We start from the raw sequence: 56028 nt of genomic DNA, 5'->3' as shown, positions 1-56028 counted from the left end.
ACCGGTTCATCGCTCGGTACGAGCCGTAGCCGCCGAAGCGCGACCAGCTGCCCAGGATGAGCGCGAAGCCACCTGCGGCGAGGACGGCCACGACGACGAGGACGACCGTGTGGGACATCTCCGGGAAGTGGAGGCCGACCAGCATGAGCCACAGCCCCACGAAGAAGGCGGGGGTGCCGAGGAGCTGCGCCCACCCGATGGCGTCGAGTTGTCTGATGCTCACCATTGCACTCTACGCACGCCCACTACCGCCGTCAGATGCCGGGACAGGCCGCGCCGCACGCTCGCGCCAGCCACGCCCGGGGCACCTCCCCGAGGTTCCATGACATGCCGCGTGCACGTTGTCGAGGTTCCACGGGCAGGCTCCGCGGCGCGTGAGATGCCCGAATATTGGAACCTCGAGCGCGCTCACCAACCCGGCACGGCCACCCGCACCGCGCTGATCCGCCCCGCACGCGTCTGCGCCGTCGTCGCCGGGTCGTAGCTGTCCGCCGTCGCCAGGTAGAGCGTGCGGCCGTCCTCGCCCCCGAGCGCGCAGTCGATCGCGCACAGCCCCGGGGCATCGATCCGGTCCGTGACCTCGCCGCCCTCGAGGACCCGGAGGAACTCCCCCGTGTCGACGGAGCAGACCCAGACGGCGCCGTCGCGGTCGACCGTGCTGCCGTCCGGCGTGACGCCACCGGGCAGCGCTGCCCACTCGCGTCGGCCGGTCAGCGACCCGTCGGGCTCGATGTCGAACGCGGTGAGCCGGCCGCCCCACGTCTCGCTCACCACGAGGGTGCGCGTGCCGGGCAGGACGTTCGCGCTGTTCGGGAACACCAGGCCCTCGGCGGCGAGGCGGAACGAGCCGTCCGGCTCGATCACCCAGAGCGGGCCGGGGCCGAGCTCCTCACCGCCGTACAGGTCGTAGCCGAAGGCCCCGATGTAGGTCCGGCCGGTCGTCTCGTCGACGACGAGGTCGTTCAGGAGCGACGACTCCTCGCCGGACAGGTCGGCGAACACCGACGTCTGGCCACGATCGTCGACGGCGACGACCGTGCGGGACTCCATCGAGCTGACGATCAGTCGCCCGTCGGCGAGCCACCCGAGCCCCGACGACTGGCCCTTGACCGTGGTCTCGAGACGCGGAGCCGCGGTCGAGGTCGGGTCCATCGAGAAGACCTCGCCGGTGTGCATGTCCGAGTACCAGAGCCGCCCGTCGTGCCAACGGTTGCCCTCGGGGAAGCGGATGTCGGTGACGACGTGGGTCGCGGAGTCCAGAGTGATGTGCACGGGCCCCAGCCTGCCAGCCGCACCCCCGCGCCACCCGGTGGTCTGGCACGATCGACCCATGCCCCTCGACGGAACTCCCCTGGAACGGCTCGGCTTCCTGACGATCGGGTCGTTCGACCCCGCCCGACCGTCCGAGGGCCACGAGGACACGCTCCGGGTCATCGAGCGCGCGGAAGCGCTCGGCTTCGACAGCGCGTGGCTGCGCCACCGGCACCTGCAGCACGGCATCTCCTCCCCGTCTCGGTGATGGCCGCCGCGTCGCAGCGGACCTCGCGGATCGAGCTCGGCACCGCCGTCACGCCGATCGGCGCCGAGAACCCCTTCCGGCTCGCCGAGGACCTCGGCACCGTCGACGTGCTGCTGGGCGGGCGGCTGAACCCCGGCTTCTCGGTCGGCACCCCGATGAACTTCGACCTCTACAAGGACGCGATCTACCCCGACACCGCCGAGCACGAGGACCTCGGCAACGACCGGCTCCTGCGCTTCCGTGCCCTCGTGCGCGGAGACGCGGTGACCGGCGCCGGGACCGGCGCCGTCGAACGCCGAGGGATCGAGGAGTTCGCGAGCACCGTCCAACCCCACAGTACCGGCCTCGCCGACCGCATCTGGTACGGCACCGGCAGCACGAAGTCGGCGGTCTGGGCCGGCGAGAACGGCTTCCACCTGCTCACCTCGAGCGTCACGCGCAGCGAGGTCGGCACGGACTTCGCCACCAACCAGCGCGCGCAGATCGAGGCCTACCTCGACGTCCACCCCGATCCCAGCACCGCTCGGGTCTCCCAGGGCCTGGTCGTCATCCCGACCGACACGGCGAGCCGCGAGCAGGAGGCCCGCTACCGCGCCTACGTCGAGAGCCGGTCGGGCCGCGTGGGCGTGCCGATGGGCCCCGCGAGGATGCTCTTCGCCGCCGACCTCGTGGGGACCTCGGCGGAGATCGCGGACCGGCTGCGCGCCGACGCCGGCTACCAGGCGGTCACCGAGGTCGCCTTCGCGCTGCCGTTCTCGTTCGAGCCGGACGACTACGCGCAGATCACCACGGACATCGCGGAGCACCTGGGTCCGCAACTCGGCTGGGCGCCGCGACCGGCGGCCTGGAGAACGGCGCCAGACCGCCGGACGGGAGGCACGTGGCCAGCTCGCGCTGTGCCTCCCGTCCGCCCTGTGGTCGCGCCCAGGGCGCGTGATCAGTCCTGCTGGTCCGCCTCCACCGCATCCTGCAACCGCTCGAGCACGTCCGGCACCGCCGAGCGCACCCGGCTCCAGCTCGGGATGAACGGCTTGTCGTCCGGGCGCGCGCTGAAGGCGCCCCCGGCGTCGAGGATCGCCTTCGTGAACAGCTCGACCGCGGCTTCTTCGGCGTGCTGGTCGAAGCCGAGCCCGCTCATCTCCGCTTCGTGCCGGTAGACCTCGACGATGTCGAGGGCGTTCCAGTAGTACGTCGCCTTGAGCACCCGGAACGAGTCGGAGGTGAGCGGGACGCCCATCGTCGCGAGCTTCCGCAGCAGCGACTGCACGATGTCGTTCCCCATGCGGGCGAGTCCGCCGGTGCCGTCGGCCTCGGCGAGGGGCTGGTGCTTGTGGTCGTACGCGTCGGCGATCTCCACCTGGCACACCTGCCGGGTCGCGTAGTCGCGGTACACCTCGGACAGCATGCCGATCTCGAGGCCCCAGTCCCCCGGGATCTTCAGCCCGTTCAGCACGTGCGCGCGCATCGCGAACTCGCCGGACAGCGGGTACCGGAAGCTGCTGAGATACTCCAGGTACTCGGACTCCCCGTAGACCTGGCGGAGCGACCGCAGCAGCGGGCCGACGAGCAGGCGTCCGACGCGGCCGTTGATCCGGCCGTCGGCGACGCGGGCGTAGAAGCCCTTCGAGAACTCGTAGTCGAACGCCGGGTTCGCGACCGGGTAGAACAGCCGCGCGAGCATGCCCCGCTCGTAGGTGGTGATGTCGCAGTCGTGCAGCGCGATGCACTCCGCTCGCTCCGACGCGAGCGCGTAGCCCGTGCAGTACCAGACGTTCCGGCCCTTGCCCGGCTCGCCGGGAGCCAGCCCCTCGCGCTCGAGCTCGGCGTCGAGTTCCCGCAGGCGCGGCCCGTCGTTCCACAGGATGCGGTGCCGCTGCGGCAGCCGGGCGAAGAACTCCCGCGCGTGCTCGAACTGCGAACGGTCGGCGCGGTCCAGCCCGATGACGATCTCGCTGAGCCAGTCGGCCTCGGCGAGCTCGTCGACGATCCGTGAGAGCGCCGGGCGTTCGAGCTCCGAGTACAGCGCCGGCAGGATCAGGCTCATCGGGCGCTTCTCGGCGTACCCGCGCAGGTCGTCCTCGATGCTCGCGGTGCTGCGGCGGCCGAGGTCGTGGAACGTCGTGATGACGCCGTTCTGGTGGAAGTCGCTCATCGGTGGCTCCTGACGGACGGGGTGGTGAATCGGGAGACGCCCTCGGCCCAGCCCTGCGGGCCGGGGGCGGTTGCGCGGTGGACGCGCTCGGGTCGGTCGTCGGCGAGCGGACCGGGTGCCGGGCCGTGGCCGCGGACGACGACTGCCAGGTCGACGGCGTCGAGCAGCGCGGTGTCGTTCGGCCCGTCGCCGAGCCCGATCGTGCGCGGAGCGGTGCCGGTGCGGCGCTCGTGGTCAGCGACGAGCAGGCGGACCGCGGTGCCCTTGTCACGCCCGGCCGGCAGCACGTGCCAGAAGCGGCCACCGCGGACGAGCTCGAGGCCGGCTGCGGCGAGCGCCGTGCGGAACGCGTCCGCCCGGTCGTCGTCCTCGGCGTGCCAGAGCAGGACCTCGGAGGCTTCGCGCCGCCGGGCATCACCGGCTGCATCGAGGTCGAGGCCGGTCCAGGCGGCGACGACCTCGTCGGTCACACCGCCGAAGGTCGCGAAGTGCAGGTCCAGGTCCGCACGGGTGCGGTCGAGGGCTGCGCGGAGACGCGCGACTTCGCCGTCTGGCGGTCCCGCGAGCACGTTGCCGTCTCGTCCCACGACGATCGCGCCGTTCTCCGCGACGAACGCCTGCCCGTCCAGACCGGTCCGCCGCTGCAGGGCGGTGATCTCGGCCCGGGTCTTGCTGCTGCAGAAGACCACCGGCACGCCGTCCGCGCGCAGCCGCTCGAGCATCGGCAGGGCAGCGTCGAACGAGTAGTCGTGGTGGTCGAGGAACGTCCCGTCGAGGTCCGTGACGACCATCAGGTCGGGTGGTGGCATCGTGCTCCGCTCGCGGCTGGCTGGGCTGCAGGCGACGGTGCCCCGGACCACCCTGCCATGCGTAGGAGTCCGGTTGGTGAACAGGGGCAGCTCGCCATCTCCGCATGGCCGGCTGTACTCGACGGCGCTCGCAGCGGCCTTACCCATCCGCGTATGTGCACTCACCGTGTCGTCTGTGCCTGAAGGACGAACTGCTGCTGGATCGCGAGAAACCCCCTACTTAGGGGATTCACAGGCTTCGCTGGTTCTGACAATTTGTCGGAATGACCAACACGCCGGATCAGTACCAGTACCCCCAGAACGGACAGCCAAACCCCTATCAGCCGCCGCCCGGGCACGTCCCCGACCAGCACCGTCGCGGGAACCCCTTCGGGCTCGTCGCTCTCATCGTCGGGATCGTCGCGATCGTCGGATGCGCCATTCCGATCGTCAACAACGTCTCGATCGTTCTCGGAGTAATCGCCCTCGTGTTCGCCATCGTCGGGATGATCGTCAAGTACCGTCGCCGCGGGCTCGCGATCACGGGACTGGTGCTCGGAATCCTGTCCGTCGTGGTCGGCCTCTCGACGCAGGCCCTGTATTCGTCGATGCTCGACGGGGTGGGCGAGGCGTTCTCTTCGGCGTCCGCTGAGTCGTTCGACAAGGAGCACACGGTCACGATCAAGATCGAGGGCGATTCGACGGACGCGAACCTCAGCTACACAACCGACGGCGGCTCGGAGGAGATCGCGAACCCCAAACTCCCGTTCTCGAAGGAGTTCATCGTGAAGGAAGCACCTTCGGTTCGGCCACAGTGACAAACGGCCAGACGGGAACCACTGTCACGTGCACGGTGTCTGTGGACGGCGAACAGGTGTCGAGCAACACGTCGAGCGGCGAGTACGCGAGTGCGTCCTGCGACTACGACAAGTGATGCCAACCACCAAGTAGGACGTTCAGCAGAAGGTCCTGGCTTCTCGAGCTGGGGGTCTTCTCGTTTGTCACGCGAAGGTGACGCCCATCCTCACATTCGCCCACCCAACCGCAGCGACTTGCACCACTCGGCCTGATCGAGAGCATCGAGCGCACCATGGAGGAGTGATGGGAACGACTAGTCACTCCCTTGTACCCGCAGCGAACACTGTGAACGTGAACCAACGAATCCGTGGCACCAGCGTCGGCGTCGGCGTCCGCGTCGCCGTCATCCTGACGGCGGCACTGAGCGCTGCCGGTTGCAGCAACGGTCCCGGGAGCAACGCAGCGGATCCGTCCGAAGCGAAGCAGTCGATCGTCAGCATCGTCGAGGAATCCGCCGACGCCGTCGGCGGTGACTGGACCGTGTACCGCGGCCCGGCCGCCGAGGTCTGCACCTGGTCGGGCGGCGGCGATGGTGCCCGTTTCGTGTACATCCTGGAGCGGAGCGACACCGACGGCACTGACCCCGCCGCCGACATCCGGACGGTCGAGGAGCTCTGGAAGACGAAGGGGATCACGACGGAGCGGTTCGAGAGCGGCGGTTCGGACCCGCTCACGGGCATCCGGGGCGCGGACGGGCCCGTCACCTCGATCGGCTTCAACGCGTACCCGCAGCGGTACAGCATCACCGGGGTCTCGAAGTGCTCGGACGGCGACGTGAAGGACCTGCGCAGCCCCGAGTGAGGCGGGCGCCATGGTCCGCTGGTCGCGCCGTGACACCCGCCCTGACGGGAGGCCCGGTGCCAGCTGGTACCGGGCCTCCCGTCGCTCGTGGGGACGTCTACTGAGACACACCTGTCACGGGTCCGTCCTGGCGCCCGGGTGCGCGACTGATCGGCGAAGGATCGCCGAGCAGTCGTCGGGTCCAGTCCGCCAGGGCCGCGGTCGCGGTCCTCGAGATGGCGGCGTCGGGCACCATGCTCGTGAACCCGTGGAAGGCTCCGGGCCAGACGTGGAGCTCCGCGTCGACCCCCGCTGCCCAGAGGCGGCTCGCGAAGGCGACGTCCTCGTCGCGGAAGACCTCAGCACTGCCGCAGTCGATGTAGGTGCGCGGCAGCGCCGACAGCTCTGCAGCACGAGCCGGAGCGGCGTACTCCGAGACGTCAGGGGTGGCGCGGCGTGGTCCGAGGTACGCATCCCACGCGAAGCGGTTCATCTGGCGGTCGGCGACCCCGACGCCGTCGATCTGCCGGGTCGAGACGGTGTCGTCACGGTCGTCGAGCATGGGTGACACGAGGATCTGCGCCATCAGGTCGGGACCCTGCCGGTCACGGGCGAGCAGGGCCGTCCCCACGGCGAGTCCGCCGCCGGCGCTCTGCCCCGCGATGACGATCCGTGCCGGGTCGATGCCGAGCTCGTCGGCGTGCTCTGCGAGCCAGACGAGACCGGCGTAGCAGTCCTCCACCGGGTACGGATCGGGGTACTCGGGCGCGAGGCGGTAGTCGACGCTGACGAGGACCACGTCGTGGTCGAGCAGCCAGTCGTCGAACGAGTCGAGGTTCCCGAGGTGGTGGCCGAACATCATGCCCCCGCCGTGGAGCGAGTAGACGGCCGCGGTCGCACCGGTGCGCTCGATGCGGTCGATGATCGCGAGGTCGATGGGATCGCCGAGGTGTCCCGGTACGGTGACGGTCCGCCGCTGGTACCCGCGGGACCGCAGGCGTTCGTCGACGACGTCCTCGGGCACGTCGAGCTGCCGCATGCGGGGCAGCATCTCCGCGGTGAGGGTGAACGGACCGCGAGCCTCGAGCGCGGTCAGGAAGATCGCGAGTTCGGGGTCGAACGGAGGACGGATGATGGTGTCGGACACGGGCACACTCCTTCGATGAAGAAGTGACGACTCCCGTGAGACGCGTGTGCGGTCCCGCCTGCCGGAGCAGCGCGGGATTTTTCCCTCTGCGATCGACAGTAGCGCACTCGACGCTGCGGTTCGCGCACAGGACAGTCCTTCCCCCACCGCCCGCCCGACGCGTACAGTCCCCTGCACGGTACGGCTGGTGGACGGGGAACGCGATGCGACTGATCACGGGGACGACACTGGTCGTGACGCTTGCCGTAGCCGCGATGGTCGGCCTGGCGCCGCCAGCGACCGCGGCCGGGTCGGGAACGATCACCGTGCAGCTCGCAGCGCCGGACGGCACCGCGATCCGGCTGGCGGACGTCGAGCTCGCGGCGATCGGCACCGACGTCGTCGTCGGGAACGCCACCACCGACGGTGACGGCACCGCGACGTTCACCGGCTCCCCGCACCGGACACCGTCACGGTGACGACGCGGCAGCTCCCGCCGCACGGAACGGCGACCTACGCACCCGGACTCCGCTCGGACATCGCCGTCCGCGGCGGTTCGACGGTCGCGGTCACCGTGCCGCTCGTGATCGGCGCCACCGTGCAGGGCGGTGTGGTCGGCCCCACGGGGCCCGCCACTGGGCGCCTGATGTACGCCTGGAACGAGGACACCTCGCAGGTGTTCCGGACGACCTCGGACAGCGCAGGCCAGTACCGGTTCGTCGGGTTGAGCACCGGGAAGTACCGCATCGAGGCGTACGCCAGCGGAACGGCGTCGCCCGCCGTCTGGAAGACCCGGGTGTACCAGCAGCGTGGGACCCTCCCTGCTTCGCAGGTGACGTTGTCGAGGCACTACGCGCACAGTGACTACGACCTGGTCGTCTTCGCGGCCACGTCGTCCCGCGCCCCTCGGCGCCGCTCAGTGGCGCGAGCGTCACGGTGACGGACACGACGACCGGTGCGTCGTTCTCGACCCGGTTCTCGACGCTGCTCGACAGCGAGCAGACGGCGCAGTTCCAGATCTCCTCCGGGCAGTACGTGGTGGAGCTCAGGACGGTGGCGACGACCGCGACGCCGGCGCGTGTGCTGTGGCTTGGCCGTCCGGGGGTGTACCGGTACGTGGCCGACCGGGCGCAGGCCGTCCCGGTGAAGGTCGTGTTCGGAGGGTTCAACGGCTGGGGTGGGGCGGTGCCGGAGGCAGCGTCACGCTGAGTACCGCGGCTTCGTTGCGCTGTCGTGCTGAGTCCTCGGCCGTCCGGTGACGGCGGCGTCGTCCGGCATGCCGGGGCGGACGGGAGGCCCGGTGCCAGCTGGCATCGGGCCTCCCGTCCGTCCGTGTCTCGCTGCAGATCCCCGATCGCGTATCCGGGGCACGGTCACGACTGAAACCACATTGCTCGACAAAGCGTTCCATCTTTGACATGTTAACCACTGACCGGTTGAACTTCACCGTCAAGGAGGAGCAGTCAATGAGCAAGATCGGTCAGCAGGCTCGTCGGATTGCTGCAGGCTTCGCCGCAGTAGCTGTCGGTGGGGCGAGCAGTGACCGTGTGGAAGCCGTTCCGGCCGAACCAGCCCGGCAGCGGTGTCGGTACCGCGAAGACCTACTACGGCAAGTGACACATCGCAGCGGGGGCGAGCCAGCAGCTCGCGCCCGCTGCGGCGTGAGGAGACGACGTGACGAAGCGACAGCTCACGATGACCGCTGGCCTGGTCTTGCTGGCCATGCTCCTGACCGTGCTGATCGGCGTGTTCGATGCTCGTCGACGTGTCATCGCCGTGGAGGGAACGATCTCCGCACCGGCCAGAGCGCCTGGGTGACCGCGACGCTCGACGAACTCAGGAGCGCCCGGGGCACGTTCGAACCGGGAACGAAGGTGCTCGTGGATCTCGAGGATGACGTCCGCGCCGTTGCGATCCTGTCGGGACGGTGGACAGACGTTCCGCTGCACGACGGGCACTCATTGTCGGGGCGTCCCGGCGAAGCCCTCGTCGGCTCTGACGTCACCGTCCGCGGCGGCGACATCGTCGTCGACGGCACGACGTACACCGTGGTGGGACGCCCGGCGTCCGGGCGGACAGTCTGCTGTCCGATGACGTGGTCCTCGCCGATCCGTCGCAGTTCTCAGCGTCACCACAACGGCTCCTCCTGGACGGCCCGAGCAGCGTCCGCCACTACAACGCACAGTTCCCTGGCCGAAGCGCCGAGATCATCGACGACGGCGCGAACCGCAGGACGAACGTCGACGCCGTGTCGCCGGTTCTGGTGGCGCTCGGCGCGCTCGTCGTCACGCTCATCGCCCTGATCGCTGGTCTGCAAGCCGGACGATGGGAACTCCGCACGGCCGCCGTCCGCTTCACCACGGGGTTCGACCACTGACCACCCTTCGCAGCGCTACCGCCAGGGTCGGTGTGATCAGCACGGCCGCCTGCACAAGCGCACTGGTCGGTACGGCGGCTGCACGGCCACCACCAACCTCGACCTCGACGTCACCGCCGCAGTCGTGGCGGTCGGGACGATCACGCTCGCCGTCACGGTCGTTTCCTTCTGGCACGGAAGCCGACGATGGAACTGCTGAACGACCTCCGGTCCAACTGGACGATCATCGTCGCCAAGATCGTCCTGATCGTGCTGCTCGCACTCTGCTGGTACAACGTGGCATCGTTCACCCAGTCAACGTCGCAGGCCGTGGACCAGGGCCTGTCCGCTGATGCCGATGCCGACCTCTACACGGTGATCGACGATCTTGCGCCGGAGGCATTCGAAGCGATCCGGCGAGACGAGCGCGCACTCGACGGCGTCGCCGCATTCGTCGACCGCATCGATGACGAGCCCGAATTCAGGTTCATCTCCTCGTACGACCAGCCCGTCACCGTCCAGGACTTCCGCGGCGACGACCGCTTCGACGTCGGCTACGGCACCGAGTACACGCTCAACGGGAAGTACCAGGACGAGTCCGGACGGAACTTCCAGGACATCAAGTCCATCCAACTCAACGAGACCGCGTACGAGTTCGCGGGCCTCTCCGTGCAGGACGGCAAGCCGATCGAGTGGAGCGCCGTCGACTGGGGATCCGGCCGGATCCCGGTGCTGCTCGGCAACGAGTACCGCGGCGTGTACGAGCTCGGAGAGCGACTCACCGGGGCGGTCATCCTGCAGGAGCAAGAGCTCGAAGTCGTCGGCTTCCTCGAACCGAACAGCGCCATGTACTTCCGCGGTGAAGCCAACCACTACCTCGATGACACCGTCATCGTGCCCTACCCGCCAACACTCGCCGGACTCGACCGAGCAGCACTCGACCGGCTGGATCCCGAGCTGTTCGGACGCCTGGTGTTCCAGGTGCTCAACGCCGATCTCGCCGTCGATCACAGCCTCGATTTCGGGGACGTCGTCGCGCGACTCGACGCGATCGGAGACGACACCGGCCTCCGGTCGTACACGTTGCTCGGAGTACCGACCTACCTCGTGCAGCTCTCCCTCGTCCGCCAGCTCATCCAGGACAACCTGGTGCTCGTCACCGCGCTGCTCGTCGTCCTCACCGCGGGCGTGGGCATCATCACGGCGTTCCTCCACCGGCTCCTGCACAACCGTCGAGCGCCGGTCGCGCACGTGCACCATCTCCTCGGGAAGAGCCCGGACCACACGAGCCGACTGTTCCGCCCAAGCCGCCTCACCGAGTACATCGCCGCGTTCGGGCTGTTCCTCGCGCCGAGCGCGGTGCTCCCCAACGACAGTGCGACGGCTCGATTCGGCGCCGGTACCGCCCTCCTGCTCTGGCGCGTGGCGGACGGGGCACTCGGCCGACGAGCCGTCCGCATCGAACTGACCACCGGACGCAGAAGAGGTGCCCAACGATGATCACACTGCGCGACGTCTCGAAGACGGTCACCGAGCCCGACGGATCGACCAGAACGCTGTTCGACCGACTGCACTTCGACCTTCGCGAAGACGATCGCTCCGTAGCCATCACGGGACGCAGCGGATCGGGCAAGAGCACGCTGCTCCGGGTCCTCGCCGGCCTCGACACCGACTTCGAGGGGACCTACGTCCATGATGGGCACATCCTTGAGCGCACCGCGTCCAGGATGGCGGCCTACCGGCTCCGACACATCGGCATCGTCACCCAGGACCACAGCCTGCTCGGCGACCGCAGCGTGCTCGACAACGTCCGGCTCGGAGTCCCTGCTCGTGCGGACTCGGCGGGCCGAGCGCGTGACGCCCTGGAGGCGGTCGGCATCAGTCACCTCGCCGGCAGGCGCCCACGACGACTCTCAGGAGGAGAAGCGCAGCGCGTCGCGATCGCCCGAGCCATCGCGAAGCGCCCAGCCGTCGTTCTCGCCGATGAGCCCACCGGCGCACTGGACGAGACGACCGAAGACGACGTGCTCGCCCTCTTCGACCAGCTGCAGCAAGCAGGAACCACGTTCGTGATCGTCACCCACAGTGAGCGCGTCGCACAGAGATGCGGACGTCGATTCCACCTGCAACATGAACAACTCATCGAGTGCAGTACTTGACGGAACCAGAAGCGAAAGGAGGAGGTGGGCCCCACCCGCCGGTACCGGCGCACCGCGCCAGCGGGGTGACGGCCGTGCCGGGAGGTGGGCCCCACCCGCCGGTACCGGCGCACCGCGCCAGCGGGGTGACGGCCGTGCCGGGAGGGACGGTGCCAGCTGGCACCGGGCCTCCCGTCCGTCAGGGGTTGCGCTGCAGAGCCCCGATCACACGTCCGCCGTGCGGTCGCGTGCGTCCTGACGGATCGCGGAACGCGAGCACCTGCGGCGGTCGACGCTCGTTGGTCCTCCGCAGCAGCTCAGCGTCACTAGGCTTCTCCGGATGTCTTCCAACCCGTTCGGCGAAGTCCCCGTCCTGCCGGTTGCCGTTCCCTTCGGTGTCGTCGTGTTCGTCGTCCAGCTGGCGCTCCTGCTCAGGGGACGGCGCTTCACGTGGCCGCGTGTTGCCGTCGCCGCCGCGATCGCCGTCTACGCCGCGGGGATCCTCGCGAACACGGTCTTCCCAATCTTCCTTTACCCGACCTCGAGCGACGAGCCGTGGGCACCGGCGCTGGCGCTGATCCCGTTCCACGACTACGAGCTCGCGGACGCGCTCACCAACGTGGCGGTGTTCGTGCCACTGGGCGTCCTCCTGCAGCTCCTCATGCGGCGTCCGCGGTGGTGGAAGGCGCTGCTCACCTCCGCGGCCGTCAGCCTGACGATCGAGCTCCTGCAACTCGCCGCGCAGAAGCTGTTCTCCGGTGGTCACGTCGCTGACGTCAACGACTTCATCTGGAACACCCTCGGTGGAGTCATCGGCTACGCGATCATCGTGTTGCTGACACGTGTCCCGATCGTCGCCGCGCTCGTGAACCGGTTCCGCTGACGCTCGACCGCCGGGGCAGCACGCACCGCATGAACTGCGGAGCGCCGGGCACTCGCGGATCCACCCGGGGCAAGGTCTTGCCCCGCCCGCAGAAGTGGATAGGGCAGACTTTCAATTCAGGGGCGGAAGGAGAAATCCGGTAGCCGATCCGCCTCCGGACGCCGTTCCGCCCACCAGGGGCAGCAGCGAGGCCGCTCGTCTACTGGTGTCGTCGACGTTCGCGTCGGCGGTGCAATGCGACAACCACCAGCGTCGCGATCGCTGTCGCGGCTGCCACAACGCAAACCTGCGTCAGTACCGGCCATGGGACCAAGTACGGCGCCACCATAAACGCGGCGCCCGATGCGCCCGCCACGAGCACAGTCAGGATTACAACGGCCGCGACGACGCCGACCGTGCCGAGTGGACGTCGACGCAGGAACCAATCCGGTAGACCCGCCAACGCTCCAGCAGCGAGCCCGAACACGAATGTCGCCGCCGCCGCTCCTACGAGCACAGGGACCATGATCAGGATGAAGGACAACCCACTGGGCGAACGCTCGACAACGGAACCGACGACAACGCCTGCGATCGGGACGGCAACAACAGCTGCGGCTCCCACCCACGCCGTCGTCAACGGCAAGACGGACAGCAACGTCCGACGCCCGGGCGTCCCGTCGGACTCAGTCACCGCCAGGGAACCGGAATCCTCAGAGACCCAAGACATCCATTCACCCTAGGTCGTGCCCGGAGACCAGAGGCACAGACCACCGTGTCGTCTCGATCGCCTACAGCCGATCGCTCAGCGAGCGACTAGAGGGTGATGAACCCCGTCGCCCACGCGACGATCACGCCCACGCCGGCGAACACTGCCACAAGGGCTCCGCCGATGACCGTGAGCTGCTGGTCCTTGTTCATCCCCATGCACGGAGCATATGAGATCCGACCGCCGCAGCGGTCCCTGGCCGTCTCGATGGCCGATCGGCTACCGCGACGGGGCGCTCAGGAGCGGATGGCGTAGCGCCGTACCCGGACGTCTCCGTGCCGTTCAACCGCTTCGAGCACCGCGCCGTGGTGCTCGAGCGTCGCAATCGACCCTGCGTTGTTATCAAGGCAGAACGCCAGCACCGGGTTGATGCCCGACGATTCGGCGTGACGCAGGACCTCACCAAGGGCCCACGTCGCGACACCTCGTCCGCGGGCGGATGGGCGAATCCCGTACCCAACGTGTCCGAAGCGGTGCACGCGCTCGTCGTCGGCTGCGCGGAGTGCGATCCCGCCGAGGACTTCCCCGTCTTCGGCGATCCACCAGAGTTCGCCCGAGCCCTGCTGAGTCCGTGCGATCCAGGCTCGGAAGCCCTCAAGCGTGTCCACGTCGTCGTCCGCGCCGATGCCGAAGCCGTCCTCGTGTAATCCCGACCCCACTCCCGATGAGCCTCGCTCCAGGCCCCGAACCACTCCACGCGCGGTCTCACCAACTCGATCACAGTTCATCCTCGCAACCGGCCAGGCTCAAGACCAGAACCCCGCAGCGGCTCGTCAATGACGACAAGCCGAACCGGATAGCCGATCAGGAGTCCGCCACCGGCGTCCGTAAGCCGGTCCCCCCGCGGTCTCCCGTACCTGACTCGAACCGGACGCAGCCTCGACCCGAGTCGTGTCGCACATAGATGGTCCGCTCATCGTCGCAGTGAGGGAGCCCTATGCGTACGACCCATGCCAGCCACCGAAACGACGAAGCCCACCGAGATCATCGGTGGGCTTCGTCGTGGTCTCTCACGCGCTTCGGTCGGGCTGACAGGATTTGAACCTGCGACCCCTTGACCCCCAGTCAAGTGCGCTACCAAGCTGCGCCACAGCCCGCGAGTTCCGGAGAACTCAGAATCCCTGAGGACCCTCGCCCACGTCCGACCGGAGCGCGAGCGACCGGTCCAGCATAGCGGACGCCAGACCCCCTCCGCGCCACGGCGAGTCGGACCGAGCAAGCAACCAGAGCCGCCCGAACAACCCAAACGACACGATCACCCCGGGCGAGACCGTCAAGCCGGCCGCACCACCTCGCGCCGCGCCGCCAACCACGGCAACCCGAGCCCGACGAGCAACCCGCCGGCCCCGTCCGCCGCCAGGTCACCGATGGTGTCGTCGTACCCGACGTAGATCGCCGAGTCGACGAAGTTGTGCCCGAGCCACTCCCCCATCTCCCACGCCGCCCCGATCGCGAGCCCCGCACACAGCCCGAGGATCGCGACGACCACCCGGCGCTCCCCGTCCGGCGCCGGCACCGCGCGCAGGTCGGCACCGATGACGTACAGCACCGCCGCGAGCAGCCCGGTGAGCACGACGTGCATGAACTTGTCCCACAGGAACACGCTCGTGTACCACTCGAGCACGCTCGACCACCCCGCGAGGAGCACGAGCACGCACACCGCCAGGTCGAAGGCGGGCCGCAGTCCGAGCATCCGCGGCACCACGACCCCGAGCAACGACAGTGCCATCACCGGCAGCGCGGTCCCGCCCCACCCGATGCTCGCGACGACCAGGCTCACGAGCGTCAGGGCACGCACGACGTCGGCCACCAGGAACCCCGGCCGCAGGAACGTCGGCCCGAGCGCCCGGATCACGACGCCCACCGCACGACCGCGTGCACGGCCGCGTGGTCAGAGGGCCAGACGCCGCCCGGCCGCCGGTTCGACACGGCCACCCGGTCGACGGTCGCATCCGGCGTCACCAGCACGCCGTCGATCCGCCGGCCACCGACACGCGGGCTCCCGTAGTGCGGGTACGTCCCGTACGGCTCGCCCGTCTGCCTGGAGGCCCGTCCCCAGCTGTCGACGACACCAGCGTCCGCCAGTGCTCGCCATGGTGCGGACCCTGCCGGACTGTTCCAGTCAGCCATCACGACGGCGGGCAGGCCGCGCTGCCGCACGATCCGGCCGAGGAGTTCGGCGGACCGCAGTCGGGCCCACGGCGAGGCGACGTCGAGGTGCGTCGCGATGGCCAGGAAGCGGACGCCGGTCGCGCGGTCGTCGACGACGGCGCCGACGGCGTGCCGGGGAAGGACGTGGCCCACGAGCGCGATCCCGGACGGCTCGGCGTGCGGGACAGCGCCCAGGTGCGCTGTTCGACGACGTCGAGACGCGAGCGATCCAGGAAGAGCCCGACCTGCTCCCCACCGCCACGCGCACCGCGCCCGACCAGGACGGGCTCCCAACCCGACCCGAGGCCGGCCGTGAGGTCGTCTGCCTGCGTGGGGAGGGCCTCCTGGACGGCGAGGACGGTGGGCGCTTCGGACGTGACGAGCGCGGTGATGGCATCGCGGCGACGCTCCCAGGCGTCCGGGTGCGCGGACGGTCGCGGCACGCGGCGCCGCACGTTGAGGGTCATGCAGTGGACCTCGGGCGACCGGACGGCTCCGATGAGCGGGTGGTCGTCGGGGTGGTGGGGCATGCCTCCCTTCTACGAGACGACACCCGTCGGATTCCCAGGGACCTCTCCGCGTGGCTCGTAGGGTGGCCCGATGCGTTCGTTCCACCCCTCGTGTCCTCGTCGCGATCGCCGTCTCCGGACTGCTGCTCGGAGCCGCCGGGTGCACGTCGAGCGGGCCGGACACGAGCCGCCCGACCCTCGCGAAGGCCACGGCGGGGACGGTCACGGTCGCCGACGCCTCCGACGCCGCGGCTCGGTCGGTGCGGGTGAGCACGGCCCTGTTCGCGAGTGCTCCCGGTGCGATCGTGGCGACGGCCGGTGATGCCGACGCGATCTCCGATGCAGCGAAGGCTGCGGCGAGCGCCCACGTCCCGGTGCTGCTGACCGGGAAGGGCGTGAAGGGTGGCGCTGCCGTCGCGGGCGAGCTCGATCGGCTCGGGGCCGACTGGTACCAGGCCGAGGGCGACGTGTCGGTCGACACGGACGTCGAACAGCGGAAGGCGCCCGAGGACGGCGACGCGCCGGAGTCGACCCGGGCCTCCCGGCAGGCCACGGTGGTGGTGGCGGACGCGAGCGCGGACGCTGCGGCCGTGGCGACCGCCAAGGCCGCCGGTGCGAAGGTGGTGACCATGCCGAAGGGCGTGACCGACCCGGCTGCCGCGCCCGACGTGGTGACGGCGCTGCACGAGCGGAAGCAGCACGCAGACGGTCCTGGTCGGTGCGGCGTTCGACGCGCTGCCGGACCCGGAGTGGACGGTGCGGGCGGCCGAGGGCGGCTACCAGCTGCGGAACGGCGGCCAGCGGCCGTTCGACGGGCACCGCTACGTGGCGCTGTACGGGGCTCCCGGGGCGCCGGCGCTCGGTGTGCTCGGCGAGCAGGGGCCGAAGGAGACCGTGCAGCGTGCCGAGCAGGTCGCGAAGCCGTACCGGGCCGAGTCCGACGAGCTCGTGACGCCTGCGATGGAGGTCATCGCGACCGTCGCTGCGGGGGACGCCGGGGCGGACGGCGACTACTCGACCGAGCTGCCGGTGTCGACGCTCGAGCCCTACGTCGACGCCGCGCACGACGCCGACATGCCCGTGATCATCGACCTGCAGCCGGGGCGCTCGGACTTCCTGTCGCAGGCGAAGAAGTACGAGTCGCTGCTGAAGAAGCCCGGGGTGTGGCTCGCGCTCGACCCGGAGTGGCGGCTGACGAAGGACCAGGTGCCGCTGCAGCAGATCGGCAGCGTGTCGGCGTCCGAGGTGAACGAGGTGTCCTCGTGGCTGGCGTCGCTCGTCAAGAAGGAGGGGCTGCCGCCGAAGGCCCTCGTGCTGCACCAGTTCCGGCTCTCGATGATCCAGGACCGGTCGGCGCTGAAGACCCATCCGGAGCTCGACATGCTCGTGCACGTCGACGGGCAGGGATCGCAGCCGGACAAGCAGGCGACGTGGAAGGCGCTGCACGAGGGCGCTCCGGAGGGCCTGCACTGGGGCTGGAAGAACTTCTACGACGAGGACACGCCCATGCTGACGCCCGGGCAGACGATGGCGGACGTGCAGCCGACGCCGTCGTTGGTCACCTACCAGTAAGCGCGTTCCGTCGCGTTGTCCACAGTCGGGAGGCGCGGGTCGGCTTTCGTCGGTTGCTCCTGACAGCATGGGGGCATGGACACCCCCACCGCCGCTCCGTCTGTCGTCTCGCCTTCTGCAGACATCGCCGCCGAGGCACAGCAGGCGCTCGCTGCGCTCACCGGGCGCCCCGACGCGGTCTTCCACCCCGGCCAGCTCGAGGCGATCTCCGCGCTGGTCGAGCACCGGCAGCGCGCCCTCGTCGTGCAGCGCACCGGGTGGGGCAAGTCGGCGGTGTACTTCCTCGCGACCCTGCTGCTCCGGCGCCGTGGTGGTGGCCCGACCGTCCTGGTGTCGCCGCTGCTCGCACTGATGCGCGACCAGGTGGCTGCGGCTGCCCGGGCCGGGGTCCGTGCGGTGTCGATCAACTCCGCAAACGCGCACGAGTGGGGCGAGACCCAGGCCGCGCTCGCCCGTGACGAGGTCGACGTGCTCCTCGTCTCCCCCGAACGCCTGAACAACCCGAAGTTCCGCGACGAGCAGATGCCGACCCTCATCGCGCGGATGGGCATGCTCGTGGTCGACGAGGCGCACTGCATCTCGGACTGGGGCCACGACTTCCGACCGGACTACCGCCGGTTGGCCGAGCTCATCCGGTCCCTCCCCACGGGGTCCCCGTCCTGGGCGACCACCGCGACGGCGAACGAGCGCGTGGTCGAGGACGTCGCCGAGCAGCTCACCGCCGGCCCGGCCGACCCGGTGTTCACGATCCGCGGGTCGCTCGCCCGCAAGTCCCTGCGGCTCGGCGTGCTCACGTTGCCCGACGCCCGACAGCGGCTCGGCTGGCTGCTCGCGCACCTCGGCGACCTGCCCGGCAGCGGCATCATCTACACGCTCACGGTCTCGGCTGCCGAGGACATCGCTCGCCTGCTCCGCGACAACGGGTACGCCGTCCGGGCCTACACGGGCGCACCGACGCCGACGAGCGGGAGCAGCTCGAGCAGCAGCTCAAGGGCAACGAGCTGAAGGCCCTGGTGGCCACGAGTGCGCTCGGCATGGGGTTCGACAAGCCGGACCTCGGGTTCGTCGTGCACGTCGGCGCGCCTCGTCGCCTGTCGCCTACTACCAGCAGATCGGTCGTGCGGGTCGTGCCACCGACAACGCCGACGTGCTGCTGCTGCCCGGTCGTGAGGACCGCGAGATCTGGCAGTACTTCGCCAGTGCGTCCATGCCGACCGAGGCCCGGGCCTCTGCCGTGCTCGGCGCCCTGTCCACCGACACCGCGATGTCGACCGTCGCGCTCGAGGGGCTGGTCGACATCAAGCGCTCCACCCTCGAACTCCTGCTCAAGGTGCTCGACGTCGACGGGGCGGTCCGACGCGTCACCGGCGGCTGGGTCTCCACCGGGCAGCCGTGGCAGTACGACGCCCCGCGGTACGAGCGGGTCGCCGCGGCGCGTTCCGCCGAGGCCGCCTCGATGCTCGACTACGAGTCCACCTCGGCGTGCCGCATGCAGCTGTTGCAGCAGGACCTCGACGACCCGTCCGCGGAGCCCTGCGGTCGGTGCGACAACTGCGCCGGGGCGTGGTTCCCGACCGCGGTCTCCGACTCGGACTCGTCCGGTGCGGCGGCCGCGCTGGACAAGGTCGGTGTCGAGATCGCCCCGCGTGCCCAGTGGCCGTCGGGCATGTCGTCGCTCGGCGTCTCGGTGCGGGGCAAGATCGGCGCCGACGAGCTCGTCCAGCCCGGCCGCGCGGTGGCTCGTCTGACCGACCTCGGCTGGGGCGGGCCGCTCCGTGCACTGTTCTCGCCGTCGACGCCCGACGCTCCGATCTCCCGCGAGCTCGTCGACGGCTGTGTTCGTGCTGCCTCAAGGACTGGCCGTGGGAGACCCGGCCGACCGGGGTCGTGGCGATGTCCTCGCGGTCGCGGCCGCAGCTCGTGGGGTCGCTCGCCCAGGCGCTGTCGACGATCGGGCGGCTGCAGTTTCCTCGGCACGCTCGACCAGAACGGCGGCACACCCGCGGCGACGGTGCGACGAACAGCGCCTACCGGTTGTCCGGCGTGTGGGACACCTTCGTGGTGGATTCATCGCTCGCCGCTGCCCTGCAGTCCCACGACGGGCCGGTGCTGCTCGTCGACGACCTGGTCGACAGTCGGTGGACCATGACCGTCGCGGGGCGCGAACTCCGGCGTGCCGGTGCCGCCGCCGTGCTGCCCTTCGCGCTGGCGACCGTCGCCTAGCGCTGCACATACCGCCCCCGCACCCGTTCCGCGACAGTCCACGAGTCGATCGACGCGTGGTCTGTCGCAAGAGTGGCGGGCGCCGGAGCCGGCACGCGGGGCGCTAGCGGCGGGCGGGCTTGGGGAACGTGGCGCGCATGTGGTCGGTGGTGAGCACGTCGCCGATGCCGATCATGAGCAGTGAGAACACGATCTGCTCGATCACCATCCAGAACGGGTACAGCCCGGGGATCGCCGCCACGATGAGCGTTACGATCGGGAAGATCCGGCTGAACAACCGCACCCGCTGGTACGCCCAGTAGTACCCGAGCTGTGCCCGCCACGCGAACACGTAAAGCGTCAGGGTGATGAGCAGCACGACCGTCGCCGGAACCACACCGCCCACGGCACGGTCTCCCCCGCGCGCGTCAACAGCACGGCCACGACGATCGCGGCGAGTCCGACGATCGTCTCCGCGACGAGCAGCCAGCGGATCCACCGGAAGGAGCGCACGGTGTCGGGGTGCTCGAGCATGTCCTGACGGATGACGTACCCGCCCTGGCGACCTCCGGCCAGCCGGTCGAGCCGCAGCCGGCACCACAGACGGTCGGCGAGGCCACCGAGTCCGTCGTTGCGCTGCGTCACCAGTACATCGTGCCGTATCGAGCGACCGTCGACGTACCGCGCGGGTACCGACGCCGACCCCGAACGACGTCATCGAGGTCACACGACGTCGACGATGTCGTTCCGGGTCGGCGCGGGACTGCCCAGCCGGCTCAGTCGCTCGGCACCAGCGCCGCGCCACCCAGCACGGTGCCGGTCGCGGCGTCGAGCAGGACGAGGCAGCGGACCTCGTCGGGCAGGGTCCACGGGTCGCTCAGCACGACGGTCAGCCCTTGCTCGACGCCGGCGGCCTGGAAGACGTCGAAGGACTCCCCGGCCGGCGTCCACTCCGGGTCCTTCCCACCGGTGACCGTCCCACCGGACAACACGACGTCGACTGGGCCACTCGTGCCCGTCTTCAGGTGCGAGATGTCCACCGCGAGGGTGGCGTCACCCGTGTTCCCCGCGATGTGGACGTGTCCAGAGGCAGCGGCACCGTCGATGCCGACGATGTCCCCGGAGACCGGCGGGACACGGCGCCACCATGGCTCGATCGGCGACGAATCGGCGGACTGCACGGCCGGGGACTCGTCGGACAGGGGTACGCCGAGGCCGTTCGAGGGTCGCAGCCCCTCCGTCGGCGACTGCGCTGGTTCAGGCGCGGCACGGTCGGAGCGGGTGACGGTGTCGTCCTCGGACGGTGCGTGCGAGACCGTCCAGAGTGACACCGAGCCGACGACGACCACGGCGACGAGGGCACCCACCAGGGCGAGCCGACGTCGATCCGTTCCCCACCGCCCGATGCGCACGCTCCCATGATGCCGCGCCGACGCTGCGGACGCGCTCCGGGCCTCCCGGCCGAACGCGAACGCGAACGCGAACGAGCAACGCGCCCCGTGCAGACGGGACGCGTTGTGTGTGACGGAGCTGCGACTCAGCGCTTCCGGCGCTCGCGCACGCGCATGTTGACGTTGATCGGGGTGCCGGAGAAGCCCCAGACCTCGCGGAGTCGACGGGTGATGAACCGTCGGTACTGCGGGTCGAGGAACGCCGACGTGAAGAGCACGAAGGTCGGCGGCTGGCTCGACGCCTGGGTCCCGAACAGGATGCGGGGCTGCTTGCCGCCGCGCACGGGGTGGGGGTGCTCCTGGACGAGCTCGGCGATGAAGGCGTTGACCTTGCCCGTCGGGATGCGGGTGTCCCACGACGCGAGGGCGGTCTCGAGCGCCGGCACGAGCTTCTCGAGGTGACGGCCGGTGCGGGCGGAGATGTTGACGCGCGGGGCCCAGGCGACGTGCGCCAGGTCCTGCTCGATCTCGCGCTCGAGGTAACGGCGACGTTCGTCGTCGAGCAGGTCCCACTTGTTGTAGGCCAGGACGAGCGCACGGCCCGACTCGAGCACCAGGTCGATGATGCGCAGGTCCTGCACGGAGACGGGCTCGGTGACGTCGAGGACGACGACGGCGACCTCGGCCTTCTCGAGCGCGGCGGTGGTGCGGAGCGAGGCGTAGAAGTCGGCGCCCTGCTGCATGTGGACGCGCTTCCGGATGCCGGCGGTGTCGACGAAGCGCCACACCTTGCCGCCGAGCTCGATCTGCTCGTCCACCGGGTCGCGGGTGGTGCCGGCGATGTCGTTCACGACGACGCGCTCTTCACCGGCGGCCTTGTTGAGCAGCGAGCTCTTGCCGACGTTCGGGCGGCCGAGGATGGCGACGCGGCGGGGGCCACCGACCTCCTGCTTGGCGACGGCCGAGGTGTCGGGCAGCGTCTTGATGATCAGGTCGAGCAGGTCCGCGACGCCACGGCCGTGCAGGGCCGACACGGGGTGCGGCTCGCCGAGCCCCAGGTTCCAGAGCTCGTAGGCGTCGAGTTCGCGGCGCTCGTCGTCGGCCTTGTTCGCGACGACGATGACGGGGCGGTCGGTGCCGCGGAGCATCTTGACGACGTGCTCGTCGGTGGCGGTGATCCCGACCGTGACGTCGACGACGAACAGCACGGCGTCGGCGAGGTCGATCGCGACCTCGGCCTGCGCGGCGACCGAGGCGTTGATGCCCTCGGCGCCGGGCTCCCAGCCGCCGGTGTCGACGAGCGTGAAGCGCTTGTCGTTCCAGTCGGCCTTGTAGCTGACGCGGTCACGCGTGACGCCGGGGACGTCCTGCACGACGGCCTCGCGACGACCGAGGATGCGGTTGACGAGCGCGGACTTGCCGACGTTCGGGCGGCCGACGATCGCGAGCACCGGGTAGGCGGGCAGGTAGTGGACGCCGTCCTCGCCGACCTGACCGGCCTCGAGCAGGGCGAGGTCTTCGTCCTCGAGGTCGTACTCCTCGAGTCCGGCGCGGAGCGCGGTCGCGCGCTGCTCGGCCTCGGCCTCGTCGAGTCCGGCGAGCCGCTCGCCGAGGGCGTCGTCGTACTGGGGGAAGTCGTCGTTGTCCGGGTTGTCCAACTGAGCCATGGTGGGTTCCTCGCGAGCGGCCGGAGCCGCGGTGTCGGTGGCCGTTCCCGGCCGGGCCGGAGATCCGGCCGTGGTGTGACCAGGCGGCCGAGGCCGTCCGGTCGTGCGTCAGTGCGTGGCCGCGCGGGCCAGGTCGACGACCGCCTGCACGGTCTGGTCGAAGTCGAGGTCGGTGGAGTCGAGCGTCGTGACGCCGTCTGCGGCGTTCATGAAGTCGACGACCTTCGCGTCCGCCGCGTCTCGACGAGCGAGTGCGGCGGAGGTCTCTGCGGCCGACTGGGTCGTGACCTCCGCCGAGCGCCGGGCCATTCTAACGGACTCGTCGGCCGTCAGCAGGATCCGGACCTCGGCGTCGGGTGCGACCACCGTGGTGATGTCCCGACCCTCGGTGATGATGCCCGGTGCGTCGGTCTTCCGCATGACGTTCCGGAACAGCTGCACGAGCCGGTGTCGGACGTCGGGGAGCTTCGCGATGTGGGCCACCGCGCCCGTCACGTCCGGGGTGCGGATCGCGTCGGTGACGTCGGTCTCCCCCACGCGCACGTAGTAGTCGTCGGGGTCGGTGCCGATGGCGTAGTCGAAGGTGTCCCAGCTCGCCAGGATCGCCGCCGCGTCGTCGAGGTCGACCCGCTGCTGCAGGGCGTGCCAGGCGAGGGCGCGGTAGGCGGCGCCGGTGTCCTGGTAGCCGTAGCCGAGGGCGCGGGCGGCCGCGCGGGAGACGCTCGACTTGCCGCTGCCCGCGGGGCCGTCGACCGCGATGACGATCTTCGCGACGTAGGCGCCGTCGGTCAGGCCGGCCGGTACCGGGGCGCTGGTCGAACCGGGCTCGCCGCCGGGTTCGCCGAGGCCGCCGGCCGGACCGCCGAGCGGGCCGCCGTCCGCGCCACCGCGAGCGCCGTCACCGGGGGTCGGGGTCGGCAGACCGGAGTCCGGACCGTCCGGCCCGCCGGTCACGCCGGAGTCGGCGGTCACACCGGAGTCGTTCGTCGCTGCGTTCGTGTCGTTCAGGCCCATGCTGCTGCGATCCTCCATCCGCGACCCTCGAGTTCCTCGACGAGTCGCTGTTCCTGCTCGGGCAGGACCGACACCTCGACGATGCCGATCTGCGCGCCCGGTGAGTGCTCGAGGCGCATGTCCTCGAGGTTGATGCCGATCTCCCCGATGAACGTCAGGAGCGCGGCGATCTGCCCGGGGGTGTCGTCGACGAGGACGACCACCTGGGCGAAGCGCTTGGTGGTGCCGTGCTTGCCGGGCAGCCGTTCGACCCCACGGTTGCCGGCGGCGATCGTCTCGGCCAGGGTCCGTGGTGCGCCGGCGGCGGCGGGGTCGTCGAGCGCCCGGATCACGTCGCTCAGGTCGTCGCGCAGGTCGGCCAGGACCCGCCGGACGTTGGCCGCGTTCGCGCCGATGATCTGCACCCACAGGCCGGGGTCGCTCGCGGCGACACGGGTGACGTCGCGGACGCCACCTCCGGCGAGACCGAGGGACCCGTCCGGGGCGTCACGCAGCCGCGAGGCCATCAACGTCGACACGAGCTGCGGCACGTGCGAGACGTAGGCCACGGCCAGGTCGTGCGAAGCCGGGTCCATCGGCACGACGGTCGCGCCGACGTCGAGCGCCAGGTCCTCGACCACGGCGGCGCGCTGGTAGCTGATGGCGTCGTGGCCGGCGATCACCCAGGGGCTGCCGACGAACAGGTCGGCGCGGGCGGCGCTCGGTCCGCTGCGCTCACGGCCGGCCATCGGGTGCGACCCGATGTAGCGGGTGACGTCGGCGCCGGCGGCCACGAGCTCGGCCAACGGTCCGGCCTTGACGCTCGCGACGTCGGTCACGATGGCGTCCGGGTAGGCGGCCAGTTCGCGGGCGACGACGGTCGCCACGACGTCCGGCAGGACCGCCACCACCACGAGTTCCGGCTGGTCGCCGGGTTCGGGCCGGCGCCCGGCCCCGTAGTCGACGGCGAGCGCCAACGCGCCGGGTGAGACGTCGTCGAGGACGACGTCGACCCCTTCTCGCGCAGCGCCAGACCGATCGAGGTGCCGAGGAGCCCGGTGCCGACGACCCGCACCGGGCCGCGCACGCGGCGGTCGATGTCGGGTGGGGTCAGGTCGGTCACCGGGCAAGCCTACCGACCGACACCCGGGCATCGGTCGACGTCCGGGTGGCGGTCACGGCCCGAGGGCCGGTCGCAGGTCAGTCCGCGGTCTCGTCGTCCCACTCGTCGTCCTCGCCCTGGTCGAGGGCGACGTCGCGGTCGTCTCGAGCGGAAGGCTTGGCGTCGCGGACGGTGCCGAGCAGCTTCCCGACCTCGACCGTGCCCAGCTCGCGCATCTTGCCCGGCGGCAGGCTGCCGAGGTGCAGCGGCCCGAACGAGCGCCGGACGAGTTCGAGGACCGGGTGGTCGACGGCCTCGAGCATGCGACGGACGATCCGGTTGCGGCCGGAGTGCAGCGTGATCTCGACGAGCGACTCACCCCGCGAGGACTCGAGCAACCGCACCTTGTCGGCCTTGATCGGACCGTCCTCGGGCTCGACGCCCTCGGTCAGACGCTGCACCACGGCGGGGTTCACGTTGCCGTGCACCTTCGCGATGTAGGTCTTCTGCACGCCGAACGACGGGTGCGCGAGCACGTGTGCCAGGTCGCCGTCGTTCGTCAGGACGAGCAGCCCGGAGGTCTCGGTGTCCAGGCGGCCGACGTTGAACAGGCGCTCCTCGTAGCGGTCCACGAACTCGGTCAGGTCGCGGCGACCGCGCTCGTCCTGCAGGCTCGAGACGACACCGGTCGGCTTGTTCAGCACGATGTACCGCCGCGAGGAGTCGATCTGCACCGGCACGCCGTCGACCGAGATCGCGTCCGTCGCGGGGTCGACACGACGCCCGAGGGCGTCCACCACCTGCCCGTTGACCGTCACGCGGCCCTCGACGATCAGGTTCTCCGCGACGCGGCGAGATGCCACGCCCGCAGCGGCGATCACCTTCTGCAGGCGCTCCCCCTCTGCCTGGAGGCCCGGCTCGGCCCCGGCAGACGCCGTCCCGTCCGCCGCGTCCCAGTCCTCGATGATCGGGCGTTCGGGCGTGCCCTCCACCGGGGCGCCGTGGCTGTCGCGCTCACCGCTCGGCTTCGGCGTGGTGCGGCCGTTGGCGGTGTTGCTGCTCTTGCCGGGGCGGTCGCTGTTGCGGACGCTCGTGGTGCCGCCGACGTAGCGGCGGCCGTTGTGCCACACGCGGCTCTGCTGGCCGTCGGGGCCGCGGCGGTCCTCGCGGCTGTCGCGGTTGTCGCGAGGTGCCGAGCTGCGGTCGTCACGACCGCGGTACCCACCACGGTCGTCACGGTTGTCGCGGGGTGCCGAGCTGCGGTCATCGCGACCCCGGTAGCCGCCACGGTCGTCACGGTTGTCGCGGGGTGCCGAGCTGCGGTCATCGCGACCCCGGTAGCCGCCACGGTCGTCACGGTTGTCGCGGGGTGCCGAGCTGCGGTCATCGCGACCCCGGTAGCCGCCACGGTCGTCACGCGGCGCGGCGCTGCGGTCATCACGGCCGCGGTACCCACCGCGGTCATCACGCGGCGCTGAGCTGCGGTCATCGCGACCCCGGTACCCGCCACGGTCATCACGCGGAGCCGAGTTACCGCGGTAGCCACCACGGTCGTCGCGCGGAGCCGAACTGCGGTCATCGCGACCCCGGTACCCACCGCGGTCGTCGCGCGGAGCCGAGTTGCCCCGGTAGCCACCACGGTCATCACGCGGGGCCGAGCTGCGGTCGTCGCGACCCCGGTAGCCACCGCGATCGTCACGCGGCGCGGGTTCCCGCGGTAGCCACCGCGGTCATCGCGCGGAGCCGAGCTGCGGTCATCGCGCCCGCGGTAGCCACCACGGTCATCGCGCGGCGCGGAGTTCCCGCGGTAGCCGCCACGGTCGCCGCCGCCGGCACGGTCGTCACGGCCTCGGTACCCACCGCGGTCGTCACGCGGAGCAGAGTTGCCCCGGTACCCGCCACGGTCGTCGCGCGGCGCCGAGCTGCGGTCGTCCCGGCCGCGGTACCCACCACGGTCATCACGCGGCGCGGAACTACGGTCGTCTCGACCCCGGTACCCACCACGGTCGTCGCGCGGCGGGTAGCCGCCACGACGGTCGTCGTCACGCGGCGGACGTGCGCCCCCGCGGTCGTCGCGACTGTACCCGCCGGATCGGCCACCGGCACTGGAGCCGGCCCCGCCGCGGCCGGGAGCCGAACGCCCGGGGCGATCCGGGCCTCCTGAGCGTCCGTTGCGGTCGTCTCGGTCTCGGGGCGCGCCGCGCCCCGGTCGTCAAACCCGGCCATCGGGGATCCCTTCGTTCTGCCCGAAGCCGTCCGCACCGTCGTCCAGGAGGGGCGAGATGAGCGGCAGCTCGTCGAGCGAGTTGATGCCGAGCTGCTGCAGGAGCAGATCGGACGTGACGTAGTTGATGGCGCCGGTCTCGGAGTCGGTGAACGACTCCTCGATGAGACCGCGCGCGACCAGCGTTCGGACGACGCCGTCGACGTTGACGGCGCGGATCGACGCGATCTGGGATCGCGTGATCGGTTGCTTGTAGGCGACGACCGCGAGGGTCTCGAGCGCGGCCTGCGACAGGCGCGAGGGACGCTCGGCCTCGACGAACTGCTCGACGACGGCGTCCAGGTCCTGGCGGACGTAGAAGCGCCAGCCGCCGCCGACCTCGCGGAGTTCGAACCCGCGGCGGGTGGTGCCGTCGACGCCGTCGAAGTCCGCGACGAGGCGTTCGACGGCCTGGCGGACGGCGGGGACGGGGGCGTTGACGGCGGCGCCGAGCGCGACGAGTGGCTGGGGCTCGTCCGCGATCATCAGGATCGCCTCGAGCTGGCGGTCGATCGGGATCGCCGGGTGCGTCTGCGGGGCATGGTCGTGCTCGTGCTCGGCACGCGCGTGGATCTCGTGCTCGATCGCGCGGGCGTCGGCCATCTCGTCGGCGCCGCCGGGTTCGGCGCTGGACGTGTCGTGCACGTCATCCGTCATAGTCGGCTCCCAGGTTGGCGAGGCTCTCGTCGGACCAGTCCTCGGCGGTCCATCGGAGCGTGAGTTCCCCGAGCGGCTCGAGTTGTTCGAACGAGATCGATGCGTTCCGGTACAGCTCCAGGATCGCGAGGAAGCGAGCCACCACGATACCCGTCTGGTCGACGCCCGCGACCAGTTCGCGGAACGAGACGCCCTCGCCGTCGCGTGTCCGCAAGATCGAGACGACGATCGCGGCCTGTTCGCGGATGCTGATGAGCGGCGCGTGCAGGTGGTCGAGTCCGACCGTCGGGATCTCCCGCGGGGCGAACGCCAGCGCTGCCAGCGCGGCGAAGTCCTGCACCGAGAGCGTCCACACGAGCTCGGGCGTGCGGGCGCGGAACCGCTCCTCGAGCCGGACACTCCGGACGTGCCGACGCGACTCCACACCCCAGCGCTCACCGAACCAGTCGGCGGCCTGCTTGAACGCCCGGTACTGCAGCAGCCGTGCGAACAGCAGGTCGCGGGCCTCGAGCAGGGCGACGTCCTCGGCGTCGACGAGCTCACCCTGCGGCAGCAGCCCGACGATCTTCAGGTCGAGCAGGGTCGCGGCGACCACGAGGAACTCGCTCGCCTCGTCGAGTTCGTCCGCCGACTCGGCCTGACGCACGTACTGGATGAACTCCCCCGTGACCGCGCCGAGCGAGACCTCGGTGATGTCGAGCTCGTGCTTCGTGATGAGCGACAGCAGGAGGTCGAACGGGCCGTCGAAGTTGGTGAGTCGGACCCGGAACCCCGACTCAGGCGACGGCGCCACGCTGGACGAGCTCTCGTGCGAGCTGCCGGTAGGCGTGGGCGGCGGCGTGGTCCGGTGCCGTCTGGGTGATCGGCCGAGCGGAGACGGTGGCGTCCGGGAACTTCACGGTGCGCCCGATGACGGTGTCGAGGACCCGGTCGTCGAAGGTGTCGACGACGCGCTCCATGACCTCGCGCGAGTGCAGGGTGCGCGAGTCGTACATGGTGGGCAGGATGCCGTCGAGCGTCAGCGCCGGGTTGAGGCGGTCGCGCACCTTGTCGATCGTCTCGATGAGCAGGGCGACACCGCGCAGGGCGAAGAACTCGCACTCGAGCGGGATCAGCACGCCGTGCGCCGCGGTCAGGGCGTTGACGGTGAGCAGGCCGAGCGACGGCTGGCAGTCGACCAGGATCACGTCGTAGTCGTTCGCGACCTTGCGCAGCACGCTCGCCAGGATCTGCTCACGGGCGACCTCGTTGACCAGGTGCACCTCGGCCGCGGACAGGTCGATGTTCGCCGGGATCACGTCGAGCCCCGGGGTGTTCGTCGGCTGGATGACCTGGATCGGGTCCTTCACGGCGCCCATGAGCAGGTCGTAGACGGTGTGGATGTCGTGCGTGCGGACGCCGAGGCCCGCCGAGAGCGCACCCTGCGGGTCGAAGTCGACGGCCAGGACCTTGCGGCCGTACTCCGCCAGCGCCGCACCGAGGTTGATCGCCGTCGTGGTCTTGCCGACGCCGCCCTTCTGGTTGCAGAGGGCGATGATGCGCGCAGGGCCGGTGCTGTCGAGTTCCTCGGGCACGGGGAACTCCCGGACAGGACGACCCGTCGGACCGATGGAGGTCGCGCCGGTGGGGTTGGTCGTCGGGTTCGTGCTCACCCGGCCATCGTACCGGCGACGTCGGCCGGCCCGGGGCCGCACCGCCGCGCGCGGCCGGGTCGGCGTTGCTCGTGGCAGGGTGCCTGGCCGACGCGGTCGCCGCTCAGGCTGCGCGCAGGGCCACGCGCATGCTGTCGACGCGTTCGGCGATGACGGCGTCCGTCGACCACCGCTGCTGCAGGCGTGCGACGAGCTCGCCGACCTGCTCGCGGTCGAGCCCCGGGTGCAACGCCAGCCCGACGGTCAGCTCCGGGCCGGCGAAGCGTCCGACCGGGTCACCGGGGGTCAGTTCGACACGGGCGACGCTGCGCTCCCCACGACCGAGTCGGCGAACGCCTGGGCGACCTCGGGGTCCTCGAAGCACGGGGTCCACGGCAGGTCCTGACCGAGCGCCCACACCGCGGGACGGCGCAGCACGAACTCGGTCGCCGACTTCGGGTCGAGCACGACGAGCTGCGTCTCCTCGCTCGCCGCGGCCATCGCCACCCGGCGTGACTCCACGGGCACGGGCCGGGCATCGGCGTCCCAGGCGTGCATCGCGTCGACCGAGGTGAACGCCGGCATGACGCTCCGCCCGTCCGGCCCGGCGACCGTCACGATCGAGAGCTCCTGGGTCTTGTCCACGAGTTTGCCGGCGTCGGTCTCGCCGAGGTCGCCGGCTTCGGCGATGAGCGGGATGAGCAGCCGGGCGGTGCGCAGCGCCTCGACGACCGCCGCCTGCGATGCACCGGCGGCCACACCCGCGATCGCCGCGGTCAGCGCCGGGTCGGCCAGCCCGTCGTCGTCGGCGAACGCGGTGTCGTGGTGGTCGAACGTTCGACCTTCCCAGGCGGAGCCGGCCGAGTCCGCCGCGCCACCCGGGGTGTGCGCGTCGTCGGGACCGGTTGCCGCGTCCGGTCCGGTTCCGCGCCCGTTCGAGATCCCCGCCACGCCGCTACTCCGAGGCGATGTCGAGTGCGGCCGGCAGCGTGAACGCCCCGGAGTACAGCGCCTTGCCGATGATCGCGCCCTCGAGCCCGAACGGCACGAGCTCGCGCAGTGCCCGCAGGTCGTCGAGCGTCGAGATCCCACCAGAGGCCACGACGGGCTGGTCGGTCCGGTCGCACACCTGGCGCAGCAGCTCGACGTTCGGGCCCTGCAGCGTGCCGTCCTTCGTGACGTCGGTGACGACGTACCGGGCGCACCCCGCGGCCTCGAGCCGGTCCAGGACCTCCCACAGGTCGCCGGCGTCCTCGGTCCAGCCGCGGCTGGCGAGGGTCGTTCCACGCACGTCGAGCCCGACGGCGATCTGCTCGCCGTACTCGCCGATCACCCGAGCGGCCCAGTCCGGGTTCTCGAGCGCCGCCGTGCCGAGGTTGACCCGGGCGGCGCCGGTGGCCAGCGCGGCTTCGAGCGAGGCGTCGTCGCGGATGCCGCCCGACAGCTCGACCGAGACGCCGTCGACCTCGCGGATCGCGTGCGCGATGACCTTGCGGTTGTCGCCACGACCGAAGGCCGCGTCGAGGTCCACCAGGTGGATCCACTCCGCGCCCTGGTCGCGCCAGGTGCGCGCGGCGGCGACGGGGTCGCCGTAGCCGGTCTCGCTCCCCGCCTCGCCCTGGGTCAGCCGCACGGCCTGGCCGTCGACGACGTCGACGGCGGGCAGCAGGACGAGGGGCGAGGTGTCGGTGAGGTCGGTCATGGTCCTGTCGGTTTCGTCGCGGTGGTGAAGGTGCGGTGTTCGGTCTGGAGGCCCGTGGCACGTCCGGCGGCGCAGTCGCGCCCGTCACGGGCCGGGTTCAGAGCGAGCGCACCCAGTTGGTCAGCAGGCGGATGCCCGGCTCGCCGGACTTCTCGGGGTGGAACTGGGTCGCGGTGAGCGGACCGTTCTCGACCGCGGCGATGAACCGCTGCCCGTGTTCGGCCCACGTCAGGCCGGGAGCACGGAACGGCCCGTAGGCGTCGAGCGGGAAGTCGGTCACGCCGTACGAGTGCACGAAGTAGAACCGCTCGTCGTGCAGCCCGTCGAACAGCACGGAGTCCTCTGGTGCCTGGACGGTGTTCCAGCCCATGTGCGGCAGGACCTCGGCCTGGAGCTGCTCGACGGTGCCGGGCCACTGCCCGAGCCCCTCGACGTCGGCTCCGCGCTCGATGCCGCGGGAGAACAACACCTGCATGCCCACGCAGATGCCGAGCACCGGACGACCACCGGCCAGACGGTGGTCCACGATCTCGCCGCCCTGGACGCCCTCGAGCTGGTCGATGACCGCGGCGAACGCCCCCACCCCGGGTACGAGCAGGCCGTCGGCACGGAGCGCCGCCTGCTTGTCGGAGGTCAACGTGACCTCGGCCCCGGCCCGCTCGAGTGCCTTGGCGGCAGAGTGGACGTTGCCCGACCCGTAGTCGAGGACGACGACGTTCGGCTTCGCGGTCACAGTGCGCCCTTGGTGGAGGGGATGCCGTCGACGCGCGGGTCGAGCTCGACCGCCTTGCGCATCGCACGCGCGAACGCCTTGAACTCGGCCTCGGCGATGTGGTGCGGGTCGCGGCCACCGAGCACACGGACGTGCACGGTGATGCCCGCGTTGAACGTGATCGCCTCGAACACGTGGCGGATCATCGACCCGGTGAAGTGACCGCCGATGCGGTGGAACTCGAACCCCTCGGGCTCACCCGAGTGCACGAGGAACGGGCGCCCGGAGACGTCGACGACCGCTTGGGCCAGCGCTTCGTCGAGGGGCACGAGGGCGTCGCCGTACCGGCCGATGCCGGACCGGTCGCCGAGGGCCTGCTTGAGCGCCTGCCCGAGCACGATGCCGGTGTCCTCGACCGTGTGGTGCACGTCGATGTCGGTGTCACCGGTCGAGCGCACGCGCAGGTCGATGAGCGAGTGCTTGCTGAACGCGGTCAGCATGTGGTCGAAGAACGGCACGCTCGTCGAGATGTCGGACGAACCGGTGCCGTCGAGGTCGAGCTCGAGTTCGACGCTCGATTCGCTCGTGCTGCGGCTGATCGAGGCGGTACGGGCGGTCATGCCCCAACCCTAACCGGCGGCTGCTCGGCCGCGACCTGCCGCATGGCGTCGAGGAAGGCGGTGGTCTCCTCTTCGGTGCCGGCACTCACCCGCAGGTGGTTCGGGATCCCGAGGTCGCGCACGATGACGTCCCGCTCGAGCAGCGACTCGAACGCAGCGTGCGGGTCGGCGACCCCACCGAACAGCACGAAGTTCGACCAGGTCTCGTACGTCCGGTAGCCCATGGCCTGCAGCTCGGTCACCATCCGGTCGCGCTGCTGCTTGATGTCGTCGACCATCGCGAGCATCTCGGGCGCGTGGCGCAGTGCGGCGACGGCGGCTGCCTGCGTCAGGACGGACAGGTGGTAGGGCAGTCGGACGAGGCGGACGGCGTCGATCACGGCGGGGTGTGCCGCCATGTAGCCGACTCGTGCACCGGCGAACGCGAAGGCCTTGCTCATGGTGCGCGACACGACGAGACGCTCGCGCCCGGGCAGCAGCGTGAGGGCGCTCGGCACGTCGGCCGGCATGAACTCGGCGTAGGCCTCGTCCACCATCACGATGCCGTCGGTCGCGGCGTACGCGGCCTCGATCGTCTCGATCGGCAGCGGTGTGCCCGTGGGGTTGTTCGGCCCGCACAGGAACACGATGTCCGGACGGTGCTGCTCGATCGCCGCCACCACGGTCTCGGGAGAGATGCGGTACTCGTCGTCGCGCTCCGCCGGGATCCAGGTCGTGCCGGTTCCGGACGCCAGGATCGAGTGCATCGAGTAGGTGGGCGGGAACCCGAGGACGGAACGCCCCGGGCCGCCGAAGGCCTGCAGCAGCTGCTGGAGGACCTCGTTCGAGCCGTTCGCCGCCCACAGCTGTTCTGCCGACAGGCCGTGTCCGAGGTACCCGGCGAGCGACTCGCGGAGCTCCGTGAACTCGCGGTCCGGGTAGCGGTTCACCGTCGCGAGCGCCTGGCGGATCGAGGCGACGATGTCGTCAGCCACGTCGTCCGGCACGGGATGCGTGTTCTCGTTGACGTTCAGCTGGACGCGGACGTGCTTCTGCGGAGCGCCGTAGGGGCTCTGACCGCGGAGGTCATCTCGGATCGGGAGGTCTTCCAGCGTGAATGCCACCGATCCATCGTAGGCCGCTGTGGCCACCGGACGACCAGCCGTCCGGACGGGACTGCCCTCGACCACTTGCAGCGACTACTGGCCGGAGGTGTACTTCGTCGGGATGGCGATCTGCTCGCCGGCCTGCAGCCCGGAGCCGTCGAGGGCGTTGAGGCTGATGACGTCCTGCACGAAGTCGCGCGGGTCGGCGTTCGGCGCAGTGTCCTCGGCCAGCTGCCAGAGCGTCTCGCCCGGCTGGATCGTGACCGTGTCGAACTGCGTCCGGGCGCCACCAGCGGCGGCGTCACCGGCGGACGCCTGGCCGCCGTTCAGGACGAAGAAGGCGACGACGATGAGGAGGGGGAGCGCGGCGAGCGTCGTGAAGACGATGCGGCCGCGGCGCGTCAGGCGCAGGCGGACGCGCACGGCGGGGGCCGCGGTGCGCTGGATGTCAGCGATGGCGATGGTGCTCATGTCGTTCTTGCCTTCCCGTCCGGGTGAACCGAAGTCGTGTACCGAACATAGTTTCGAATCAGACGACGCACAAGTCCTGGGAGAGGATTTTTGCGGGGTTTTCTTGCGACACGCTCGAACAGGTGTTTGTCCGGGGTTGACCGGTCGGATACTGTTTCGATCGACTGGGACAAGTCAAACGGGGACCACCGACATTCCCGCCACGGCCGCTCAGCACCGACGAAAGCGAGACGACGTGGTGGACGAACTGCGGGGCCAGAAGCCGCTGACCGCGAAGCAGCAGACGATCCTCGACGCCATCCGCGCGTCCATCGCCTCGCGGGGCTACCCGCCGAGCATGCGCGAGATCGGCGATGCAGCTGGGCTCTCCTCACTGTCGAGCGTGTCCCACCAGCTCGGCCAGCTCGAGCTCGGTGGCTGGATCCGCCGCGACCCGAACCGTCCCCGTGCGCTCGAGGTCCTGGTCGACGAGCCCACGCCGGACGTCACCGGACCCGACGTCGACGCCACCACGCTCGTGCCCCTGGTCGGCCGGATCGCCGCCGGTGTCCCGATCACGGCGGAGCAGCACGTCGACGAGATCGTCCCGCTCCCCCGGCAGCTCGTCGGCTCGGGCGACCTCTTCATGCTCAAGGTCGTCGGTGAGTCGATGATCGACGCCGCGATCTGCGACGGCGACTGGGTGGTCGTGCGCGCGCAGCAGACCGCCGAGAACGGTGACATCGTCGCCGCGATGCTCGACGAAGAAGCGACCGTCAAGGTCTTCCGCCAGCGCGACGGCCACACCTGGCTGCTCCCCCGCAACACTGCGTTCGAGCCGATCCTCGGCGACGCGGCGTCGGTGCTCGGCAAGGTCGTCGCGGTTCTCCGCTCCCTCTGACGCGCCCCGGGCACAACCACGATCGGCTCGAACCACGAGATCTCGTGGTTCGAGCCGATTTCGGTTGTGCGGCGTTGAGCTGAACCGCGGCCGGGCGCACCCGCGCGACGGACGTGGGGCGGGCCTCCCGGCCGTCAGCCGGTACCGGTCGTCAGGACGTGACGGGGGCGACCACGTACGGATCGAGCTCCGCGACCTGCCGCTGGAAGACACGCACGCGCAGGCGGGTGCCGTCCTCGACGTAGTCGACGGAGTCGACCGCGCCGGCGTCGTGCAGCGTGGAGACGAGGTCACCGCGGTCGTAGGGCACGACCACCGTGAGCTCGACGTCGGGCTCCGGCAGGCGCTCCTCGATGGTGCGGAGGAGCTCCGGGATGCCCTCACCCGTGCGGGCCGACACGAAGACGGCGTCCGACGCGAGCCCGATCAGGACGAGGCGCTGTGCGTCGTCGATCAGGTCGGCCTTGTTGAACACGACGATCTCGGGGATGTCGTGCGCGCCGACGTCGCCGATGACCTCGCGCACGGTGGCGAGCTGTGCGCCGGGGTCGGGGTGCGAGCCGTCGACCACGTGCACGATGACGTCGGCCTCGCCGACCTCCTCGAGGGTGGAGCGGAAGGCCTCGACCAGTTGGTGCGGCAGGTTCCGGACGAAGCCGACCGTGTCCACGAAGGTGAACTCGCGGCCCTTGGTGCTCTCGGTCCGGCGGACCGTGGCGTCCAGCGTCGCGAACAGCTGGTTCTGCACCAGCACGCCGGCGCTCGTCAGGCGGTTCAGGAGCGAGGACTTGCCCGCGTTCGTGTAGCCGGCGATCGCGACGCTCGGCACCTCGTTGCGGTGGCGGTCGGCACGCTTCGCCTCGCGCGCGGGGCGGAACCCGGCGATCTGGCGGCGCAGCTTCGACATGCGGGTGTGGATGCGACGTCGGTCGAGCTCGATCTTCGTCTCACCGGGACCACGCGAACCCATGCCCGCACCGCCGGAGACCTGGCCACCGGCCTGCCGGGACATCGAGTCACCCCAGCCGCGCAGTCGGGGCAGCAGGTACTGGAGCTGCGCGAGCTCGACCTGGGCCTTGCCCTCTCGGGTCTTCGCGTGCTGACTGAAGATGTCGAGGATCACGGCCGTGCGGTCGATGACCTTGACCTTCACCACGTCCTCGAGCGCGCGGCGCTGCGACGGGGCGAGCTCGGTGTCCGCGATCACCGTGTCGGCGCCGGTGGCCTTGACGACCATCGCGAGCTCTTCCGCCTTGCCCTTGCCGAGGTAGGTTGCCGGGTCGGGGTTCGGTCGACGCTGGAGGAGCCCGTCGAGGACCACCGCGCCGGCGGTCTCGGCCAGGGCGGACAGCTCCCGCAGGGAGTTCTCGGCGTCCTGCGCGTCACCGTGCGGGTACACGCCGATCAGGACGACCTGCTCGAGCCGCAGCTGGCGGTACTCGACCTCGGTGACGTCCTCGAGCTCGGTGGAGAGGCCGGCGACGCGGCGCAGGGCCGCGCGGTCCTCACGGTCGTACTGGTCGCCGTCGCCGTCCCACCCGTGCTCGTCGACCGAGCGGGTCTGGATCGCCTGGGCGGGGGCGAAGATGGACGATGCTGCGCGGCGGTCGGCGTTGCGCAACACCCGTTCGACGACACCGTCTGCGCTGTCGTCGTTGGTCTGGTCGTTCTGCTGATGGGTATCCGTCATCCTGTCCACAGGGTACCTCCGGCGGGCCTCGGACACACCGGGTTCCCGCTACGGTTCATCCATGGCGAACGACCACTACTTCTCCGCGAACCCGTCATCGGACACCCGCGAACGCCAGATCGACGTCACCCTCGCCGGCCGGTCGCTCACGCTGACCACGGCCGCAGGGGTCTTCAGCCCGGACGGCCTCGACCGCGGCACCCGCGTGCTGCTCGGTTCCGTCCCGCCGCCCGCGCACGACGGCGCCCTGCTCGACGTCGGTTGCGGCTGGGGCCCGATCGCGATCACGTTGGCGCTGCACTCCCCCGACGCGTCGGTGTGGGGCGTCGACGTCAACGAACGGGTGCTCGGTCTGGCGCGGGCCAACGCCGAGGCCGCCGGTGCGTCGAACGTCACCATCGCCCTGCCCGACGACGTCCCGGACGACCTGCGGTTCCGGACGATCTGGTCGAACCCGCCGATCCGCGTCGGCAAGGACGAACTCCACGAGATCCTGCTGACGTGGCTGCCCCGGCTCGAGGTCGAGGGCGACGCCTGGCTCGTGGTGTCGAAGGACCTCGGGGGTGACTCGTTGCAGAAGTGGCTCGTCGGTGCGCTCGGGGCCGGGTTCCACGTCGCGCGGGCGTCCACCGACAAGGGGTTCCGCGTCATCCGCGTGCGCCGGACGGCGTAGCGCGCCGCGCGCCGCGCCGCGCCGCCGCGCCGCCCCGCGCCGCGCCGCCCGCCGCGGGCGCCGGGCGGGCGGCTTCGTGAGCAGAAATGGTCGAGTCGCCGCAGGGCACCCGACCATTTCTGCTCTGGCGGCGCGCGCCGCCTGCCGCGCGCCGCCGCCTGCGGCGCTCCGCCCGCGGCCCGCCCCGCGGCCCGCGCCCCGCGTCAGACCGTCAGGTCGCCGGAGAACACCAGCTCGGCCGGCCCGGACAGCGACACGTGCTCGCCGTCCTCCGCCGCGAACATCCGCACCGTCACGACGCCACCGGGAACCCGCACGCGCCAGGTGTCCGGCGCACCGGAACCCACCCAGTACCGCGTCGCGAGCGCAGCGGCCACCGCACCGGTGCCGCACGACAGCGTCTCGCCACTGCCCCGCTCGTGCACCCGCATCGTGATCTCGCCGACGCCGTCGTTGATCAGGGGGTCGCCGGGCAGCACGAACTCGACGTTGGCGCCGTGCTCGGGCGCCGGGTCGAGCACGGGCAGGAAGGTCAGGTCGAGGTCGGCGAGTTCGTCCTCGGTCGCGACGGCGACGACCACGTGCGGGTTGCCGACGTCGATGCCGATGCCGGGCCGGGCACCGTCGAGGTTCTTGGCGCGCACCATGACGTCGTCCGAGCCGCCGTCCTCGATGCCCAGCCCCCACCGGCCGAGGTCGGCAGCGAAGCCGTTGGTGGTCCGCTGGATGTCGACCAGGCCCTTGCGGCTGCCGACGGTCAGGGTCTCACCGGGTGCGAGCTCGACCAGGCCGGACTCGGTCAGGTACCGCGCGAACACCCGGATCCCGTTGCCGCACATCTCGGCGACCGTGCCGTCGGCGTTGTGGTAGTCCATGAACCACGTCGCCGCGGGTTCGACGGCCACCAGGGCGCGTCCTTCGGGGATCGCTTCCGACCGCACCGCACGGATCACGCCGTCACCGCCCACGCCGAAACGTCGGTCCGCGATCGCGCGGATCCGCTCGGGGGTCAGGTCGACGGTGGCGTCGGGGTCGGCGAACAGGACGAAGTCGTTGCCGGTCCCCTGGCCCTTGGTGAAGTGCAGCTCGGTCACGGGACGATCCTACGGGCCAGTTCCGACAGGTCCCCGCGGTCGGCTCCGGTGACGTCGAGGGTCTCGGCCTCGGCGTAGCGGCGGAACCAGGACACCTGCCGTCGGGCGTACTTGCGCGTCGCGATGCCGGTCGCCTCGACCGCGGCCTCGATCGTGGAGGTCCCCCGCAGCACAGCGAGCGCCTGCGAGTACCCGATCGCGGCCCGCGCGGTCTTCCCGTCTTCGATGCCCTGCTCGCGCAGAGCCGCGACCTCGTCGACGAGCCCGGCGGCGAACATGCCCGCTGCACGCGCGTGCAGCGCCGCGACCAGCTGCTCACGATCGCGCCGCAGGTGCGGGATCCGGGACGGTCGCCAGGCGCGGGGCGCGGACGGGAGGCTCGGGGTCACGACCTCGGATCGGCTCGCGATCTCGAGTGCCCGGATCAACCGCCGTGGGTTGCGTGCATCGATCGTCGCTGCGGCCGCCGGGTCCATGCCGCGGAGCCGCTCGAGCAGGATGCCCGGTCCGAGCTCGTCGTGCTCGCGCTCGAGCTGCGCGCGGAGTTCCGGGTCGGTGCCGGGGAACGCCAGGTCGAACAGGACGGAGGACACGTAGAGGCCACTCCCGCCGACGAGCACGGCGACGCCGCCGTCGGCACGGATGCGGTCGACGTCGGCTCGGGCGGCCACCTGGTACGCGGCGACGCTGGCCTCGTCGGTGACCTCGAGCACGTCGAGTTGGTGGTGCGGGATGCCGTGCCGTTCGTCGAACGACAGCTTCGCGGTGCCGATGTCCATGCCCCGGTACAGCTGCATGGCGTCGGCGTTGACGATCTCGGCGCTCCGGCCGGCGGCTCGGAGGCGTTCGGCGATCGCGATCCCGAGGTCGGACTTGCCCGTCCCCGTCGCCCCGACGACGGCGATCAGATCAGCGTCGGACGCATCGCGCTCGCGGTGCTGTACCGGGTCGCGCTCGGGGTCCTGGGCCGTGTCGCGCTCGGAGCCGTCCCCGACGGGGGCGTCAGCGCCCGACACGGAGCGTGGGCAGTCCGAGCGACACCGGGCGCGGACCGTCGCCGGGCGCCGCCGGGGTCGGCACGCCGCAGCTCTCGGCCTCGGCATGGTCCCAGGCGTCGCCCGCCCGGGTGCGTCGGATGCGCAGTGGAGCGTCGTCGTCGGCGATCAGGAAGTGCGGGGCCGCTCGGGTGATCTCGACCGTGACGACGTCGCCGGGTCGCGGGACCGCGGAGCCCTCCGGCACGGCGAAGTGCACGAGCCGCGAGTCTTCCGCGCGTCCGGACAACCGGCGGGTGGCGTCGTCCTTCCGCCCCTCGCCCGTCGCGACGAGGACCTCGACGCTCCGGCCGACCTGCGCGGCGTTCTCTTCCGCGGTGATGCGTTCCTGCAGCGCGACGAGCCGCTCGTACCGCTCCTGCACGACGTGCTTCGGCAGCTGGTCGTCCATCGTCGCCGCCGGGGTACCGGGGCGGATCGAGTACTGGAACGTGAAGGCGCTGGCGAACCGTGCCTGCTCGACGACGCGCAGGGTGTCCGCGAAGTCCTCTTCCGTCTCGCCCGGGAACCCGACGATGATGTCGGTCGAGATCGCCGCGTTCGGGATCTTGGCGCGCACCCGGTCGAGGATGCCGAGGAACCGCTCGCTCCGGTAGCTCCGCCGCATGGCCTTGAGCACCCGGTCGGACCCGGACTGCAACGGCATGTGCAGCTGCGGCATGACGTTCGGGGTCTCGGCCATGGCGTCGATGACGTCGTCGGTGAAGGCTGCCGGGTGCGGGCTCGTGAAGCGGATGCGCTCGAGGCCGTCGATGGTGCCGGCCGCGCGCAGCAGCTTGCCGAACGCCTGCCGGTCGCCGAACTCGACCCCGTACGAGTTCACGTTCTGCCCGAGCAGCGTGACCTCGATCGCGCCGTCGTCGACGAGTGCCTGGATCTCGGCGAGGACGTCACCCGGGCGGCGGTCCTTCTCCTTGCCGCGGAGCGACGGGACGATGCAGAACGTGCACGTGTTGTTGCACCCGACCGAGATCGACACCCACCCGCTGTGGGTCGAGTCGCGCTTGGTCGGCAGCGTCGACGGGAACACGTCGAGCGCCTCGAGGATCTCGATCTGCGCTTCGTCGTTGTGCCGCGCACGCTCGAGCAGCGTCGGCAACGAGCCCATGTTGTGCGTGCCGAAGACCACGTCCACCCACGGCGCCTTCTCGAGGATGACGTTCTTGTCCTTCTGCGCCAGGCACCCACCGACGGCGATCTGCATGCCGGGGTGGTCGCGCTTGATGCCAGCCAGTTGCCCGAGGTTGCCGTACAAGCGGTTGTCGGCGTTCTCGCGCACCGCACAGGTGTTGATCACGACGACGTCGGCCTGCTCGCCGTCCGCAGCCGTGTAGCCCGCCGCCTGCAGCGACCCGCTCAGCCGCTCGGAGTCGTGCACGTTCATCTGGCACCCGTAGGTGCGGACTTCGTAGGTGCGCTGGCGCGCTGCGACGGTGGCCATGGTCGTCCCAGTGTAGGTCGGGGCGACTACTCGAAGCGCACGGTCCCGCGGCCCGTCGGAGGCCGGCGTCCGCCGCCGTCGAGGGCACGCTGGACGGCGATCCGCACCACGCCCGAGCCGTAGCCCTTGCGCATCAGGAACCCCGACAACCGACGCTCGGCGGTCGCACGGTCGAGCCCACGCATCTGCGGCGCACGCTTGTCGGCGAGCTCCTGGGCGCGGATGAACTCGTCGTCCTCGTCGTCCGCAGCTTCGTCGAGCGCGGTGTCGATCGCGATCTGGTCGATGCCACGACGACGCAGCTCGGTGACCACGCCCTGTCGCCCCAGACCCTTGCGGGCGTGCAGACGGTCCACCAGGTCGGTGGCGAGGGCGACGTCGTCGAGCAGCCCGACGCGGGTCAGGCGTTCGATCTCGTGCTCGACCACGTCGGGGTCGAGGTCCTGCTGGGTGAGCAGTGTCCGCATCTCGGACTCGCTCACGCCCTTGCGGCCGAGCGCCCGCATGCTGAGCCGCTCGGCGTCGGCGCGTTGCTCGTCGAGGGGACGCGGGGCATCCGCAGGGTCGAGTTCTTCACCACCGGCGATCGAGAAGACCGACGCCGTCGTGGCGTCCGCCCCGTCGTCGTCGTAGCCGTCCTGCTCGGCCCGCGCGGTCCGGCCGGAACCGTCGCCGATGACCGGCGAGACCCAGTCGGCCTGTGCACGCGGCCCGCGGATGGGCAACGGAACGGGGGTGTCCGCATCGTCTTCGAGCACGGGCTCCGGAGCGCTGGGCACCGTCGGCTCGGGTTCGGGCGTGGGGTCCGCAGCTGCCGGGGCCCGACGACGGGACCTCGCACCGAACAGGTCGGTGACCGGTGCGAGGCCGTCGTCGTCGTGGTCGGTGCTCACGCGCCCTTGCGCTCCGCGAGCTTCGGCGCGATCGACTCGACCGGAGCCTCTTCTGCCTTGGCGCCACCGACGCCGAGCTTGGCGAGGATCTTGCCCTCGATCTCAGCCGCCGTGTCCGGGTTCTGGATCAGGAAGGAACGCGAGTTCTCCTTGCCCTGCCCGAGCTGGTCGCCGTCGTAGGTGTACCAGGCACCCGACTTCTTGACGATGCCGTGGTCGACACCGAAGTCGAGCAGCGAGCCTTCGCGCGAGATGCCGACGCCGTACAGGATGTCGAACTCGGCCTGCTTGAAGGGCGGCGCCATCTTGTTCTTGACGACCTTGACACGCGTGCGGTTGCCCACCGCGTCGGTGCCGCTCTTGAGCGTCTCGATGCGACGGATGTCGAGGCGGACGGACGCGTAGAACTTCAGTGCCTTTCCGCCCGAGGTGGTCTCCGGGGAACCGAAGAACACGCCGATCTTCTCGCGCAGCTGGTTGATGAAGATCATCGTGGTCTGCGTCTGGTTCAGCCCACCGGCGAGCTTGCGCAGCGCCTGGGACATGAGGCGGGCCTGCAGACCGACGTGGGAGTCACCCATCTCGCCCTCGATCTCGGCGCGCGGCACCAGTGCTGCGACCGAGTCGATCACGATGAGGTCGATCGAGCCGGAGCGGACGAGCATGTCTGCGATCTCGAGCGCCTGCTCGGCGGTGTCCGGCTGCGACACGAGCAGGGCGTCGATGTCGACACCGAGCTTCTTGGCGTACTCCGGGTCGAGCGCGTGCTCGGCGTCGATGAAGGCCGCGATGCCACCGGCGCGCTGGGCGTTGGCGATGGCGTGGATGGTGAGGGTCGTCTTACCCGAGGACTCCGGGCCGTAGATCTCGACGATGCGGCCGCGGGGCAGTCCCCCGATGCCGAGCGCGACGTCGAGCGCCACCGACCCGGTCTGGATGACGTTGACGGGTGCGCGTTCGTCCGAACCGAGGCGCATGATCGCACCCTTGCCGAACTGCCTGTCGATCTGTGCGAGTGCGGTCTCGAGGGCCTTTTCGCGGTCTGCCGGTGATGGCATGGGGTGCTCCTTCGTGCTCGTGTTCGGCCGCCTGTAGGCTGTCGCGTCCACGCCGGCCGGTGGTGCAAGGCCGATGGTTCTGCGACAAGGCTTCGGGCTGTTCCCGATGTCCATCAACCTATGGCTGGCCACCGACATCACTGCCGACGGTCACGCGATCTGTGGATGGAACACCCGGGCGACGCCGCTGTGGAGGAACGTACCACCGATCGAACACCCGTTCGAGCAACACGCCGAACACAGTTTCGGGCGACGACGGCGGCGTGACTGAGCGCGGACGCCTCAGTTCTGCGGCTCGGCCAACCCCTTGCCGTGCCGCCGGTCGAGCGGGACGTCCTGCGAATCGCAGAGGGCGTCCCACACCCGACGGGCGTCGATGCCGGCGGCGAGGGCGTCCACAGCCGAGCGGCCACCGAGTTCCTCGAGCACGACGTCACGGCTGACCACGGACCCGTAGGCCTCGCCGAACACCTGGTCGACGGCACGCCAGAACTCACTCACCCGCATCCGACAAGCCTAAAGCGTCCCCGGACGCAGAACGCCCCCGCCGGGAGGTTCCGGCGGGGGCGTTCGGTGCGAGGCGCTCAGCGCACCGCGAGGTCGTTGTCGAACTCGGCGACGAGGTCGTCCGGGAGCGTGTCGGGGACGGGAGTGAGTCCCTCGACGATCGCGAGGCGGTCGCCCACCTCGCGCATGATCGTGGAGATGGGGGTGTCCAGCGCATCCGCGACGGACGCGAGGATCTCCGAGCTGGCCTCTTTCTGACCACGCTCGACCTCACTGAGGTACCCGAGAGCCACACTGGCCTTGGACGCGACCTGACGGAGGGTCCGGCCCTTCTGCAAGCGGAAGTCCCGAAGCACATCGCCGATTTCCTGACGAACGAGAACCATGAGAACTCCTCCTCTCTGTCGTCTCCGCGCCCGCCCGATCCGGAGGATCGAGTTCGGGTTCAGCAACTTTAGCGTTGCCGGTTGAAGCATGCTAACCAGGCTGGCTGCCGTCCTGCTGGAGATTGCGTGAGATGTAACCCAGTGGAAACGGGACCTATTCCCGGCCCCGGACCACGGACGACATCCGTGTCAGGAGTTCGGAGACGGAGGCCGTGCGGATTGCACCGCGGTCCCCGTCGAGGTGGAGTTCCCAGGCAGTGGCGCCGTCCGCCGACGCGATGCCGACGTACACGGTGCCGACCGGCTTGCCGTCCTGCGGGTCCGGCCCGGCGACACCGGTCGTGCTGATCCCCCACGTCGCCGGCTCACCGTCGACGGACAGCGCGATGCGGACACCGGCCGCCATCTGCCGCGCGACCTCGGGATCGACGGCCCCGTTGGCCGCCAGCAACGCCGACGACACCCCGAGCACGGTGTGCTTGACGAGCGTCGCGTACGCCACGACTCCCCCGCGCACCACCGCACTCGCCCCCGGCACGGCGACGAGCGTCGACACCACCAGCCCGCCGGTGAGCGACTCCGCCACGGCGACGGTCTCACCGCGACGCGTCAGGTCTGCGACCAGGTCCCGCGCGATCGCGTCGACCGTGTCGGCAGGGCCGGGAGGCACGGCGCCGGTCGCGTCGTCGGCCTGCGTCACGCGGTGGTCCGGTTGTGCTTCCACGCCTGGTACAGGTAGTCGATGCCGCTGAGCACGGTCGCCAGGAAGGCGGCGCTCATCAGCACCACGTTCACCCAGTGCGCCCAGTCACCGACGAGCTCCCACCACGGGAACAGTGCCGACGTCAGGGCGACGGCCTGCAGCACGGTCTTGATCTTGCCGCCACGGCTGGCCGGGATCACCCGGTCCGACAGCACCGCGAAGCGGAACACCGTGATGCCGATCTCGCGCACCATGATGAGCACCGTCACGTACCAGGGCAGCTCGGCCAGGATCGACAGGGCGACGAGCGCGCCGCCGATCAGGACCTTGTCGGCGATCGGGTCGACGAGCTTGCCGAAGTCGGTGACCAGGTTCTGCCGCCGGGCGATGATGCCATCGGCGCTGTCGGTCACGATCGCGACGACGAAGACGATCGCCGCCCAGATGCGCAGCGGGCCGTCGTTGCCGGCATCGGCGAGGAGCAGCACGAAGAACAGCGGCGCCATCAGGATGCGCACCACGGTGATGATGTTCGCGACGTTCGCCGTCGATGCGGGGCCGGGACCCTTGCGGAGCAGTCGCCCGCGCCAGGGGAACTTCGCGCCGTGTGTCGTGTCCGTGCCGTCCGAGGCGGTCATCGCCTTCACTCCCTGCCCGTCAGTCCCCACGCGTCCTCATCGGGCTCGTCGTGCACTTCATCGTACCCGCGGGTCATGTCGCCCACGGGGTCGGCGCCGTAGCGGTCGCCGTCGTCACTCGGGCCGGGCACGGGGGCCGCGGGCGCCGGAGCGGCCGGTGGTTCCTCGCCGCGGAGCTTCGCGAGCACCGCGGGCAGCTGGTCGGTGGTGACGAGCACGTCGCGGGCCTTCGACCCCTCGGACGGCCCGACGATGTCGCGGGACTCCATCAGGTCCATCAGGCGACCGGCCTTGGCGAAGCCGACCCTGAGCTTGCGCTGCAGCATCGAGGTCGAGCCGAACTGCGTCGAGACGACCTGTTCGACCGCCGCGAGCAGCAGTTCGAGGTCGTCGCCGATGTCGGCGTCGATCTCCTTGCGCTCGACCACGGCCTGGACGTCCTGGCGGTACTCGGGCTGGGCCTGGCGGGTGACGTGCTGGACGACCTCGGCGACCTCGCCCTCCTGCACCCACGCTCCCTGGACGCGCAGGGACTTCGACGACCCCATCGGCAGGAACAGCGCGTCGCCCTGACCGATGAGCTTGTCCGCGCCGGGCTGGTCGAGGATGACACGGGAGTCCGTGACGCTCGTCACCGCGAAGGCGATGCGGGACGGCACGTTCGCCTTGATCAGACCGGTGATGACGTCCACCGACGGGCGCTGCGTCGCGAGCACCAGGTGGATGCCGGCGGCACGGGCGAGCTGGGTGATGCGGACGATCGACTCCTCGACGTCGCGCGGGGCGACGAGCATGAGGTCCGCGAGCTCGTCGACGACGACGAGCAGGTACAGGTACGGCTTGAGCTTCCGCTCGCTGCCCGCGGGCAGGACGATCTCGTTGTTCTCGATCGCCTTGTTGAAGTCGTCGACGTGGCGGAACCCGAACGACGCCAGGTCGTCGTACCGCATGTCCATCTCCTTCACGACCCACTGCAGCGCTTCGGCCGCCTTCTTCGGGTTCGTGATGATGGGCGTGATGAGGTGCGGGACACCCGCGTAGATCGAGAGCTCGACGCGCTTCGGGTCGACCAGGACCATGCGGACCTCGGACGGCTTCGCCCGCATGAGCAGCGACGTGATCATCGAGTTGATGAAGACCGACTTGCCGGAACCGGTCGAACCGGCGACGAGCAGGTGCGGCATCTTCGCCAGGTTCGCGACGACGAAGCCGCCCTCGACGTCCTTGCCGACGCCGATCGTCATCGGGTGCTTCGACTTCCGCGCCGCGTTCGAGCGCAGCACGTCGCCGAGGGACACGATCTCGCGGTCGGAGTTCGGGATCTCGACGCCGATGGCGCTCTTGCCCGGGATCGGCGAGAGGATCCGGACCTCGTTGGAGGCGACCGCGTACGACAGGTTCTTCGACAGCGCCGTGACGCGCTCGACCTTGACACCCGGGCCGAGCTCGATCTCGTAGCGGGTGACCGTCAGGCCGCGGGAGAACCCGGTGACCTTCGCGTCGACCTTGAACTCCGTCAGCACGCCGGTGATGGCGGCGACGATGTCGTCGTTCGCCTGGCTGCGGGCGACCGAGGGGGTGCCGGAGCTCAGGGTGGTGGCGGCCGGCAGGCGGTACGGCTTCGACGGGTCGTCGTCGGTCGCCGCCGCAGAGAGTTCCTCGGGCTCGTCGGCGGCGGGGTCCTCGACGAGGGGGCCGCGACCACGTCGGGCACCGCGGGGCGGATCGCCGCGGTCGGCTCCGGACGCGCGGGGACGTCGGTGCCGAAGTCCCGCAGGGCCTGCTCGGCGACCTGCAGGTCCTGTTCGACCGAGTCGTTGAGGTTGACCGAGGCGGGTTCGGCCGGTGTCAGGTCCACGAGGCCGGCGGCAGCGCCCGCGTTGGGGTTGACCACCGGGGCAGCGGGTGCAGCCGCCGCCGCGGGCGGGGCCGTCGGTGCGACACCGGTGGCCGGGGGCAGCACGGGGCTGTCGTACGCCGGGTCCTCTTCGCGCCCGGACTTGTTCCGCCGCCACCACGGCACGTTGTCTCCGGCGGCGTCACCGTCGGCAGCAGCCTGCTCGTCGCCGAAGCCGAGGTCGTCGAAGAGCTGGAAGTCGGTGTCGCCCTTCTTGCCGCGCTTGGCCGTCTTGGTGCGGGTGGCGGGCGCCGCTGCTGCCGCTTCGGCCTCGGGCTCGGCGGCCGGGGCCGGGGCTCCGAACAGGTACGCGTACAGCTCGTGCAGCCGACGCCCGACCTTGTTCGGCGGCGTCTTGGTGATGATGAAGAGCGAGAGGACGAGCAGCACGATCGCCACCGGGACCGCGACCCAGGCGGTCGCGATCGTGACGAGCCAGCCGATCACGACCCAGCCGAGCACACCGCCGGCCGCAGCCAGGGCGGGCATGCCGTCGGCGGCGCTCGGCTGCCCGCCGAAGACGTGGCAGAGCGACGCGATCGCGACGAGCAGGATCCCCAGGCCGATGCCGATCCGGGTGTTGTCGTGCACCGAGGCCGGGTGCCGGAACAGCCACCCGGCGAAGACGATCATGATCACCGGCAGGGCGAACGCCAACCGACCGAACAGCCCGCCGAACGTGTACGCGTCGAGCGCGACCGACACGCCGTTCGTCGGGTTGAGCCACTCGACGACCGCGCCGGCGATGGCCAGCACGAACAGCAGGAACGGGAACCCGTCACGCCGCTGGTCCTTCTCGAGGGACTCCTTGCCGAGCAGTCGGAACATCGCGCCGACGCCGTGCGCCATCGCGAGCCAGAACGTCACGAGCGGGTTCTGCTCGCGGAACACCGGTGTCGGTGCCGCCTGCGGCAGCTTCTTCGTCGTGGCCTGGGTGCGCGACGAACCGCGCGTCCCGTTCCCACGGGACGACGTGGACGCGCGCGAGCGCGTGGTCGACTTGGTGCCTCCGGCCATGGGCAGAACCCTAATCCCCACTCAGGACAAACCAAGGGAGGCCCGCCGCAGCATCCGTGACGGACGCTGGACGGGCCTCCCGGTCGACCGCGATGAACGCGACTGACGCGACTGACGCGCTACGCCTCGATGACCACCGGGACGATCATCGGACGACGACGGTGCTTGGTGTTGACCCACCGGCCGACCGTGCGGCGGACGACCTGAGCGAACGCGTGCGAGTCGCGCGTGCCGTTGGCGGCCGCCTCGGCGATCGCCTTGGCGATCTGGGGGCGGACGTCGTCGAACACGGAGTCGTCCTCGGCGAAGCCGCGCGACTGGATCTCCGGGCCGATGACGCACTGGCCGGTGGTGAAGTCCACGGCGGCGAAGACCGAGATGAAGCCCTCTTCGGACAGCACGCGGCGGTCCTTGAGGTCGGCGTCGGTGATCTCGCCCACGGTCGAGCCGTCGACGTAGACGTAGCCGATGTCGAGCTGCCCGGCGACCGTCGCGACGCCGTCCTTCAGGTCGACGACGATGCCGTCCTGCCCGAGGATCACGTTGCGCGGCGGCACACCCGTCTGGATCGCCAGGTCGGCGTTCGCGTACAGGTGGCGGTGCTCGCCGTGCACGGGCAGGACGTTGCGCGGACGCAGGATGTTGTAGCAGTAGAGCAGCTCGCCGGCCGAGGCGTGTCCGGAGACGTGCACCTTGGCGTTGCCCTTGTGCACGACCTTCGCGCCGAGCTTCGTCAGCCCGTCGATGACGCGGTACACGGCGTTCTCGTTGCCCGGGATCAGCGACGAGGCGAGGATGACGGTGTCGCCCTCGCCGATCTCGATCTGGTGCTCGAGGTTCGCCATGCGCGCGAGCACGGCCATCGGCTCGCCCTGCGACCCCGTCGACATGTAGACGATCTGGTCGTCGGGGACGTTCTTCGCCTTCTTCGTGTCGATGAGGACGTTCTCGGGCACCCGGAGGTAGCCGAGGTCGGCGGCGATGGTCATGTTGCGGATCATCGAGCGCCCCATGAACGCGACCTTGCGGTTCGCGGCCGCGGCGGCATCGAGGACCTGCTGGACACGGTGCACGTGCGACGAGAAGCTCGCCACGACGACCTTCTTGCGGGCGCGCGTGATGATGTTCTCGAGGACCGGGCCGATGTCGCGCTCCGGAGCGGTGAAGCCCGGGACGTCGGCGTTGGTCGAGTCCGGCAGGAACAGGTCCACGCCGGCCTCGCCCAGGCGCGCGAACGCGCGGAGGTCGGTGATGCGGTCGTCCAGCGGGAGCTGGTCCATCTTGAAGTCACCCGTGTGCAGGACACGACCGGCGGGGGTCGTGATCGAGACGGCGAGGGCGTCCGGGATGGAGTGGTTCACGGCCACGAACTCGAGGTGGAACGGGCCGAGCTGCTCGGTCTGGTCCTCGGCCACGACGAGCGTGTACGGCTTGATCCGGTGTTCCTTGAGCTTCGCCTCGACGAGCGCGAGGGTCAGCGTGGAGCCGATCAGCGGGATGTCGTCGCGGAGCTTCAGCAGGTACGGGACGGCACCGATGTGGTCCTCGTGGCCGTGCGTGAGCACGACACCGAGGACGTCGTCGAGACGGTCACGGATCGGCGCGAAGTCCGGCAGGATCAGGTCGACCCCGGGCTGGTGCTCCTCGGGGAAGAGCACGCCGGCGTCGACGATGAGCAGCTTGCCCTCGTACTCGTAGACGGTCATGTTGCGACCGATCTCGCCGAGTCCCCCGATGGGGATGACGCGGAGGGTTCCGGGTTCGAGCGGCTGCGGTGTGGAGACTTGTGTGGGCATTCGGTCCTACGGATTCAGGCGACGCGCGAGGAGCGCGCCGCGGTGTTCGCTAGCGGGTGGTGCCTGGCACCTTTGGCAGTGCGCCGCCGGCCGCTGCGTTGCGGTCGGGGCGGAAGTTCGAGAAGTCGGCGCCGGGCACGTCGCGCACGGCTTCGAGCGAGGTCTCGATGGCGTACGCCTCGGAGTCCTCGGGGCCGACGAGCGGCAGACGGACGCGCGGGCTGCCGATGCGGCCGAGCCCGTGCAGGATGTACTTCGCCGCGACCGTGCCGGGCACGTGGGTCATCACGGCGCGGACGAGGGGCTCGACGCGCTTGTGCTCGGCGGTGGCGGTCGCCAGGTCGCCGCGGTTCACGGCGTCGATGATGGTGCGGTACGGCGTGCTCGTGATGTTCGCGGTGACGCCGATCAGGCCCGTCGCGCCGATCGACAGGTGCGGGAGCACGTTGGTGTCGTCGCCGGAGAAGTACATGAGGTCGGTGTTGTTGAGCACGCGGGACACCTCGGCGAAGTCGCCCTTGGCGTCCTTCACGGCGAGGATGTTCGGGTGGTGCGACGCCCGCACGATCGTCTCGTACGTGATCGGGATGCCGGTGCGCCCCGGGATGTCGTACAGGATCACCGGCAGGTCGGTGGCGTCGGCGATCATCCGGAAGTGGGTGAGCACCCCCGACTGGGTCGGCTTGTTGTAGTACGGCGTGACGATCATCACGCCGTCGGCGCCGGCCTTCTCGCTCTGCTTGTAGAGGTGGATCGCGTGCGCGGTCTCGTTCGAACCGCCACCCGTGATGATCTTCGCGCGGCCGGCGGCGACGGACTTCCCGACCTCGACCAGACGGAGCTTCTCGGGGTCGGTCAGGGTGCTCGTCTCGCCCGTAGTGCCGGTGACGACGATGCCGTCGGCGCCGGCGGTGATGCAGTCGTCGATGTGCTGCTCGACGCCGGGCCAGTCGACCTCGCCGTCGGCCGTGAACGGGGTCACGAGGGCGACGAGGACCTGACCGAAGGGATTCTCACGCGGGGACACGGGCACCAGCGTACCGGGGATGTGCGCGATGGCCGCCGTCCGGGCGGACGGTCGCCTGCCTGCGGCGCGGACGGGAGGCCCGGATCGCCTCCGCCCCGCCGCTCACGCCCGGGTCCCGGCCCGCGTCGCGCCCCGCAACGGCCGTCGCGCCCCGACTCACCGGGGCGCGACGCCCGCGAGCGGGCGCGAGCACGGGGCACCGCGCGCCGCTGTCGGTCAGGACGCGCTGCGGCGCCACTCGAGGAAGCGGTAACGGGGCCCGGTGCGGGACACCTGCCACGGGCCCTCGTCGGTGAGCGTCCATCCGGCCGCCTCGCCGAGCGTCGGTGCGACGGTGTCGCCGGGCACGTCGACGTCGATGACGGTCTCGGACACGCGCTCGGCACGGTCCAGCGCCGCGGCGTAGACCTGGCCGCCGCCGATGACCCAGACGGAGCTGGCTGCACCGTCGAGCGCAGCACGGAGGTCGTGGACGACCTCGGCACCGTCGGCAGTCCAGGACGCGTCGCGGGTGAGCACGACGTTGCGCCGACCGGGCAGCGGGCGGAAGCGCTCCGGCAGGGACTCCCAGGTGCGGCGGCCCATGAGCACCGTGCCGTCGCCGGTGACCTGCTTGAAGTGCGCGAGGTCCTCGGGCACGTGCCACGGCATGCCGCCGTCGGCCCCGATGACCCCGTCGGTCGACCGGGCCCAGACCATGCCGATCATCAGACGGCGACCGCGGCCTTGATCGCCGGGTGGTGGTGGTAGCCGACGACGGTGAAGTCCTCGTACTCGTAGTCGTCGATCGAGTCGCGCGGCGCGAGCTCGAGCGTCGGCAGGGCGTACGCCGTGCGGGACAGCTGCTCCTCGACCTGCTCGACGTGGTTGTCGTAGACGTGGCAGTCGCCGCCGGTCCAGACGAAGTCGCCGACCTCGAGGCCGGTCTGCGCGGCGATCATGTGGGTGAGCAGGGCGTACGACGCGATGTTGAACGGGACGCCGAGGAACATGTCGGCGCTGCGCTGGTAGAGCTGGCACGAGAGCTTGCCGTCGTTGACGTAGAACTGGAAGAACGCGTGGCACGGTGCGAGCGCCATCTCCGGGATGTCGGCGACGTTCCACGCCGAGACGATGAGCCGGCGGCTGTCCGGGTTCGTGCGGATCTGGTCGATGACCTGGGCGATCTGGTCGACGTGCTCGCCGGACGGGGTCGGCCACGAGCGCCACTGCACGCCGTAGACGGGGCCGAGGTCGCCGTCCTCGTCCGCCCACTCGTTCCAGATCCGGACACCGTGCTCCTGCAGCCAGGTGGCGTTGCCGTCGCCGCGCAGGAACCAGAGCAGCTCGTACGCGATCGATTTGAAGTGCACGCGCTTCGTCGACACGAGCGGGAAGCCCTTCGACAGGTCGTAGCGGAGCTGCGCGCCGAACAGGCTGCGGGTCCCGGTGCCGGTGCGGTCACCCTTCGGCGTGCCCTCGGTGAGGACCCGGCGGAGCAGGTCCTCGTACGGGGTCGACACGGTGGGGTCGGGCTGCACGGTCTCGCTGTCGCTCACACACAGAAGCCTACGTCGGCGAAAGCCTCCGGCAGCATGAGTAGCGTTGCCGGCATGGCAGACACGGCGGCAGAACCCTCTCGATCCTGATCGCCGGCGCGTCCGGCTTCATCGGCACCCCGCTCGTCCGCGCGCTGCGCGAGGCGGGCCACCACGTGACCACGCTCGTCCGGCGCGAGCCGCACACGGCCACCGAGTTCCGATGGGCTCCGGGCCGCCGGCCGCTCGACCCGGCCATCGTCGACGGTGCGGACGTGGTGATCAACCTGGCGGGGGCGAACATCGGCAAGCTGCCCTGGACCGCGAAGTACCGCGAGGAGATCCGGCGCTCCCGCGTCGACGCGACCGACACCCTGGTCGAGGCGATGCGGCACGCCAGCACTCCCCCGGCGCTGTTCCTGTCCGGCTCGGCGTCGGGCGTGTACGGCGACCGTCCGGCGGACGTCCTGCAGGACGACGCGGCACCCGGGACCGGGTTCCTCGCCGAGGTCTGCACCGCGTGGGAATCCGCGGCGAACGCGGCTCCGGAGGGCGTCCGGGTCGTCACCCTGCGCACGGGCATCGTGATCGGCGAGGGCGGCGGCGCGCTCGCTCCGCTCATCCCGCTAACCCGGGCAGGGCTCGGCGGTCGCCTCGGCACCGGCGGGCAGCACTGGCCGTGGATCGCGCTCGAGGACGAGGTCAGGGCGATCGTGCACCTGGCGACGAGCCCGTCGGCGTCCGGGGTCAGCGGGCCGGTGAACCTGGCCGGGCCGGAAGCCGTCGTCGCCGACCGGATCACGAAGCGGGTCGCCGAGGACCTGCACCGGCCGTACCTGTTCCGGATCCCGGAGTTCGCGCTGCGCCTGGCGCTGCAGGACGCCGCCGACGAGATGCTGCTGTCGAGTCAGCGGATGGTGCCGACGAAGCTGCTCGAGTCCGGCTACACGTTCCGCTACACGCGTGCGGTGGACGCCGTCGACGCGGTCCTCTGACCGGGCCTCAGACGCTCGACCGCGACAGAGCCGTGCGCATCGCGGCTCGAGCGCGCTTGCGGTCCCCCGCGGCGTCGTAGACGACCCCGAGCCGGTACCAGGCGCGCCAGTCCGCCGGGTCCTGCTCGACGGCGGCCTTGTACTGCGGGAAGAGCTCGTCAGCGGCCTCGCGCGTCGGACGGCCGGACGGACGCACGGGCACGACGTCCTCCGGTGCACCGCCCTCCGCCTCGAGCCGGGATCCGAGCCGAGTGATCCGGATGCCGAAGCGGAACTCGAGCACGAGCAACAGCGCCCCGATCCCGGCGACGATGAACAAGGCGACGCCGATGCCGATCCCGATCGGGATGCCGGTGGCGATGAACGCCACGGCCCGCTGCCCGACGAGCACGATGTAGAGCGCCAGCAGCAGGGTCATCAGCGCTGCGCCCCAGAACGGCAACCGGATCGCGCGACCGGCACGCGCTGCACGTCCCACCGGGTCAGCCGATGCCGAGGACGCTGCCGAGGCCCACGGTGAGCCCGCGGGCGGATCCGAGAGCGGACAACGCCGCACGGATCCCGGCGACGTAGGCGACGTCGTCGTTGGTGTCGTGCCGGATCGTCAGGGTCTCGCCGGGGCCGCTGAGCAGGACGTCCTGCACGGCCTTCACCCCGGGCAGCCGGAGCGAGTGGATCGGCACGCTCGCCACCTGCTGGCCGCGGGCGCGCTGGTCGACGTGCAGGGCCTCGACCGGGCCGACGTCGCGACGGGCCTCGGCGATGAGCTCGGCGGTGCGCACCGCGGTGCCGGACGGAGAGTCGATCTTGCCGGCGTGGTGCGTCTCGACGATCTCGACGGAGGGGAACCACGGCGCCGCGATGGTGGCGAGGTGGGTGCCGAGCACCGACCCGATCGAGAAGTTCGGCACCACGAGGACGCCCTGGTCGGGACGCTCCTGCAGGGCGGCGCGGAGCTTCGCGAGACGGTCGGCGGACCACCCGGACGTGCCGACGAGGACGTTCGCCCCGCTCGACAGCGCGTTCTCGACGATCGCGGGGCTGAGCGCCGGCACCGTCACGTCCACGACGAGCGCGGCGCCGCCGAACACCGACGGCGGTGCTTCGTGGGCACCGTCCTTCGACGACAGACGGGCGACGAGCTCGAACTCCGGGAGTTCCTCGACGACGGAGGCCACGAGGCCCCCGAGACGACCGGTGGCGCCGACGACGGCGACGGGAGTGACCATGCGGTCCATCCTAGGATCGACGCATGTCAGTCGAGGTCAGGACCGTGCCGGCCGATCTGCCCGAGGTCGACGTCCTGCTCGACGCGTACCTCGACGAGCGCGAGGCGACGTTCCCCAGTGCGCAGGGCGCGTACTCGCGCAAGCGCACCCCGGCGGCGGAGTTCACGCCGCCGAACGGGGTCTTCGCGGTGGCGTACGACGACGGGGTCGCGGTCGGCTGCGGCGGCCTGCGGCGCATCGCGGACGACCCCGACGCGACCACCACGGACGTCCGGTTCGAGGTCAAGCACGTCTTCGTCACCCCGGCGGGCCGGGGAAGGGCGTGGCCACGGCGCTGATGGACGCGCTCGAACGGGAGGGCGCCGCGCTGGGGGCGACGAGCATCGTGCTGGACACGAACGACTCGCTCGTCGCCGCAGGCGCGATGTACCGCAGCCAGGGCTACGAGCGCGTCGCGCCGTTCAACGACAACCCGAACGCGACCGCCTGGTTCCGCAAGCGCACGGCCCGCAAGCCGATCGTCTGAGCCGCCACGGGCCTCCCGGTCGACGCCGACCACCGGCCAGCGCCCGACGCTAGACGGGCTGGTCGACCGGCAGCCCGGTGCGGAGCTCCACCGGCAGGTGGGCCAGGTCGTTCAGGGCGACCACCTCGGCCGGCTTCGCGGAGCGGATCCGGATGATCGTGAGCGCGGTGTGCGCGACGTTCGTGCCCATCCAGCGCCACTCGGGCGCCTGGAACGCCTCGCGCACGAACCAGCCGATCACGGCGTTGTGGGTGATGAGCAGGTCGTGCCGGTCCTCGCGCGCCGGGGTGAACCACTCGGAGACGGCGTCGCCCATCTGCGCCTGGCCCGCGATGATCTCCTCTTCCGTGACGCCGCCGTACCATCCCTGGTAGGCGTGCGGCATGTCCGGGGTCGGGCCGGAGGGGACGCAGTCGAACAGCAGCGTCGACGGTTCGGGCTGGATCGACGGCAGTCGCTGCGCCAGGAACGCGGCAGTCTCGCTCGGGGCCTCCAACGGGGAGTGGTACACGCCGTCGAACGGCAGCCCGCCGAGTCGGTCGGCGACCAGCATCGCCTGGCGCTTGCCACGCTCCGACAGCTTGCCGTCGCGGAGGCCGTGCTCGGCGTCCTGGTGTTCGCCGTGCCGGACGAGGTACAGGTAGTGGGACATGTCCGTGCTCAGCTGCCCATCCCGATCGCTGCGGCGAGCTCGTCCTGCTGCACCGCCCCGACCACCGACGTGATCGTCGGGCGGGTCAGGAGGTCGCGGGCGAGTTCGAGCACGCCGTCGGTGGTGACCCGGTCGACACGCTCCAGTGCGGTCGACAGGTCGGTGTACTCCCCGGTGCCGAGCTCGGACCGGCCGAGGCGGGTCATCCGGGCGTCGGAGTCCTCGAGCGAGAGCGTCAGGGCGCCCTCGATCTGGCCCTTGGCGCGGCGGAGCTCGTCGTC

58 protein-coding genes, 1 tRNA gene and 6 pseudogenes (2 of these 65 cut by a window edge) are annotated in these 56028 nt (G+C 70.7%); 18 read left to right on the top strand and 47 right to left on the bottom strand.

Going from position 1 to position 56028, the window contains the following annotated elements:
- A protein-coding gene (locus tag ACZZ0J_RS19520) for a hypothetical protein (protein ID WP_463438057.1) crosses the window boundary here: on the bottom strand, positions 1–223 show its 5' end (the start). 326 nt of this gene lie to the left of the window's left edge; the window shows 223 of its 549 coding nt (coding positions 1–223); the start codon lies at positions 221–223; its stop codon lies off the left edge, out of view.
- A 185-nt stretch (positions 224–408) separates the two neighbouring features.
- The gene (locus ACZZ0J_RS19515) at positions 409–1272 is read right to left on the bottom strand and encodes an SMP-30/gluconolactonase/LRE family protein (protein WP_463438056.1); all 864 of its coding nucleotides are present in this window, start codon (positions 1270–1272) and stop codon (positions 409–411) included.
- A 58-nt stretch (positions 1273–1330) separates the two neighbouring features.
- On the opposite strand from ACZZ0J_RS19515, the pseudogene ACZZ0J_RS19510 reads away from it, so the two are divergent.
- Positions 1331–2352 (top strand): annotated as a pseudogene (locus ACZZ0J_RS19510) (LLM class flavin-dependent oxidoreductase); the annotation flags it as partial.
- Between the two features lie 104 nt (positions 2353–2456).
- On the opposite strand, the gene ACZZ0J_RS19505 reads toward ACZZ0J_RS19510, so the two are convergent.
- Both ACZZ0J_RS19505 and ACZZ0J_RS19500 read right to left on the bottom strand, forming a co-directional pair.
- Positions 2457–3671 carry a hypothetical protein gene (locus ACZZ0J_RS19505; protein ID WP_463438055.1) on the bottom strand — a complete coding sequence of 405 codons (1215 nt, stop codon included), beginning with the start codon at positions 3669–3671 and terminating at the stop codon, positions 2457–2459.
- A complete protein-coding gene (locus tag ACZZ0J_RS19500; protein ID WP_463438054.1) occupies positions 3668–4480 on the bottom strand; it encodes an HAD-IIB family hydrolase in 813 nt (270 codons plus the stop codon). The genes ACZZ0J_RS19505 and ACZZ0J_RS19500 overlap by 4 nt, the downstream gene beginning before the upstream one ends.
- A 263-nt stretch (positions 4481–4743) precedes the next feature.
- On the opposite strand from ACZZ0J_RS19500, the gene ACZZ0J_RS19495 reads away from it, so the two are divergent.
- On the top strand, positions 4744–5277 hold the full coding sequence (locus ACZZ0J_RS19495) for a DUF308 domain-containing protein (RefSeq protein WP_463438053.1): 534 nt from the start codon (positions 4744–4746) through the stop codon (positions 5275–5277).
- Between the two features lie 331 nt (positions 5278–5608).
- The gene (locus tag ACZZ0J_RS19490; protein WP_463438052.1) at positions 5609–6118 is read left to right on the top strand and encodes a hypothetical protein; all 510 of its coding nucleotides are present in this window, start codon (positions 5609–5611) and stop codon (positions 6116–6118) included.
- Between the two features lie 97 nt (positions 6119–6215).
- Here the strand turns inward: ACZZ0J_RS19490 and ACZZ0J_RS19485 are convergent, their stop codons facing one another.
- On the bottom strand, positions 6216–7244 hold the full coding sequence (locus ACZZ0J_RS19485; protein ID WP_463438051.1) for an alpha/beta hydrolase: 1029 nt from the start codon (positions 7242–7244) through the stop codon (positions 6216–6218).
- Positions 7245–7477: 233 nt separating this feature from the next.
- Between ACZZ0J_RS19485 and ACZZ0J_RS19480 the strand changes: the two genes are divergently transcribed.
- The 8 genes from ACZZ0J_RS19480 (at position 7478) to ACZZ0J_RS19445 (ending at position 12600) form a co-directional block, all read left to right on the top strand.
- A complete protein-coding gene (locus ACZZ0J_RS19480) occupies positions 7478–7702 on the top strand; it encodes a hypothetical protein (protein ID WP_463438050.1) in 225 nt (74 codons plus the stop codon).
- Positions 7699–8163 (top strand): carboxypeptidase-like regulatory domain-containing protein, encoded by a 465-nt coding sequence (locus ACZZ0J_RS19475; RefSeq protein ID WP_463438049.1) that lies wholly within the window; start codon positions 7699–7701, stop codon positions 8161–8163. Before ACZZ0J_RS19480 ends, ACZZ0J_RS19475 begins: the two co-directional genes overlap by 4 nt.
- Entirely contained in the window at positions 8160–8432 is a 273-nt protein-coding gene (locus ACZZ0J_RS19470) for a hypothetical protein (protein WP_463438048.1), read from the top strand. The genes ACZZ0J_RS19475 and ACZZ0J_RS19470 overlap by 4 nt, the downstream gene beginning before the upstream one ends.
- Positions 8433–8897: 465 nt before the next feature.
- Positions 8898–9041: a hypothetical protein gene (locus ACZZ0J_RS19465; protein WP_463438047.1), complete on the top strand. Its 144-nt coding sequence runs from the start codon at positions 8898–8900 to the stop codon at positions 9039–9041.
- Positions 9042–9318: 277 nt separating this feature from the next.
- Entirely contained in the window at positions 9319–9600 is a 282-nt protein-coding gene (locus tag ACZZ0J_RS19460) for a hypothetical protein (RefSeq protein ID WP_463438046.1), read from the top strand.
- A 186-nt stretch (positions 9601–9786) separates the two neighbouring features.
- Positions 9787–11079, top strand: coding sequence for a hypothetical protein (locus tag ACZZ0J_RS19455; protein WP_463438045.1), 1293 nt, complete (start codon positions 9787–9789; stop codon positions 11077–11079).
- Positions 11076–11738: an ABC transporter ATP-binding protein gene (locus tag ACZZ0J_RS19450; protein WP_132100923.1), complete on the top strand. Its 663-nt coding sequence runs from the start codon at positions 11076–11078 to the stop codon at positions 11736–11738. The genes ACZZ0J_RS19455 and ACZZ0J_RS19450 overlap by 4 nt, the downstream gene beginning before the upstream one ends.
- 319 nt (positions 11739–12057) lie before the next feature.
- Positions 12058–12600, top strand: a complete 543-nt coding sequence (locus ACZZ0J_RS19445; protein WP_131881810.1) for a VanZ family protein — start codon at positions 12058–12060, stop codon at positions 12598–12600.
- Positions 12601–12799: 199 nt separating this feature from the next.
- On the opposite strand, the gene ACZZ0J_RS19440 is transcribed toward ACZZ0J_RS19445, so the two are convergent.
- The 5 genes and pseudogenes from ACZZ0J_RS19440 to ACZZ0J_RS19420 all read right to left on the bottom strand — a co-directional run bounded on the left by ACZZ0J_RS19440 (position 12800) and on the right by ACZZ0J_RS19420 (position 15963).
- The gene (locus tag ACZZ0J_RS19440; RefSeq protein WP_463438044.1) at positions 12800–13306 is read right to left on the bottom strand and encodes a hypothetical protein; all 507 of its coding nucleotides are present in this window, start codon (positions 13304–13306) and stop codon (positions 12800–12802) included.
- Positions 13307–13581: 275 nt separating this feature from the next.
- A complete protein-coding gene (locus ACZZ0J_RS19435) occupies positions 13582–13953 on the bottom strand; it encodes a GNAT family N-acetyltransferase (RefSeq protein WP_463438043.1) in 372 nt (123 codons plus the stop codon).
- Positions 13954–14368: 415 nt separating this feature from the next.
- Positions 14369–14442: transfer RNA gene (locus ACZZ0J_RS19430), tRNA-Pro, on the bottom strand.
- Between the two features lie 176 nt (positions 14443–14618).
- Positions 14619–15200, bottom strand: a complete 582-nt coding sequence (locus ACZZ0J_RS19425) for a hypothetical protein (RefSeq protein WP_463438042.1) — start codon at positions 15198–15200, stop codon at positions 14619–14621.
- Positions 15197–15963 (bottom strand): annotated as a pseudogene (locus ACZZ0J_RS19420) (endonuclease/exonuclease/phosphatase family protein). The gene ACZZ0J_RS19425 and the pseudogene ACZZ0J_RS19420 overlap by 4 nt, the downstream one beginning before the upstream one ends.
- A 798-nt stretch (positions 15964–16761) precedes the next feature.
- Between ACZZ0J_RS19420 and ACZZ0J_RS19415 the strand changes: the two are divergent.
- Entirely contained in the window at positions 16762–17577 is an 816-nt protein-coding gene (locus tag ACZZ0J_RS19415; protein ID WP_463438041.1) for a hypothetical protein, read from the top strand.
- Positions 17578–17652: 75 nt separating this feature from the next.
- Positions 17653–19800: pseudogene (locus ACZZ0J_RS19410) on the top strand (RecQ family ATP-dependent DNA helicase).
- A 103-nt stretch (positions 19801–19903) separates the two neighbouring features.
- Here the strand turns inward: ACZZ0J_RS19410 and ACZZ0J_RS19405 are convergent.
- The 17 genes and pseudogenes from ACZZ0J_RS19405 to ACZZ0J_RS19325 all read right to left on the bottom strand — a co-directional run bounded on the left by ACZZ0J_RS19405 (position 19904) and on the right by ACZZ0J_RS19325 (position 34073).
- Positions 19904–20158 carry a hypothetical protein gene (locus tag ACZZ0J_RS19405; protein ID WP_461964313.1) on the bottom strand — a complete coding sequence of 85 codons (255 nt, stop codon included), beginning with the start codon at positions 20156–20158 and terminating at the stop codon, positions 19904–19906.
- Positions 20140–20424: a hypothetical protein gene (locus ACZZ0J_RS19400; RefSeq protein WP_463438040.1), complete on the bottom strand. Its 285-nt coding sequence runs from the start codon at positions 20422–20424 to the stop codon at positions 20140–20142. Before ACZZ0J_RS19400 ends, ACZZ0J_RS19405 begins: the two co-directional genes overlap by 19 nt.
- A gap of 131 nt (positions 20425–20555) precedes the next feature.
- The gene (locus ACZZ0J_RS19395; RefSeq protein WP_463438039.1) at positions 20556–21191 is read right to left on the bottom strand and encodes a hypothetical protein; all 636 of its coding nucleotides are present in this window, start codon (positions 21189–21191) and stop codon (positions 20556–20558) included.
- Positions 21192–21316: 125 nt separating this feature from the next.
- Complete coding sequence (gene der, locus ACZZ0J_RS19390; RefSeq protein WP_111084613.1) at positions 21317–22837, bottom strand: ribosome biogenesis GTPase Der; 1521 nt, start codon at positions 22835–22837, stop codon at positions 21317–21319.
- Positions 22838–22945: 108 nt separating this feature from the next.
- Complete coding sequence (gene cmk / locus ACZZ0J_RS19385) at positions 22946–23629, bottom strand: (d)CMP kinase (protein ID WP_214546585.1); 684 nt, start codon at positions 23627–23629, stop codon at positions 22946–22948.
- Positions 23630–23841: 212 nt separating this feature from the next.
- Positions 23842–24953 (bottom strand): annotated as a pseudogene (locus ACZZ0J_RS19380) (prephenate dehydrogenase).
- Between the two features lie 77 nt (positions 24954–25030).
- Positions 25031–25822, bottom strand: a complete 792-nt coding sequence (locus tag ACZZ0J_RS19375) for a pseudouridine synthase (protein ID WP_463438234.1) — start codon at positions 25820–25822, stop codon at positions 25031–25033.
- Positions 25823–26627: 805 nt separating this feature from the next.
- Positions 26628–26978, bottom strand: a complete 351-nt coding sequence (locus ACZZ0J_RS19370) for a hypothetical protein (protein WP_463438038.1) — start codon at positions 26976–26978, stop codon at positions 26628–26630.
- A 166-nt stretch (positions 26979–27144) separates the two neighbouring features.
- On the bottom strand, positions 27145–27852 hold the full coding sequence (gene scpB / locus ACZZ0J_RS19365) for an SMC-Scp complex subunit ScpB (RefSeq protein ID WP_463438037.1): 708 nt from the start codon (positions 27850–27852) through the stop codon (positions 27145–27147).
- Positions 27842–28645: a segregation and condensation protein A gene (locus tag ACZZ0J_RS19360; RefSeq protein ID WP_111084610.1), complete on the bottom strand. Its 804-nt coding sequence runs from the start codon at positions 28643–28645 to the stop codon at positions 27842–27844. The genes scpB and ACZZ0J_RS19360 overlap by 11 nt, the downstream gene beginning before the upstream one ends.
- Positions 28629–29504: a ParA family protein gene (locus ACZZ0J_RS19355; protein ID WP_111084609.1), complete on the bottom strand. Its 876-nt coding sequence runs from the start codon at positions 29502–29504 to the stop codon at positions 28629–28631. Before ACZZ0J_RS19355 ends, ACZZ0J_RS19360 begins: the two co-directional genes overlap by 17 nt.
- Positions 29505–29607: 103 nt before the next feature.
- Positions 29608–30434, bottom strand: a pseudogene (locus ACZZ0J_RS19350) (SseB family protein).
- A 4-nt stretch (positions 30435–30438) separates the two neighbouring features.
- A complete protein-coding gene (priA, locus tag ACZZ0J_RS19345; RefSeq protein ID WP_111084607.1) occupies positions 30439–31185 on the bottom strand; it encodes a bifunctional 1-(5-phosphoribosyl)-5-((5-phosphoribosylamino)methylideneamino)imidazole-4-carboxamide isomerase/phosphoribosylanthranilate isomerase PriA in 747 nt (248 codons plus the stop codon).
- A 97-nt stretch (positions 31186–31282) separates the two neighbouring features.
- Complete coding sequence (gene hisH, locus ACZZ0J_RS19340) at positions 31283–31918, bottom strand: imidazole glycerol phosphate synthase subunit HisH (RefSeq protein ID WP_463438036.1); 636 nt, start codon at positions 31916–31918, stop codon at positions 31283–31285.
- Positions 31915–32517: an imidazoleglycerol-phosphate dehydratase HisB gene (hisB, locus tag ACZZ0J_RS19335; RefSeq protein ID WP_111084605.1), complete on the bottom strand. Its 603-nt coding sequence runs from the start codon at positions 32515–32517 to the stop codon at positions 31915–31917. The genes hisH and hisB overlap by 4 nt, the downstream gene beginning before the upstream one ends.
- Positions 32514–33620 (bottom strand): histidinol-phosphate transaminase, encoded by a 1107-nt coding sequence (locus tag ACZZ0J_RS19330; protein WP_123341024.1) that lies wholly within the window; start codon positions 33618–33620, stop codon positions 32514–32516. Before ACZZ0J_RS19330 ends, hisB begins: the two co-directional genes overlap by 4 nt.
- Positions 33621–33695: 75 nt before the next feature.
- Positions 33696–34073 carry a LysM peptidoglycan-binding domain-containing protein gene (locus tag ACZZ0J_RS19325; RefSeq protein WP_111084603.1) on the bottom strand — a complete coding sequence of 126 codons (378 nt, stop codon included), beginning with the start codon at positions 34071–34073 and terminating at the stop codon, positions 33696–33698.
- Positions 34074–34308: 235 nt separating this feature from the next.
- Here ACZZ0J_RS19325 and lexA point away from each other — a divergent pair, with 235 nt between their 5' ends.
- A complete protein-coding gene (gene lexA, locus ACZZ0J_RS19320) occupies positions 34309–34953 on the top strand; it encodes a transcriptional repressor LexA (RefSeq protein WP_123293903.1) in 645 nt (214 codons plus the stop codon).
- Between the two features lie 151 nt (positions 34954–35104).
- Here lexA and hflX read toward each other — a convergent pair whose 3' ends face one another.
- On the bottom strand, positions 35105–36643 hold the full coding sequence (gene hflX, locus ACZZ0J_RS19315; protein ID WP_111084601.1) for a GTPase HflX: 1539 nt from the start codon (positions 36641–36643) through the stop codon (positions 35105–35107).
- Between the two features lie 61 nt (positions 36644–36704).
- On the opposite strand from hflX, the gene ACZZ0J_RS19310 reads away from it, so the two are divergent.
- Positions 36705–37316 carry a class I SAM-dependent methyltransferase gene (locus tag ACZZ0J_RS19310; RefSeq protein ID WP_463438035.1) on the top strand — a complete coding sequence of 204 codons (612 nt, stop codon included), beginning with the start codon at positions 36705–36707 and terminating at the stop codon, positions 37314–37316.
- Positions 37317–37519: 203 nt separating this feature from the next.
- On the opposite strand, the gene dapF is transcribed toward ACZZ0J_RS19310, so the two are convergent.
- The 15 genes and pseudogenes from dapF to ACZZ0J_RS19235 all read right to left on the bottom strand — a co-directional run bounded on the left by dapF (position 37520) and on the right by ACZZ0J_RS19235 (position 52366).
- Positions 37520–38410 (bottom strand): diaminopimelate epimerase, encoded by an 891-nt coding sequence (dapF, locus tag ACZZ0J_RS19305; protein ID WP_111084599.1) that lies wholly within the window; start codon positions 38408–38410, stop codon positions 37520–37522.
- The gene (gene miaA / locus ACZZ0J_RS19300; protein WP_463438233.1) at positions 38407–39318 is read right to left on the bottom strand and encodes a tRNA (adenosine(37)-N6)-dimethylallyltransferase MiaA; all 912 of its coding nucleotides are present in this window, start codon (positions 39316–39318) and stop codon (positions 38407–38409) included. The genes dapF and miaA overlap by 4 nt, the downstream gene beginning before the upstream one ends.
- Before the next feature lie 94 nt (positions 39319–39412).
- A complete protein-coding gene (miaB, locus tag ACZZ0J_RS19295) occupies positions 39413–40906 on the bottom strand; it encodes a tRNA (N6-isopentenyl adenosine(37)-C2)-methylthiotransferase MiaB (RefSeq protein WP_463438034.1) in 1494 nt (497 codons plus the stop codon).
- Positions 40907–40932: 26 nt separating this feature from the next.
- A complete protein-coding gene (locus ACZZ0J_RS19290) occupies positions 40933–41799 on the bottom strand; it encodes a regulatory protein RecX (RefSeq protein ID WP_463438033.1) in 867 nt (288 codons plus the stop codon).
- Positions 41796–42857, bottom strand: a complete 1062-nt coding sequence (recA, locus tag ACZZ0J_RS19285; RefSeq protein ID WP_111084595.1) for a recombinase RecA — start codon at positions 42855–42857, stop codon at positions 41796–41798. The genes ACZZ0J_RS19290 and recA overlap by 4 nt, the downstream gene beginning before the upstream one ends.
- Positions 42858–43139: 282 nt before the next feature.
- The gene (locus tag ACZZ0J_RS19280) at positions 43140–43364 is read right to left on the bottom strand and encodes a DUF3046 domain-containing protein (protein WP_123293908.1); all 225 of its coding nucleotides are present in this window, start codon (positions 43362–43364) and stop codon (positions 43140–43142) included.
- A 77-nt stretch (positions 43365–43441) separates the two neighbouring features.
- Complete coding sequence (locus tag ACZZ0J_RS19275; RefSeq protein ID WP_027464765.1) at positions 43442–43750, bottom strand: helix-turn-helix domain-containing protein; 309 nt, start codon at positions 43748–43750, stop codon at positions 43442–43444.
- A gap of 154 nt (positions 43751–43904) precedes the next feature.
- Positions 43905–44450 carry a CinA family protein gene (locus ACZZ0J_RS19270; protein WP_463438032.1) on the bottom strand — a complete coding sequence of 182 codons (546 nt, stop codon included), beginning with the start codon at positions 44448–44450 and terminating at the stop codon, positions 43905–43907.
- Positions 44447–45091, bottom strand: a complete 645-nt coding sequence (pgsA, locus tag ACZZ0J_RS19265; protein WP_463438031.1) for a CDP-diacylglycerol--glycerol-3-phosphate 3-phosphatidyltransferase — start codon at positions 45089–45091, stop codon at positions 44447–44449. The genes ACZZ0J_RS19270 and pgsA overlap by 4 nt, the downstream gene beginning before the upstream one ends.
- Positions 45092–45096: 5 nt before the next feature.
- Positions 45097–46719: pseudogene (locus tag ACZZ0J_RS19260) on the bottom strand (DNA translocase FtsK); the annotation flags it as partial.
- Positions 46680–48005, bottom strand: a complete 1326-nt coding sequence (locus ACZZ0J_RS19255) for a DNA translocase FtsK 4TM domain-containing protein (protein ID WP_463438030.1) — start codon at positions 48003–48005, stop codon at positions 46680–46682. The pseudogene ACZZ0J_RS19260 and the gene ACZZ0J_RS19255, both read right to left, overlap by 40 nt.
- 119 nt (positions 48006–48124) lie before the next feature.
- Positions 48125–49801 (bottom strand): ribonuclease J, encoded by a 1677-nt coding sequence (locus ACZZ0J_RS19250; RefSeq protein ID WP_123341033.1) that lies wholly within the window; start codon positions 49799–49801, stop codon positions 48125–48127.
- Between the two features lie 49 nt (positions 49802–49850).
- Complete coding sequence (gene dapA, locus ACZZ0J_RS19245; protein ID WP_111084638.1) at positions 49851–50828, bottom strand: 4-hydroxy-tetrahydrodipicolinate synthase; 978 nt, start codon at positions 50826–50828, stop codon at positions 49851–49853.
- 216 nt (positions 50829–51044) lie between these two features.
- Entirely contained in the window at positions 51045–51536 is a 492-nt protein-coding gene (locus ACZZ0J_RS19240; protein ID WP_463438029.1) for a dihydrofolate reductase, read from the bottom strand.
- On the bottom strand, positions 51536–52366 hold the full coding sequence (locus tag ACZZ0J_RS19235; protein ID WP_463438028.1) for a thymidylate synthase: 831 nt from the start codon (positions 52364–52366) through the stop codon (positions 51536–51538). Before ACZZ0J_RS19235 ends, ACZZ0J_RS19240 begins: the two co-directional genes overlap by 1 nt.
- Before the next feature lie 83 nt (positions 52367–52449).
- On the opposite strand from ACZZ0J_RS19235, the gene ACZZ0J_RS19230 reads away from it, so the two are divergent.
- Positions 52450–53340 (top strand): TIGR01777 family oxidoreductase, encoded by an 891-nt coding sequence (locus ACZZ0J_RS19230; protein WP_463438232.1) that lies wholly within the window; start codon positions 52450–52452, stop codon positions 53338–53340.
- Between the two features lie 7 nt (positions 53341–53347).
- Here the strand turns inward: ACZZ0J_RS19230 and ACZZ0J_RS19225 are convergent, their stop codons facing one another.
- Positions 53348–53818, bottom strand: coding sequence for a tetratricopeptide repeat protein (locus tag ACZZ0J_RS19225; protein WP_463438027.1), 471 nt, complete (start codon positions 53816–53818; stop codon positions 53348–53350).
- Between the two features lie 4 nt (positions 53819–53822).
- A complete protein-coding gene (locus ACZZ0J_RS19220; RefSeq protein ID WP_463438026.1) occupies positions 53823–54569 on the bottom strand; it encodes a 4-hydroxy-tetrahydrodipicolinate reductase in 747 nt (248 codons plus the stop codon).
- A 23-nt stretch (positions 54570–54592) separates the two neighbouring features.
- On the opposite strand from ACZZ0J_RS19220, the gene ACZZ0J_RS19215 reads away from it, so the two are divergent.
- A complete protein-coding gene (locus ACZZ0J_RS19215) occupies positions 54593–54907 on the top strand; it encodes a hypothetical protein (RefSeq protein WP_463438025.1) in 315 nt (104 codons plus the stop codon).
- Entirely contained in the window at positions 54892–55095 is a 204-nt protein-coding gene (locus ACZZ0J_RS19210) for a GNAT family N-acetyltransferase (RefSeq protein WP_463438024.1), read from the top strand. The genes ACZZ0J_RS19215 and ACZZ0J_RS19210 overlap by 16 nt, the downstream gene beginning before the upstream one ends.
- Positions 55096–55144: 49 nt before the next feature.
- Here ACZZ0J_RS19210 and ACZZ0J_RS19205 read toward each other — a convergent pair whose 3' ends face one another.
- Both ACZZ0J_RS19205 and ACZZ0J_RS19200 read right to left on the bottom strand, forming a co-directional pair.
- Positions 55145–55747 (bottom strand): histidine phosphatase family protein, encoded by a 603-nt coding sequence (locus ACZZ0J_RS19205; protein ID WP_111084585.1) that lies wholly within the window; start codon positions 55745–55747, stop codon positions 55145–55147.
- 8 nt (positions 55748–55755) lie between these two features.
- A protein-coding gene (locus tag ACZZ0J_RS19200) for a M16 family metallopeptidase (protein WP_123293916.1) crosses the window boundary here: on the bottom strand, positions 55756–56028 show its 3' portion. The gene runs 1062 nt beyond the window's last position; 273 of the gene's 1335 nt are visible here — the last part of the coding sequence; its start codon lies off the right edge, out of view; the stop codon is at positions 55756–55758.

It is taken from the genome of Curtobacterium sp. AC272 (assembly GCF_979258155.1).
This window is presented reverse-complemented; position numbering and strand designations above follow the sequence as displayed.

Bases quoted from the DNA above. Each gene is read 5' to 3' on its own strand.
- ACZZ0J_RS19505 (WP_463438055.1), bottom strand. From the start codon at position 3,671: ATGAGCGACTTCCACCAGAACGGCGTCATCACGACGTTCCACGACCTC.
- ACZZ0J_RS19500 (WP_463438054.1), bottom strand. From the start codon at position 4,480: ATGCCACCACCCGACCTGATGGTCGTCACGGACCTCGACGGGACGTTC.
- ACZZ0J_RS19495 (WP_463438053.1), top strand. From the start codon at position 4,744: ATGACCAACACGCCGGATCAGTACCAGTACCCCCAGAACGGACAGCCA.
- ACZZ0J_RS19455 (WP_463438045.1), top strand. From the start codon at position 9,787: ATGGAACTGCTGAACGACCTCCGGTCCAACTGGACGATCATCGTCGCC.
- ACZZ0J_RS19450 (WP_132100923.1), top strand. From the start codon at position 11,076: ATGATCACACTGCGCGACGTCTCGAAGACGGTCACCGAGCCCGACGGA.
- ACZZ0J_RS19445 (WP_131881810.1), top strand. From the start codon at position 12,058: ATGTCTTCCAACCCGTTCGGCGAAGTCCCCGTCCTGCCGGTTGCCGTT.
- ACZZ0J_RS19440 (WP_463438044.1), bottom strand. From the start codon at position 13,306: ATGTCTTGGGTCTCTGAGGATTCCGGTTCCCTGGCGGTGACTGAGTCC.
- der (WP_111084613.1), bottom strand. From the start codon at position 22,837: ATGGCTCAGTTGGACAACCCGGACAACGACGACTTCCCCCAGTACGAC.
- scpB (WP_463438037.1), bottom strand. From the start codon at position 27,852: ATGACGGATGACGTGCACGACACGTCCAGCGCCGAACCCGGCGGCGCC.
- priA (WP_111084607.1), bottom strand. From the start codon at position 31,185: ATGACCGACCTCACCGACACCTCGCCCCTCGTCCTGCTGCCCGCCGTC.
- hisB (WP_111084605.1), bottom strand. From the start codon at position 32,517: ATGACCGCCCGTACCGCCTCGATCAGCCGCAGCACGAGCGAATCGAGC.
- ACZZ0J_RS19325 (WP_111084603.1), bottom strand. From the start codon at position 34,073: ATGAGCACCATCGCCATCGCTGACATCCAGCGCACCGCGGCCCCCGCC.
- hflX (WP_111084601.1), bottom strand. From the start codon at position 36,643: ATGACGGATACCCATCAGCAGAACGACCAGACCAACGACGACAGCGCA.
- ACZZ0J_RS19310 (WP_463438035.1), top strand. From the start codon at position 36,705: ATGGCGAACGACCACTACTTCTCCGCGAACCCGTCATCGGACACCCGC.
- miaB (WP_463438034.1), bottom strand. From the start codon at position 40,906: ATGGCCACCGTCGCAGCGCGCCAGCGCACCTACGAAGTCCGCACCTAC.
- recA (WP_111084595.1), bottom strand. From the start codon at position 42,857: ATGCCATCACCGGCAGACCGCGAAAAGGCCCTCGAGACCGCACTCGCA.
- ACZZ0J_RS19280 (WP_123293908.1), bottom strand. From the start codon at position 43,364: ATGCGGGTGAGTGAGTTCTGGCGTGCCGTCGACCAGGTGTTCGGCGAG.
- ACZZ0J_RS19275 (WP_027464765.1), bottom strand. From the start codon at position 43,750: ATGGTTCTCGTTCGTCAGGAAATCGGCGATGTGCTTCGGGACTTCCGC.
- pgsA (WP_463438031.1), bottom strand. From the start codon at position 45,091: ATGACCGCCTCGGACGGCACGGACACGACACACGGCGCGAAGTTCCCC.
- ACZZ0J_RS19255 (WP_463438030.1), bottom strand. From the start codon at position 48,005: ATGGCCGGAGGCACCAAGTCGACCACGCGCTCGCGCGCGTCCACGTCG.
- ACZZ0J_RS19250 (WP_123341033.1), bottom strand. From the start codon at position 49,801: ATGCCCACACAAGTCTCCACACCGCAGCCGCTCGAACCCGGAACCCTC.
- ACZZ0J_RS19240 (WP_463438029.1), bottom strand. From the start codon at position 51,536: ATGATCGGCATGGTCTGGGCCCGGTCGACCGACGGGGTCATCGGGGCC.
- ACZZ0J_RS19220 (WP_463438026.1), bottom strand. From the start codon at position 54,569: ATGGTCACTCCCGTCGCCGTCGTCGGCGCCACCGGTCGTCTCGGGGGC.
- ACZZ0J_RS19215 (WP_463438025.1), top strand. From the start codon at position 54,593: ATGTCAGTCGAGGTCAGGACCGTGCCGGCCGATCTGCCCGAGGTCGAC.
- ACZZ0J_RS19205 (WP_111084585.1), bottom strand. From the start codon at position 55,747: ATGTCCCACTACCTGTACCTCGTCCGGCACGGCGAACACCAGGACGCC.